The following is a 53,986-nucleotide window of genomic DNA, read 5'->3' on the forward strand; positions in this document are numbered from 1 at the left end:
GGTCCGCCCGGAATCGGTCGAGCGGTAGAGCCCGTTTCCGGTCGCAGCGACGTACTCGTCCCGTCCCAGTGTGAGCAGGTGGTGGACGTCGTCGTGTAGGCCGACGCTTCGTTCGCTCCACGTGGATCCACCGTCGACGCTGATACAGACACCACCGGGTTCGATGCCGACGATGAGCCGGTCTGGAGCCGCTCGGTGGACTGCCATGGTTCGAACGCCGGCGTCGTCACCCGGAGCGCGGTCGCGCCACCGGTCCCGGTCCGGTACCGTCTGGAACGATTCGATTTCGGTCCAGCTCTCGCCCTCGTCGGTCGAGACGTAGACGGCCGCAGGCCGAGTTCCGACGTACCACTCGTTCCCCGACGGACTGACGACGACGGAGCAAACCTCGCCCTCGAACCGGCCGATTCGCGTCCATTCGGTACCGTTCGTCGAGCGGTAGAGCCCCTCGGAAGCGGCGGCGAAGAGGGTGTCGTCGAACCGCCGGACACGGTGGACGGTCGCGTCGAGGGTCCGTTCGAGCGAGTCGAACCCGTCCTGTGCGAGGTAGATGCCGTCGGCGGTTCCGATGCAGAGACCCATCTAGCAGACAGAAGAGCGGGCGTCTGTTAACGATTCCGCCGGGCGAGCGCCGCCGCTCAGCGGGTGAAAAACGTGGAAAGAAGCGACTCTAGCTGTGGATGCCCATCGCTTCGATCTGTTCCTGGTAGCGGTTCCGGATGGTGACCTCGGTCACCTGCGCGACGTCTGCGACCTCGCGCTGGGTCTTCTTCTCGTTGCAGAGCAGCGACGCCGCGTAGATGGCTGCTGCGGCGTAGCCGGTCGGCGACTTGCCCGAGAGCAGTCCTTTCTCTGCCGTGGTCTCGATGATCTCGTTGGCCTTCGTCTGGACCTCCTCCGAGAGTTCGAGTTCCGAGCAGAAACGTGGGACGTACTTCTTCGGGTCGACCGGCTTCATCTCCAGACCGAGTTCCTGCGAGATGTAGCGGTACGTCCGACCGATCTCCTTTCGTTCGACACGCGATACCTCCGAGATCTCTTCGAGACTGCGCGGGATGCCTTCCTTCCGACAGGCGGCATACAGCGCGCTTGTAGCGACGCCCTCGATGGAACGACCTCGGATGAGGTCCTCCTTGAGTGCGCGCCGGTAGATGACCGAGGCGACCTCACGTACCGAGCGTGGGACACCGAGCGCGGACGCCATCCGGTCGATCTCGCTGAGGGCGAACTGCAGGTTGCGTTCGCCCGCGTCCTTCGTCCGGATTCGTTCTTGCCACTTGCGCAGCCGGTGCATCTGGCTGCGCTTCTTCGACGAGATAGAACGCCCGTAGGCGTCCTTGTCCTTCCAGTCGATGGTGGTCGTGAGACCCTTGTCGTGCATCGTCTGCGTCGTCGGCGCACCGACGCGCGACTTCTCCTGACGTTCCTGGTGGTTGAACGCTCGCCACTCCGGACCAGGGTCGATCTTCTCCTCCTCGACGACCAGCCCGCAGTCGTCACAGACGAGTTCGCCCCTGTCGGAACTTTTCACCAGGTTATCGGACTCACATTCTGGGCACTCCCGAACCCCCTCCTGCTCGTCCGAGGTCTCGGTCTCGAGTTCTCGCTCCCGCTGGCGGGTGGACCGTGTCATCGCATTTTTATAGTAGTAGTCTCGACGGCCTTAAACCCTCGGTATGACTCTGACGGGTCCCGCGAGGTCAGGATTCACCCCCCTTTCTCGAAATCGAGAGCCAGTGTCGATTCAGGAATTTTGACACTGAGACCGAATCAGAACGGTTATACAGCAGGTTCGGTGACGTTCGGTCAATGCCGGTCATCGAGTGCGACGTCGAGGAGGCCCGGAAGAAACTGGAAGCAGCCGGGGTATCCGTGACCGCCGGGAACACTGACCACGAGCGCTGGCGCGCGGAGCGCGGCGGCGCGAGCGCGGTCGCCTACGACGAGAAGGTGGTCGTCCAGGGCTCGAACCCGAGCGACATCGAGGCCATCCTCCGCGACGGCGGCGGCCGCGCGCACCTGTACTTCGACGGCGGCGCGCGCGGAAACCCCGGTCCCGCGGGCATCGGCTGGGTCATCGTCACGAGCGACGGCATCGTCACCGAGGGGAGCGAGTTCATCGGGCGTGCGACGAACAACCAGGCCGAGTACGACGCGCTCATCAAGGTGCTCGAGGTCGCGCGCGACTACGGCTTCGACGAACTGGAGATCCGCGGCGACTCCGAACTCATCGTCAAGCAGGTTCGCGGCGAGTACAACACCAACAACCCGACGCTTCAGGAGAAACGGGTCACCGTCCGGGAGCTGCTCTCACAGTTCCCGAACTGGTCGATCACACACGTTCCGCGAGAGATAAACGAGCGCGCCGACGAGCTTGCGAACGAGGCGATGGACGATGCCCGCTGAAGACGACGTGACCGAGACCGGCGAGATGGAGACCGGCGAATCGACGACGACCGATGCGGACGACAGCGAGTCCGAGTACGAACTCCCGGCCGACGTGGTCGAGGAAGCCGAGCGGCTCACACGGCTGGCACGGGAGGCGGTCGACCCGTCCGAGGCAGCCGCCTACCGAGAGCGCCGCGAGGCACTGGTCGGGGAACACGACTTCACTCCCCGGGTACGCGAGGACGACACGTCTGAGACACTCGTCCTCTATCCATCTGAGTGGGTCGAAGACGGTACCGTACAGATCGACCGTATCGAGGACACCGACCGGGCGGTCGAAATCTCCCTGTCCGGGCCGGGTGCGCCCGACGAGTGGCAGGAGGTCGACGACTACAACCGCGACCTCGTCGCACAGATTCGGGACGTACACGGTGAGGTCCACGCCGGCAACGCCGAGAAGCTCGCGGACTTCATGGGGAACCACTACGCTCGGCCGATGGACACGGCGACGGCGGCCGAGCTCCGTGAGTTCAAGAACTGGTACTATCCACGTAACGCGTGGCCGTCAGAGGAGGAACAAGCCGTCGTCGACGAATCGCTACGGCTGGTGTTCGAGACCGCAGAAAAACGTGTGCCCGATTTGTAGTCTGTGCGGCCGGTTCCCGGCTTACTCGAGGAGTGCGCGAACCTCGTCCGCGCGCTTCTCGTCGGTGCCGATCTTCGAGAGCGTCCACTGGACCTGGTCCATGACGGCGTCGTAGCCGTCGTCGGTCAGTTCGTACTGGTTGGTCCGCTTGTCGAGTTCGCTCTTGTCGATGAGTCCGAGTCCGACGAGTTCGTCGAGGTTCGGGTACAGTCGTCCGTGGTTGACTTCGGTGCCGTAGTACTCCTCGAGCTCACGCTTGATAGCGAGCCCATACATCGGCTCTTTCGCCAGGATGACGAGGATGTTGTGCTGGAACGCGGTGAGTTCGCGCGCAATGCCCTCTTTGCCTGTGACTGCTTGTGCCTCTGACATACTTTACTAAATGTCACCAGCCTATTTAACACTTCTCAACTATTAGTGCATTTACTTGGAAGTCGGTCGATTCATCACCTCCTAGACCCCCTGAGGGGTCACGATTTTCGACGGGGGCTACTCTTTTTTCGATTACTGGCACGTGGTATCGTGCCAGTTACATACCAACCTTCTTACAAACTCCCGAGGAAGGGTAAATACGAAAGGACTTTCCGGCGTCACGGCTGAGCCCAGAACGTATGGCGAACCTCTGGGAAGACCTAGAAACCGGTCCGAATCCGCCGGAGACCATCTACGCAGTCGTCGAGTGTCTCAAAGGCGAGCGCAACAAGTACGAGTACGACAAGGACATCCCCGGCGTCGTGCTGGACCGCGTCCTTCACAGCAACGTCCACTACCCGTCGGACTACGGCTTCATCCCGCAGTCCTACTATGACGACGAGGACCCGTTCGACGTCCTCGTTCTCGTCGAAGACCAGACGTTCCCCGGCTGCGTCATCGAGGCCCGTCCGGTCGCACTGATGAAGATGGACGACGACGGCGAACAGGACGACAAGGTCATCGCCGTCCCCACCGAGGACCCGCGCTTCGACCACATTCAGGACCTCGACGACATCCCGCAGCAGCGCCTCGACGAGATAGACGAGTTCTTCAAGACCTACAAGAACCTCGAGGCCGACAAGGAAGTCGAGACGCAGGGCTGGGAGGACAAGCAGGCGGCCAAGGACGCCATCGAGCACGCGATGGACCTCTACGAAGAGAACTTCCAGTAACGCGGTTCAGAGAGTTCGATCACGAGCTCTTCACTTTTCGAGAGCTGCCCGAATTGGGCAGACGCCGACGACGCCCGTCAGCAACAGTACACCACCGACGAGTCCTGCCAGAGCCCCGACCGTGAGATTCTGGAACCCGGCTCCGAGGACGACTCCGACGAACAGCAGGACCGACCCGAGTCCGACCCGTACGTACTGGCCGGTCTCGTCTACGTTCTGCTCCATGTCACCCCGTTTGCCGACCGGTCACAAAACGTACGTGGATTCGCGCCGGTTATGCTCGCCCGCCGCCGCGATAATTTATGAGCATGGGTAATCTTTTGGGGCCGTCTCCCCTAGGTTCACTCGACCATGGCTACCAACTCCGCTCACCCCACGACCCGTGTCGACGTCCGCGACGAAGGCGACTCGACTCGACGGCGGGCCGACGGCGGCGGCCAGCGCGGCGGCGTCGGGCTCCACCACCTGACGGTCGTCCCGACCAACTTCGAGCGGGACGCCCGGACCGAGTGAGGTCTCGAGACGTCGCGTGAGCGAGGCGTTCTCCCCCTGAAAAGCCCTCGCGTTAGCGGAATTTGCCCAAACGTTGCCGGGACTCGTGACACGCGGCGGGCGTGCCTGTGAAAAGAACCTTCTTGTATCCCTCCCCAGTAGGGGCCGATATGGGTCTCTTCGACCGTCTACGTGGCGACGACGCACCACGAGTCGCGTTCTTCGGAATCGACGGTGTGCCGTACAGCCTCATCGCCGACAACGAGGAGGTGTTTCCGAACCTCACGAAGCTCGCCGCCGAGGGGAGCGCCGGGCCGATCGACAGTATCGTCCCGCCGGAATCGAGCGCCTGCTGGCCGTCCCTGACGACAGGGGTAAATCCGGGCGAAACCGGCGTCTACGGCTTCCAGGACCGAGAAGTCGGCACGTACGACGCCTACGTCCCGATGGGCGACGACGTCCAGGCGAAACGCATCTGGGACCGCGTCCAGGAGGATGGCCGCGACGCGACCGTCCTCAACGTCCCGGTGACGTTCCCGCCACAGCGCAACGTACAGCGCATGGTCTCCGGGTTCCTCTCCGTGAGCGACCTCCAGAAGGCCGCCTACCCGTCCGAGCTCTCCGACTACCTCTCCTCCATCGACTACACGCTCGACGTCAACGCGAAGCTCGGCCACGAGGAGGACAAGTCCGCGTTCATCGAGAACGCACACGAAACGACCGACAAGCGGTTCGAGGCGTTCAAACACTACGTCGAAGAGGACGACTGGGACCTGTTCTTCGGCGTCTTCATGACGACCGACCGCATCAATCACTTCCTGTTTGAGGACTACGAGCGCGACGGCGAGTACAAGGAGGAGTTCCTCGAGTACTACAAGAAGGTCGACGACTACCTCGGCAAGCTGCGCGAGGCGCTCGCCGACGACGTGACGATGGTCGTCGCCAGCGACCACGGCTTCACCACTCTCGACTACGAGGTTCACCTCAACCAGTGGCTCCGTGAGCAGGGCTGGCTCGACTTCGGCACCGACGACCCGCAGGAGCTCGGCGACATCTCCGACGACACGCGCGCGTACTCGTTCATCCCCGGCCGCGTCTACCTCAACCTCGAGGGCCGCGAACCGCGCGGTTCCGTCCCGCAGGAGGACTACGACGAGGTCCGCGACGAGCTGAAGGCCGAACTCGAAGCGATGGAAGGGCCGAACGGCGAGAAGGTCGCCGCCCGCGTCGTCGAGAAGGAGGAGGCCTTCCGTGGCGACCACGACGAGATCGCCCCCGACCTCGTCGTCATTCCGAACCACGGCTTCGACCTGAAGGCCGGCTTCAAGGGCCACGAGAACGTCTTCGGCAAGGGACCGCGTAACGGGATGCACAGCTTCGACAACGCGTCGCTGTTCATCGACGACCCCGAGGCGAAGATCTCCGACGCCGACCTGTTCGACATCGCACCGACCATCCTCGACCTGCTCGAACTCGACTACCAGCGCACCGAGTTCGACGGCGGCAGTCTGGTCTGAGACGGCCACCGCACTGACGGCGGCCGGAACCAGTTTTTCCCGTCGTCACCTCTGTTCTACATGGACCGCCGACTTCAGCGAGCGGACACCGCCCACGTCATCGCGCACCTGCTCGTGCTCGCCGCTGGACTCACTGCATTCTTGTTGGGAATCGAGTACTGGTGGCTCGCACTCGTCGTCGGGTACGTCGTCGTCGTCCCGCTCGTGTTCGTCCTCGTGGAAGAACGGAAGCGGGCGAGACGGAACTGACCGGCGTCGTGCTCCAGAACGGTGCGCCGAAGACGTCCCATCCCCCGACACGGGACGGCGTCTCGTCGCCGCCGCCTCAGAACAGGTCGTCGAGTTCGTCGTTCGCGAAGTTGGCCGCGTGGTCCTGTGGCGTCTTCTCCTGTTGCTCCTGCGCCTCTCGCGCGCGCTGCATGAACTCCTCGATGCGGGGCGACCGCTCCGCACCCCCCAGGAGGACCAGCGCTGCGATGCGGTCCGACTGGAGCGGGAAGTCGCCGCCGCGGACCTGAAGGCTGCCGGTCTGGTCTTCGACCCAGCGCCGCGCCCGTTCGACGCCCTTCCGCGGGATGGCGTCGGGCCGGCCGGCGACGACGAGCAGTGCCGCGTCGGCGGTGACCGCGTCGGGGAGGCTCGTCCCCGTGAACAGTGCCGAGCGGGTGACGCTCGTGACGGCGTTGATGTTGTCCTCGGCGGTCTCGCCCGCGACCGCGCTGGCGTAGCCCATGCAGGCGACGCCGCCCTCGCGGAGCGTGTTGATTATCTCCGAGGAGTCGACGACGCTCTCGGCCACGCCCTCGACGGACTCGCCGGAGGCGAAGAGGAGACCGATCCGCTGGGCGATGTTCTGGTTGATGGCGTCGAACGCGCCCTCCATCGATTCGCCGGCGTCGTGCCAGGCGTCGTTGTCGACGAGGATGGTCGAGTCGGCTTCCCGCACGAGGGTCTTGAGCGACCGACCCGCGTTCGCCTGGTACATCGTCCCCTCGCCGCGCCCGGGGAGAACGCCGAGCGCGTAGATGGGCACGTCGTAGACCCGCTGGAGTTCGTGGACGAGCGCGGGTGCGCCGCCCGACCCAGTGCCGCCGCCCAGGCCGGCGACGACGAACACCGCCTCGGCGCGTGCGGTAATCTTGCCGTCGAGGCTGTCCATCACCTCGGTCGAGTCGGACTGCATCACCTCGGCCCCGAGCTCGTTGTCACCGCCGACGCCGTGACCTTTGACCCGGTCCTGTCCGATGAGTTGCGTGTCGATGTCCAGGTTCTGGAGGTCCGCTCTCGCGGTGTTGACAGCGAGTGCACCCTGTACCGCGTCGAAGCCCATGTCGTGGTCGAACTCGGCCAGGCGCTGGGTTATCTTCCCACCGGCCTGCCCGACACCAATCAGGACGACTTTCATACCTGCGAGTCCGCGGACGGGTGGGTAAAACGTTGCGACGCGGAGTTTATATACGGGAACGCGGCAACCGTCGACATGTCCGACGAACTGAACGACCGGCTCCGTGCGGTCGAGCGTGCGATCGGCGACGAGTTCGCTGCCGCCGACCAGCCGTCAGGGTGCGATGTCCAGCGAGCCGAGCCGACGGGGCGTCCCGAACTCGCCGCCCGAATCGAGACCGTAGAGACGTCGCTGGCCGAGCTGGAGGGGGCCGTACAGGCGCTCCGGGGCTACGGTGGCTCCGTCAGGAGCGTCAACGAGCGAGTCGAACGACGGGCAGACGCCGCGCTCGCAGCGGTCGACTCGCTAACCGACCGGGTTGACTCGCTCGAGGCCCGAGACGTGCACACACTATCATCGACGGTCCGCGAGACCGCCGAGGTCGACGATTCCCTCGGCGTCGGAGTCGACGATTCCCTCGGCGTCGGAGTCGACGATTCCCTCGGCATCGGAGTCGACGATACGTCCGGTGCCGGTGTCGCCGACCGCGTCCCCGGACGTCCCACACGCTCGAATCCTGAACTGGAGTGGCCCACGCCGTCTCCGCCACCCCATCGCGCACCGGCCCCCGACGACGACAGGGAACGACCTGGCCTCGTCGCCCGTCTCCGCGAGGTTCTGTGAGCCTCCGGGTGCTCCTCGCCGTCGTCCTTGCCGCGGCGCTGCTCGCCGCCAGCCAGCCGGCGCTGGAGACTGCCCGCGAGACGCAGAGCGAACGCGCCGTCGAGGTGCAAGTAGTGGCCCTCGACAGGGCCGCGGCCGACCTCGTCGCCACCGAGGAGGCGACGCCGGGGCCGGGTGCCAGACGCATCGCCACGGTTCGGCTGCCTCCCCGGTCGTGGACCACCGCCGAGGTGAGCTGGGTCGTGATCGGCGGAACTCCTGGGTCCACGGACCCTGGACTGGTCTCCTACCGCCTCGCTGGTCGTCGGACGGCGTATCTCCGGCTCTCGACGCCCGTCGACACGCCTGGCGGTGAGCCACTGGTCGTCGCCGGGGACGGCCCGGTTCGGCTCGTCCTGACACTCGAACGGAACGGGGTTCACGTCCAGCGGGCGGCGGAAGTTCGGACCCGCCGGTCACGGGAGAATCGCACCCGGCGGGTCCGAGTTTAAATCCGAACACGCGGCCACGGCCGGTATGCTCCACTCACTACTCGGCCCGGCCGAGGAACCGGACTGCCGGTGCGTCCCGACGTTCGAGGGCGACTGCTTGCTCGTCGATGCGACCGGGTGCGACGGCGGTGACCTCTCGACACGCCCGGCCTGCCGTGCGACCGTCGTCGAAGCGCTCGAAGCACGAGACGTCGAGCGTGTCGTCGTCCGCGGCAGCGGGCTCGAACGCGCCTACGAAGACGACGACGCGGCACTGCTCGTCGCCGCCGGCCGTTTCGCCGAGGCGGTACGCCTGCACGACACGTCACTCGCCGACAGAGCCCGGTCCGACCCGCTCCGCGCGGCAGCCGACGCGTCGGCGCGTGCGCCACCGGTCGGCGATATCGTCGCCGAGACCGGTCTCGCACTGCTCGCCGAGCGGGCGGCCGGGTACGATGACGGCCTTCGCCCGTTCGTCGGCCCGACCTTGTCCCGGGCCCGTGTTGCGGTCAGACTCCCCGACGGGGCGACGTTGCTCGCCACGCGTGAGCTCGAGACCGGAGCCACCGCTCGGGAGTACGCCGATGCGGCCGGGGCGCGCTGGTACCACCTCGAACCCGTCGAGGCTCGGCTCGACGACGATGCGCTGTCGACGCTCGAGGCGGCGTACGCACGGCTCGCTGCCGGCCGCATCGACGGTGGCCAGCGTGCTCCCGGCCGCGCTGTCCGGGCGGTCGCGGGCGAAGAGAGTCCCGTGGAGACGCTCACGGCTGTCCTCCGCAAGCACACCACCGGCTACGGCGTGCTGACCGACCTGTTCGCCGACCCGGCTGTCTCGGACGTCTTCGCGTCCGCGCCCGTCTCGGAGACGCCGCTTCGTGCGACCGCCGACGGCGAGACGATGCCGACCAACGTCAGGCTGACTGCGGACGGGGCGGCGGCGCTCGCATCTCGCTTCCGTCGCGAGAGCGGGCGGGCGTTCTCGCGGGCGAGCCCCACCCTCGACGCGACGGCGACGGTCGCCGGGGACCGGATTCGCGTCGCGGGAGTGACCGAACCGGTCAGCGACGGATACGGCTTCGCCTTCCGTCGGAACGGTGCCGACGCCTGGACACTCCCCCGGCTCGTCGACTGCGGGACGCTCACGCCCCGGGCGGCAGCATTACTCTCACTCGCGGTCGAGCGAGCTGCGGCCATCCTCGTCGCCGGAACCAGGGGAGCGGGCAAGACGACGACACTCGGGGCACTCCTCTGGGAACTCCCGAACCAGACCAGGACCGTCGTCATCGAGGACACGCCGGAGCTCCCGGTCGCGGCGCTCCAGTCAGGCGGGAGAGACGTCCAGTCGCTGCTGACGTCGGCGGGCGACGGCCCGAGCGTCACGCCGGCGGACGCGCTCCGGACCGCACTCCGGCTCGGCGAAGGGGCACTCGTCGTCGGCGAGGTCCGTGGCGAGGAGGCCCGCGTCCTCTACGAGGCGATGCGCGTCGGTGCAAGCGGCAGTGCTGTACTCGGAACCATCCACGGTGACGGCGGCGAGGACGTGCGAGAGCGAGTCGTCGCAGACCTGGGCGTCCCCGCCTCGTCGTTCGGGGTGACGGACCTCGTCGTCACCTGCCGCGCCATCGAGACCGGGAGGGGAGCGTGTCGCCGCGTCTCCCGCATCGAGGAGGTGGTCACTCGCGGCGACGACGTGGGATTCGCACCACTGTTCGAACTGGACGGCGTCGACCTCGTTCCGACCGGACGAATCGACCACGGCGAGAGCCAGCTCGTCGGCGCACTCGCTCGGCCGGGAGAGTCCTATGCGGACGTCCGAGACGCTCTGGGTTCGCGAGCGCGCAGGTTCGAATCGCTGGTGGCCGACGGCCGGCTCGACCCCGTCGCCCCGTCGAGGGAACTGTGCTGAACCGTGAGAACGGTTCCACCAGGCGGAGCGTCTCCACCGGCCGGGACCGAACCGTCTCAACCGGCCGGAAGCGTAGTGCTGAGAGCGCCTGGGTGCGAGCGCTCCGACTGCTCGCGCGGTGCTACCCGTGGCCGGTTTCGGTCAGCGACGACCTCGACGACGCGCTGGAACGGGCCGATCTGGCGGGTCTCTCCGGCGAGATGGTCGTCCGGGCCGGTTGGGCTGCGGGAGGACTCGTGGCGCTCCTGGTCGCGAGCGTGGCCGTCGCCGTCGGACTTTCGGCCCCGGCTGCGTTCTCCCCGTCGCCGGTGCCGGTCGCACTCGCAGGCCTCGCCGCCGGGCTGGGGACCACCCACCTGGTCCACAGCGCTCCAGCGGCCGTTACCCGGATTCGGCGCACAGCTGCTCTGGGAGACGCGCCCGACCTCGTCGGCCGGGCCGTCCTCCGGCTCCACGTCGAACCGACCATCGAGGGTGCCGTAGCGTTCGCCGCGGCTACAGACGACGGCCCCCTCGCGGCGAGTCTCGCCCGGCACGTGCGACGCGCGACCGGGAGACCGGACGCCGGAATCGGGTCGTTCGTCGCGGAGTGGGGCGAGGAGTTTCCAGCCCTTCGGCGGGCGTTGCTCCTCGTCGACGCGGCAGCCGCGGCCCCTCCGTCCGAACGCGTCCGGACGCTCGACCGGGCGATGACGGCCGTCCTGCACGGGACTCGCGAGCGGCTCGCCACGTTCGCCGCCGAGGTTCAGGGACCCGTGACCGGTCTCTACGCCTTCGGCGTGTTGCTCCCGCTCGCACTCGTCGCCGTTCTCCCGGCAGCCCGTGTCGCCGGCGTCCCCGTGACCGTGGGCGGCGTCGTCCTCGTCTACGACGTGCTCCTGCCGGCTGGTCTCCTCGTCGTGAGTCTCTGGTTGCTCACCCGCCGTCCCGTCGCCTTCCCGCCGCCGGTCGTCCCGCGGTCGCACCCCGACGTTCCGACCGGGCTGGGACGAGCAGCGGCCGCTGGCCTCGGCGGCGCACTGCTCGCGGGGGTGACTGCCGTGGCGGTCGCTCCGGACTGGACGGTGCTGGTCCTGACGCCGGCGGTCGGGGTCGGCCTCGCGCTCTTCGTCCACTCCCGCCCCGTCGCGGCGGTTCGAGACCACGCGCGGGCGGTCGAGGCGAACCTCGTCGACGCGCTGTACCTGACCGGACGCCGGGTCGCGGAGGGCGAGGCCGTCGAGAGCGCCATCGACCACGCCGCGGGTGAGGTGGCCGGCGCGACCGCCGAGACGTTCGCCCGGGCCGCGCACCGTCAGCGACAGCTCCGCGTCGGCGTCCACGAAGCCTTCCTCGGTGAACACGGCGCCCTCGCCACCGTCCCGAGTCCGCGCACCCGGAGCACCGCGGCGTTGCTCGCGCTGGCCGCCAGCGAGGGAGCACCCGCCGGCAGGGCCATCGTCTCGATGGCGGACCACCTCGAGGACCTGCAGGCGCTCGAACGGGAGTGTCGCCACGACCTCGCTCGCGTGACGGGCTCGCTCCGGTCGACCGCGACCACGTTCGCGCCACTCGTCGGCGGGGCGACCGTCGCCCTCGCGGATGGCATGCGGGCATCCGGAACGGGCGCGGCCGCACTGGGAGGTGGCGGTTCGACGGGTGGGACGGGAACGGCAATCGCTGGTCCGGGAGCCCCCGGTGGTGCCGAACTCGCGCTGGCGACCGGCTCACTCGGGCTCGCGGTCGGTGGCTACGTACTCATCCTCTCCGTCCTGTTGACCGTCCTCGCAACGGGCCTCGAGCACGGGTTCGACCGGGCGCTCCTCGGCGTCCGCGTCGGACGGGCACTCCCCACCGCGGCGGTCGTCTTCGTCGCCGCCGTCGTTCTCGCGGGTGGCGTCGTCTGACCGGCGCGAGACGACCGCGAGACACGACTGAGGGTTTACATACGAGCGAGCGGCCACAGCCGGCATGCTCGACCTCACAATCGACGCGTGGTACTGCTGGTTCGGCGTCGCGGTCGTCAGCGTCGCCGTCGCCGGCGTCGCGGTCGAACTCCCGTCGACGGCCCCGCCCGACGCGGCTGCTGCCGTGGCGACCATCGACGCCGTCGCCGGCGCGACCTATCCGACCACGGCCGTCCACCCGCTCGACGCGACCGCCATCCGACTCGACTCGGACCGGCTCTCGCTCCGTAATCCGGGCGGGAAGAGCCACGCGACCGTCGCCTTCGGGCCGGTCGTGTTCGCACCTGCAGGGAGCCGGCTCGAACGAGTCGCGGCGGGGGCCGCACCGGACACCGAGTTCGGCGACCCGGCCGACTTCGAGGAAGCCGTCGCCCGTGCAGAGACGCGCTCCAGAACGACGGGCTGGCGACCGGTCGAAGACCGGCTCGTCGTCCGCCGCGTCCACTGGGGCGACGTGGCCGTCACGCTGGTCGCCGTCGGTGGAACGGATTGGCAGGATAGCGGAACGGGTGGCCGAGATGCGTGAACCGGCCAGGGTCGGCGCACAACCCACCTGGCGCGCCCAGACCGAGCCGACGGCCGCCCTCGTCGCCGTCTTCGCCGTCTGTGTCGGACTCGCCCTCTACGCCGGCACGCTCGACACCACGCTTCGGGACGTCGGACGTGGCGACGACGAGACCAGGATGGCAGAACCCACGCTCGGCCGAGTCTACGAGTCCCTCACCGATGAGGGAGGTATCGCCTCGCCGACTCGACTGTCGGAGACGGACGGTGCTGGTCCCGCAGGCTACAGCGTCGCGGTGACTCTCTCGGCGGGAGACGAGCGATGGCGGGTCGGGCCGGCGTCGCCCGGGACAGCCAGCACCGCGGTTCGACCGGTCAGCGTCCGGCTCGAACCGGGCGTCGTCGTGAGCGGGACGCTTCGCGTGGAGGTGTGGTCGTGAGCCGCCGTTCTACCTGCGAGAACGCCTGCCCGACTCCACCGCCGGACGCTCGCGCCGTCAGCACCGTGCTCGACGTCACGGTCTGTCTGTTGCTCGTCTCCGCGAGCGTGCTCACGTTCGTCGCCGTCTCGCCACCGGAACCCATCGAACGGTCGAGCGCCGCGGATGCGGCGACCCTCCTCGCCGGGACGACCGCGACGGTGAACTACTCGCTCTCTCCCGATGTCGGCGACGCGGAGCCATTGCTCGGCAGATCATCATCCACGGCCGGGACCGCCACCCGTAGAACCGCCCACGGGTCCGTCGCGTCGCTGCTCGCGAGGGCTGCGCTGGCGAACGCGACGGTCGATGGGAGGCGACTCTCGGCTTCTGGCGGCGAGTTCGCAACCGCGGTCGGGAACGCCTCGCGAGCCCGGTTGCGTGTCGTCGAGGGCGAGTGGCAGGTAGCTGCAACCTGGCGACCGACACCCGGCGGACCCGTCGAGGGGCGGGCCACCGTCGGCGCACCCCCGCCGCCCGGGGTCGACGTGCACGCCGCGACGCTTCGTGTCCCCGTCGCCCCGCACCCACGGCTCGTCTCCGGGTCGTGGCGGACCGTCTCGGCCGATGCGGCTGCCGCGACGGTCCGGACGCTGTTCCCCCCGGACGAGTCCCACCTCGCACTGCTCGCCGACCCGCCGACCGACCGGGTGACGGCGCTCCGGTACCATCGGTCGGCTGCTGCGCTGGGCGCGGACCTCGACGGGACCGTAGCCGAGGCCGCCACCCATCGTGCGAACCAGCGTCTCGCGGCGGCCCTCGCCCCACGACTCGAGCGGTCGCTCCGGCAAACGTACGAGACACCGGCGGCCGCGGCCCTCGCGCTCTCGAGCAGCCTCACGACCGTCGTCGTCACCGTCAGGACGTGGTCCGCGTGAGACTGGCGGACGACGAACGGGCGCGGGTTCCGTTCGCGCTCGTGGGTGTCCTGCTACTGGTCAGTAGCGCGACCCTGGTCGGGACGCTGTCGACGCGGCATCCGGGTGGGGCGATTCCCGATTCCGACGTGGCGGTCGAGCGAGCCGAGGGAACCGTCCTCACCACACTTCGGGGCGCTGTCGACCGTGCCGCGCGAAACGCCGGGTCGAACCCGGTCGTGACCCCTGCGTCGACTGGTTCCGGACAGGTGCTGAACGAGTCGAGCCCGTTCCGCGATTCGCTCCGGCTCCGAATCTACCGGCAGGCGAGCGACGCTCTCACCGGCGTCGACGTTTCCGTCGGCGACGCCCGCGTCACGGCGAGCCTTCCGCCGGTCTCTGAATCGGATTCGTTGCGTGCGGCGCTGGCCCGCGTTCACGTCGCCCGAACCGGAAACGGGACTATGGCGGTCCGTGTCGAGGACGTCTCGTTCGCGCTCCGCTACCGGGGACGGGTCGTCGAGAGGGAGGAACGGACCATCTCGTTCACGGCCGCCACACCCGTCCTCCTCGTCCACGACAAGGTCACGGTCTTCGAGGAGCGGCTGAACCGCGGCCCGACCGAGGGTCCTGGCTTCGGCCGTCAGTTCGCCGCCCGGCTCTACGCCTGGGCGTGGGCCCGGGGCTACGTTCAGTACGCCCAGCCTCGCGGCGACACGACGGTCTCGAACGTCGTCTCCCCGGCGTACGTTTCGCTCTCGGCAAACGAGGCCGCGCTCGCGACCCAGCAGGCGACCTTCGGCCGGGCCGACGCCGCTGGAACTCGCGCACTCGGACTGGCCCGCCTCGACCTGCTCGCGACCGAGGGGCTCGGTCTCATGCCACTTCCCGAGACGGGTGTCCCGCCGGGAAAGTGGGTCGACCTCGTCCTGGGCGACCCGTCGGGGACGATGGCGTACGCCACGCCGTCGGTTCCGGAACCGGTGAACACCGGGTACGGGCCGTCGTCTCAGGTCACTGTCGGCGTGAACGAGTCCGCCGACGAGGCGTTCCGGGTATTGCTCGGAACCGACGACGGCGACGGGGAAGACGGGCGGTCGCTCGCGGAGGTAGTCCGACGGGCCTACGGCGCGGACGTCAGGTTCGAGGCGGCCGTCCGTCGTGTCTCACACGACCCTGCGAGACCGCCGACGCCACCGGCTGGTGAGGGCTGGCGCGAGGTCGACTCGAGGACCGACCGTACCGTCACCGTCTCGTCCAAATCCGCGCCGGTCCCCGCGGCGAGCGCCGGCTGGCACCGGCTCGGCTGGTACGAACGCGAGGTACGAGTCCTTCGGACGACGCGAACGACGTGGCACCGCTGGAACTGGACGAACAGGACGGTCGGGGTTCCGGAGATTCGACAGACGACGGACCGACGAGAGAGCCGCTACCGCGTCGGTATCGCTGCGCTCGCGGAACCGTCGCCGGACGTCCCCGGACCAGACAACTCGATAGCCGGTGTCTTCTCGACCGACGGTCCACTCGGCGGCGGGAACCTCTACGAAATCCGTCCCCGAGTTTCGGCGCTCGTCGCCGAGCGGGGCGGAGCGGACGCGCTGGCGAGGCGGGCCGTCGCCGGGACGCTCGACGAGAGCGAGACGAGGGTCCACGTCGCGCCGCCGGACGGCATCGAGGAGTTCGTCTTCGACGGACTTCCGGCGCTCCGAGAGTCTGCTCGGACCGTCACCGTCGAGGCGACTCGCGGGAGCCTCGCGACGACCGAGACCCCCGCGAGGGAACTGGCGGCGAAGCTTCGAACCCGCCGGGCGAGCCTCGTCGCGGCACCGACCACGTACGGGAGCGTCGCGAGCCGGGCCCGGACGGCCGTCAGGTCGGCGTACCTCGACCAGCTCGATAGGGAGCTCTCGGACCGCGCCCGGGCGACCGAGCGCGGCAGGGGTGGACTCGACGACGCACTGGAGGCGGTCGACCTCTCGCTCGCGGGACTCGCGGACACGATGGCCGCCCAGCGGCGGGCGGCCAGTCCCGAGCCGCCGACCCTCGGCGGTGGCCCGGCCGGCCCGCTCCGGCTCCGCGTCGACGCCGTCCCGTCGTACCTGGTCCTGAACGAGGTCGCGTCCGAGCGAGCGGCGTCCATCCGCACGAGCGGCTACCACCCGCTCGTCACCCGGAACCGGAACCTCTTCACGGTGCCGTACGGGGAGGCGGTCGACGCCGTCACGTCCGCCGCGAAAGCTGACGCCGAAGCCGGTCGCGTGGGGCTCTCGGCGGCGACGCCGGGGCTGTTCGCGATGGATGCCGCCGTCCGCGAGATGGACGACCGAGCCGCACGGCGACACCGGGACGAACTCAGGGACGCGGTGGAGGGGACGCTCGACGCGGTCGAATCCCGCGTGGCCGCAGACGTCGCCGCGACCACCGATCTCCGGCGAAGCCAGGCCGACGCGGCGGTCGCCGCCGGGCTGTCGACCTATCCCACGACGGCACACCGGGCTGCTGCCACCGTCAACGGCTCCGCTGCCGGCAGAATGGCCACCGAGGTCGTCGCGCGCTCGGAGCGGTTCGATGGCGGACGCGACCGGGCCGAGCTACGCGTGCGAATCCGTGCCTCACTGCAGGCCGCGGTCGACGCAGAGACCGGGCGGCTCGACGCCGAAGTGCTCTCTGACGCGACGGATTTCCTCCGGTCGCAGCACGACGGCCTCGTCTCGGCGGCGGGAACCGCGATGCTCTCGGAGACGGACCGGGCGGCCCGACAGACACGCTTCGGCAACGAGTCGGTGTACGCGACGTTCGCCGGCCTGCCCCTGCTCCCGTTCTACTCCTGGGTCGCGACGGTCAACGTCTGGGACGTAGAGGCGCGTGGCAGCTACGCCCGATTCACGGTCCGGACCGACTACGGGTCGCCCGCGACGCCCGGCGGGTCGTTCGTCTACTCCCGGGACGGCGCTGCGGTCGCGGTCGACGTCGACGGTGACGGGGTCAGAGAACGCCTCGGCTACGCCGACCGGGTGGCCTTCGAGAGTCGCGTCGGCGTCCTCGTCGCGGTCCCGCCCGGCAAGACCGGCGTCGGTGACCTCGACGGGAACTGGGACGAGCGGTCGGCCGGCTGGCCCTGTCCGGGTCCGCGCGTGTGGCCGCCGCGGGAACCGCCGAGCGGTGACGGCGACGAGGAGGCGTCCCGATGCGGAGCGCCCTTGTATCGCCCTGTCGAAAACCCCGGTATGTTCTACGAGCAGCGGATGGACGTCGACGGACTGTCGCCGGACGACCTCGAAGACGAGTACGCCGCCGACCTCGCGTCGGTCGTCGACTCACAGGGAGTGGACGCGGTCGTCGGCGCCACGGGACTCGACCGGACGACGGTCGAGACCCTCGCGGACGGCGAGGTTCCCGGCGACCTCACACTGCAGGAAGCCGCCGCGGTGCAGTCGCTGGCAGACGGCGTCGCCGACGCCGATACCGTGTTCGAGATGGCGTGCGAGCACCTCTTGCTCGGCATGACGACGGGCGTGATGGACATCGAAGCGGTCGCGATGGACCTAGACGACGAGTTCGACCTCGGGCCGACTGAGATACAACAGAAGATAGAGCGGCGTGCCCCGATGACGTTCCACGAATTCGTCCACGTCCAGCACGTCATCGCCAGCCGCCAGCGGTAGGTATCGAGGCCCAGCCGACCTTACTCGACAGCGGTAGGAACCGCCGTCTCGGTCGAGTCCGTTCGACAACGGTGGGAACCGCGCCCCGGCCACTCCACAGCGGTACCGATTTCTACGCGACTCCCCAAGCGGGGACCATGCGCGTCGCGATCCTCGGCTGTGGCTACGTCGGCATCGAACTCGGTCGCCAGTTGACCAGCGCTGGCCACGACGTGGTCGGTGTCAGGCGCTCGGAGAACGGACTCGCGGCTATCGAGGCCGCCGGGTTCGAGGCAGTCCGCGCCGACCTGCTGGACGCCGACGACCTCGAATCGGTTCCGGACGCGGACGCCCTCGTCTTCGCGGCAAGTACCGGCGGCCGAGGGGCCGACGCTGCCAGACGCGTCTACGTCGACGGGCTGGAGACCGCCCTCTCGCAGTTCGCAGACCGCGAGGAGCCGCCGGAGCGACTCGTCTACACCTCGAGCACCGGCGTCCACGGCGACCACGGTGGCGACTGGGTCGACGAGGACACGCCCGTGTCGCCGACGACCGAGAAGACGCGGGTACTCGCGGCTGCGGAGGAGCTGGCGCTGTCGGCGGGGGAGGAGTTCGGTATCGACGGCACGGTCGCCCGGTACGCCGGCCTCTACGGCCCCGACCGTTACCGACTGGAGCGATACCTCTCCGGCCCCGTCACGGAGGGCTACCTGAACATGGTCCACCGGGACGACGCGGCCGGCGCCGTTCGGTTCCTCCTCGAATCGGACCTGGCTCGCGGGGAGGTGGTCCAGGTGGTCGACGACGAGCCCGTCTCGAAGTGGACGTTCGCGGACTGGCTCGCGGACGAGTGTGGGGTCGAGCGACCTGCGAAGCAGACGGTGGAAGAACGGCTCGCGGACGGGGAGCTCTCGGAACCGGCAGAGCGCCGGCTGCGCACGTCGAAACGGTGTTCGAACGAGAAACTCCGCGGGCTCGACTACGAGTTCGCCTACCCGACCTACCGCGAAGGCTACCGGGATGCGGTGGACATGTACCGCCAGAGACACGCGTGACCATCTTGGGGAACATTCTTAGCGGTCCACCGTGACGAGGGTGTTATGTGGCTGGCTGGCACCCCCCTCACCGCCGCTTTCACCGCGGACGGTGTGGTGGAGACGGCCACGAGCGACCCACTGACACTCGTGGCACTGGTGGTCGGTGCACTCGCGGTTGGGACAGGCGTCCGGCTGGGCGTGCGACACTTCCGCCGCTCCCCCGGTGAGCGGTTCCTCCGCGCGTTGCGAAAGACCGACGAGGTTACCGTACTGTTGCACCCGAACCCGGACCCGGACGCGATGGCCTGTGGCATGGCCGCCGCCCGGCTCTGTGAACACGCCGGCGTCGACGTCCATCTGCAGTACCCCGGCGAGATTCGTCACCAGGAGAACCGGGCGTTCAGAACCGTCCTCGAACTCGACGCCGAGCGTATCGAGACGGCAGCCGACCTCGCGAGCGACGACATCATCCTCGTCGACCACAACACGCCGCGTGGCTTCCAGGGTGCGCGTGCGGTCGAACCGTACGCCATCGTCGACCACCATCCCGGGAACGGAACGGGCATCGCGTTCACCGACGTACGGACGGACTACGGCGCCTGCTCGACCGTCTTCGCGGAGTACTTCATTGACCTCGGTGCGACCGTGGGCAACGGGACCGGCGATTCCGACGAACTCACACTTCCGTCGGCGACGGCGACGGGGCTGGTGTACGGCATCCAGTCCGACACGAACCATCTGACGAAGGGCTGTTCTGCGGCGGAGTTCGACGCGAGCCACTTCCTCTACGCGGGCATCAACGACGACCTGCTGGACCGTATCGCCAACCCGGAGGTGCCGGCAGAGATTCTCGAGACGAAGGCGAAGGCCATCTACGAGTGCGACGTCGACAGCCCGTTCGCCGTCTGCGACCTGGGCGTCGTTCCGAACGTCGACGCCATCCCGCAGGCCGCGGACGAGCTGCTCCACCTCGAGGGGGTCTCGGCCGTGGTCGTCTTCGGCGAGGACGAGGGCACGATACACCTCTCCGGCCGGTCGCGCGACGACCGCATCCACATGGGAGAGGCGCTCCAGTCCGTCGTCGCCGACATCCCGATGGCGGAGGCCGGCGGCCACGCCCGGATGGGTGGCGGTCAGCTCTCGAAGGACCACATGGAGGGAATCGGCCCCTCGAACGGGGTCTCGCGAGAGCAGTTCAAGCAGGCGCTGTTCGACGCCCTGGCGAGCGGGCGGAAGTGAGTCGAGACAGAGGTCACCGCCGAGCACGCTCGTGGCCGTAACGGGCCCCTTTTTGCCACGCTGATCCAACGCGCGTACATGGTGACGAGTACCGCGACGTGGGCGTATCGCGACGAGTTCCACGAGTCGTTCGGTCGGACCTACTTCCGACGGTTCGGCGACGGGCTGGTATCGAGCATCGGGCTGGGGACCTACCTCGGCGACCCGACCGACGCGGTCGACCAGCGCTACCACGACGCTATCGTCCGGGCGCTGGAATCCGGCGTCAACGTCCTCGACACGGCCATCAACTACCGCTGCCAGCGCTCCGAGCGTGTAGTCGGAGACGCACTCCGCGAGGCGGACGTCGACCGGGACGCGGTACTGGTCGCGACGAAGGGCGGCTTCGTCCCGTTCGACGGCTCGCGCCCCGAAGACCCCGGCTCGTTCGTCCGGTCGGAGTACGTCGAGTCGGGCATCGTCGACCCCGACGACCTCGTCCGGGGGAGCCACTGCCTCGCGCCGGGATTCGTCGACGACCAGCTCGACCGGTCGCTCGACAATCTCGGGCTGGACTCGGTCGACCTGTACTACCTGCACAACCCGGAGACACAGTTGGCGGAGTTCTCCCGTGAAGAGGTCTACGACCGGCTCGAGGCCGCCTTCGAGGTGCTCGAGCGACGTGCCGCGGACGGCGACCTCGGGATGTACGGGCTGGCGACGTGGGAGTGCTTCCGCGTGCCGGCGGACCACGACTCGTACCTCTCGCTGGCGGAGGTGGTCGGGCGAGCGCGCTCGGCGGCGAAGACCGTCGGAAACACGGCCACGCACTTCGGTGCCGTCCAGCTCCCGTTCAACGTCCACATGGCCGACGCCTTCACCGTGAAGGCGCAGCAGTCCGCCGACGGGACGGTCAGCACGCTCGAACTCGCACACAACGCCGGCCTGAACGTGTTCACGAGCGCCTCCATCCTGCAGGGTGACCTCACCACCGGGGTGCCCGAGGCGATAGCGGCACGGCTCGCGGGCGAGACGGCCGTCCAGAAAGCCATCAACTTCGCGCGGTCGGCACCCGGTGTGACGTCGTCGCTCGTCGGCATGAGCCGCGTCGAACACGTCGACGAGAACGTCGCCGCCGGAACGTTCGACCCGATGGGTGCGGACGCGTTCGACGCGACGTTCGAGTGACCGCGCCCGCTAGCGGATCTCCTTCCACTCGCCGCCGCAGTCGGGACAGGCCCGGACCGTGCCGATCTCGTCCGGGTCGTTCTTGGTGTTGAGCGTCTGTTCGCATTCGGCACAGTTGAGTCGCTCGTAGGTGTCTTTCACGAGTGACTTGTCACGGAGTGCCTTTCTGACCGATTTCATTGACGGGCCTACGAGGGCATCCGAGAAAAGTATCGGGGTCCCACATATCGACCCTTCATATGCGTTCTGGCGTTCCGGGTCCGTCGACGACGGTCGTCGGAACGGCGAACGTCACCGTCTGTCGCGTGCGAGGCGCTCTCGAATGAGTTTCGGTTCGAAAGCTTTGAACGCGCGCCCTGAGTAGTGTCGCTCGTGACGGCACAGAATACGAGCGACGGACCCGACCGCAGGCTGCGCGTGTTCGGGTCGCTCTGTGCCATGGTCTTCCTCGTCAACTTCGCGCGGGTCGTCTTCGCCCCGCTGCTCGACCTGTTCGCGGTGACGTTCGGCATCTCCTCCGAGGGAGCGGTCGGGCTCATCGCGACGCTCGCCTGGGTCGGGAGTGCCCTCCCACGGATTCCGACGGGCTACCTGCTGACGCGGTTCTCCCGGCACCGCGTCGTGCTCGGCACGGGCGTCGTCCTGACGCTCTCGGCGGCGTTCACCGCCTCCGCGAACTCGCTCCAGCAGGTCTACGTCGGCTCGTTCTGCATGGGGCTCGCGAGCGGGGCGTACTTCATCGCCGCCAACCCGCTCGTGAGCGAGCTGTTCCCCGAACGCGTCGGCCGCGCGATCGGAGTCCACGGGATGTCGAGCCAACTCGCGGCCGTGAGCGCGCCGCTGTTCGTCGGCGCGGTCCTGACCCGCGAGACGTGGGCCGTGCCCGGGCTCGGGACGGTGGCCTCCTGGCGCACCGTCATGCTCGCACTCACGGCCGTGGCAGCCGCGACGACGGTCGTCTTCTACTACGTCGCCCGCCGAACCGAGATGCCGACGGCGGGCGCGAACGACCGCGACCTGCTCGCCGCTCTCCGCCGCCAGTGGCCCATCGTCCTGACCGGATTCGTCCTGCTCGGCGGGACGGGCTTCGTCTGGAACGGTCTGTTCAACCTCTACGTTCGCTACCTCTCGGCGGCGAAGGGACTCCCGCCGAGCCAGGGTCGGACGCTCCTGACGCTGGTGTTCCTCGCGGGTGTCCCGGCGTTCTTCTTCGCGGGTGACCTCGCCGACAGACTCCCCCGCCTCCCGCTCCTGCTGACGCTGCTCGGCGGATTCGCGGCCGCGCTCGTCGCGCTCACGTTCGTCTCGGGGTTCGTCCCGATACTCGTCGTGACGCTGGCGCTCGGCTACATCATCCACAGCACCTTCCCGACGATGGACACGTTCCTGCTGGACTCGCTGCCGGACGAGAACAGGTCGTCGGCGTACGCGCTCTACTCGGGCTCGATGATGCTGTTCCAGGCGGCAGGGAGCGTCACGGTCGGGGCGTTCGTCGACGCCGGGTTCGGCTACGACGGGGTCTACCGCGGGATGGCGCTCGTGCTCGTGGGCATCTTGCTCGCGCTCACCGTCCTCTACCGGCTCGACCGGTTGCCGACCGGCGCGACGACGGCGTGAGCTGACTGCGGGTTCCCGAGTCTCGGTCCCCCGGCAAGGCGCGCCCGAGTCGGGGCCGTTTTCTCACTCCAGTCCACAGCACGGGATAGATGGAGTACGTACAGGAGCGAATCGCGACGCTCCACGACCTGACGAACCCCACACCCGCCGCGCCCACGGACCGGGCCGCGGTCGTGGTTCCGATGACGGAGCGGGAGTACGCGGGACTTGCCGCCGAGCAGGTGCTGTCGACGCTCGCGACGGTCGACCCTGCCGCTGTCATCGTCCCGCTTCGGGCGCCCGCCGAGTGCGTGCCCGACTTCCGGACGTGGCTCGACTCGTTCGACCTCGACGTCGAACTGCTCTGGTGTTCGGCCGACCCGGTCTCCGAGTTGCTCCACGAACACGGGCTGGAGAACGGCTTCGGCAAGGGGCGCGACGTCTGGCTGGCGCTGGGGCTCGCCGCCGAGCGGGGTGACTACGTCGTCGTCCACGACGCCGACGCGAAGACCTACTCCGAGGCGCACGTCCCCCGCCTCCTGTCGCCGCTCACGGACGGGTTCGAGTTCACGAAGGGCTACTACGCCCGCGTCGAGAACGACCGGCTATACGGGCGACTGTTCAGACTGTTCTACGCACCGGTGGTCCGGGCGCTCGACGACGCCCACGACGCGCCGTTCCTCGACTACCTCGACGCGTTCCGGTACGCGCTCTCGGGCGAGTTCGCCATGACGGCCGACCTCGCTCGGCAGGTCCGCGCCCAGCGCGCTTTCGGCCTCGAAGTCGGTCTGCTCGCGGACACCTTCGCCCAGGCCGGCTTCGACGGTACCGCGCAGGTCGACCTCGGCCGCCACGAGCACGACCACCGCTCAGTCTCGGGTCCCACCGGCCTCTCCGACATGGCCGGACAGGTCGGCCGCGCGCTGTTCAACGCGCTCGACGACCACGGCGTCCGGCCCGACTTCGAGACGCTCCCGGAACGCTACCGCGAGGCCGCGAACACGCTCGTCCGCCAGTACGCCGCCGACGCACGGTTCAACGGACTCGAGTTCGATGCGGTCGCCGAACGCGAGCAGGTCGCCGCCTACGCCGACTCGGTCCGCCCTCCCGAGACCGACACCCGATTACCCGCCTGGGAAGATGCACCGCTATCTCCCGACGCGGTCGCTGCGGCCGCAGCGGACGCGATGGCCGGCCTCGACGCAGACCCCCGGTCGGCCGACTGACTCCTCCTCTCGCACCTTCGGTGACGGTCGAGCGTTCCCTCGGTCGAATGAGTCTTTAGGGGCGACGGCGTGGGCCCCACCATGCGAGTCACCGCAGACGAGCTCGCGGGTGTGGTGGAGCTGTTCGGCGGGCTGACCCGGGACGAACTCGAGACGGCGCTCTCGGAGGTCGCCTACCGCGCGGAGGAAGACCTCGACGTCGAGACCGTCGAAGAGGCCGTCGCCGACGCCCTCCGGAGCTATCACCTCGTCGAGTACGACGACGGCGACCGGACCCTCCTGGTGGACGGGCCGCGCGCCTTCCCAGAGCAACCGCCCCACGGCGAGGACCTCCCGCACATCATGGACGTCGAGCCGCGCCACGTGGACCGCGACCAGCTCGGGAACGCCGTCAGGGACCGTATCGAGACCGAGACCACGCTGGCGCTCGCCGGCGGCGACCACGACCGGATGCGCGACCTGCTCGACGTGAGCTACGACGTCGAAGCCTGGGCACCCGTCGAGTGTCGCGGCGTGCGGGCGCGACTGGACGCGAAGCTCGACGCGAGCGCCTGAATCGGGACGACCACTCTGGCGCGCGCTGCGAGCGTGTCAGGCGGGAGCCTGACCGCGAGTCGGAGACGCGCGAGGGATGAGAAGCGCAGTGGAGCGAAGCGGAACGAGCGTCGCAGTCGGTTGGGGAGAGAGTGGTGCGGTTTTCATTTCCGCCGTGATTCGTGTACTGCGCGTCGGCACCAACAGCCGGACGTCCAACTACAACGACCTCTCTCTGCACACATCGCGCCAATGCGGAACGATTTACCACCCCACACCCTACACACGACCGATGGACCTGCGCCGCGTCGCCGAGTTCACCCCGCGCCCGATAGACGACGAGCAGCACGACGCCGGCGTGCTCATCCCCGTCATCGAGCGCGACGACGGCTACTACCTGCTGTTCACCAAGCGCGCGGACCACCTCGGCAAGCATCCCGGGCAGATGAGCTTCCCCGGCGGCGGCAACGAGCCCGTCGACCAGGACATCCGCGAGACGGCGCTCCGCGAGGCCTACGAGGAGATCGGGATGCACCCCGACGAGGTCGACCTGGTCGGCCGGCTGGACGACATCCGCACGATTACGGAGTACGCCGTAACGCCGTTCGTCGGCATCGTCCCCGACCGCGAGTACGAGCCGAACGAGCGCGAGGTGGCTGAGGTCGCCATCCTCCCGGTCGACGCGCTGGTCGACCCGCTCAACTACGAGTACGACCGGCGGGACCACCCCCACTACGGCGACGTGGTCATCCACTACTTCCACGTCGACGGCTACACCGTCTGGGGCGCGACGGGCCGCATCCTCGTCCAGTTCCTCGAACTGACAACGGACTGGCGCGCGCCGGAGCGAATCGACCGGCGAATCTGAAACGGTCGTTCGACGACGGCCGGGAGGGTCGTGCGGCGCAGCCCAAACGGTCGTGCGGCGACGACGACCGACCGGCGAACCTGCTTTCTGACTGGCAGTCCTACCACCGCACATGACCGACTGCGTCTACTGCGAAAGCGAGGTCGAACGACACGACCCGGTCTACGTCCGGGAAGGCGACGAGAGCGAGGAACAGCCGTTCTGCAACTACGCCTGTCTGGCGGCGTGGGTCGATGAAGAAGAACTGACGTACGGGACGTCCTGTGCGTGGTCACCAGAGCTCTGACACCGTACCGTAACCGCAGCGAAAGCGAGTTCCCCGGCGATACTTCGTCTCGTCCGACACCCTTATGACGAATGCTGGCTTTCCTTGCAGTACATGGTCGCGCAGACGATGGATCGAGTTCCACTCGCACGATAATCGACTTCTCTGTTCTCGTCTAGCTGGAGGTGCTCGCTGATGCTACGCAGCGACGTCTCTCTCGCTCGAACAGGAATCGACGGTATCGCACTGAAGCCCAAGGAGGTCGACCTCTCGCAGGCGGCACGGCTGAACGCCGACCTGCTGGTGATCGACTACGAAGGGCGCGAACACCTGCCCGACGCGACGACCCTGCGCGAACTCTCGCGCGGGGCCGCCGTCATGGTCACGACGCCCGTCCGCGCGGACGGGTTCGACCCGCTCGGGGACTGCTCGCTCGCCGCGACGCTCCCCGAGGAGGTCGGCCGAATCCTCGTGGCAGGCCACGGTGCGTACCTCTCCGAGGAGGAACGCGGGCGGGCGATTGCGCCCCGACTGGGCGAGGCCCGCAAGGCCGACGCCGACGCCTGGGTCGGTACCGAAGGCGTCGAACGCATCGCGATGGCCGCCGGCGGGACGCAGTTCGAACTGCTCTCGCGCTCGACGGCACGGGACATCCGTGCCCTCCGCGCTGCCGGCTTCGACGGCGGGATAGCCATCTACGCGCCCACCGTCCTCACGGACGACGAGGACGAGGTGCTCGACGCGGTCGGGGGCTACGTCTCCCGCCGCGGGGCGGTCGCCCGGGCGCTGCCCGACGACTGTGCCACCGACTCGAGCGCCACGGGCCGCGCCCGCGAAGTCCTGCTCAAGGCGAGCTCGGACTTCGCGCTGGTCGGCGACGTTGAGACCGTCCGCGAGCGGGTCGCGGAGCTGAAGGAGCTCGGCGCCGACTACGTCGTCTCGTACCCCGCCCGCGGGCTGGGCGAGTTCCTGGCCTGAAGCGGGTCGTCCACCGGCTCCCTCGTTTTCAGCGGTTTCTTAGAGAGAGCGCACCGTCGACGATGTCCTCGGCGACCAGCGTCATGTAGTCGACGAGCGGCGGGAACCCCGACTCCTCGCCCGCCGCGACCCGGCAGCGGTGCAGGTCCTCCCAGACCGTCGCGAGCATGAAGGCGGCGTGCGCCCGGTAGAACCGGTCGTGCTCGTACGCGAAGCCGGTCAGCTCCTCGTACCGGGCGACCAGCTCACGCCGGGTCGGACTGCCCGGGTCGGCAGAGAACGGACAGAGGCCGTGCTCGTTCAGCTCCCGCAGGTAGTCGAGTTCGTCCTCTGCGTACTCACTCTCGAGGTCGGCCAGCGACGGCGTCGGGTCGTCCGGGTCCCGCCAGCGGAGCAGCAGGTAGCCGACCTCGGTCAACGGGTCGCCGAGCATGGCGGTCTCCCAGTCCAGGACGGCGGTTATCTCCGGTTCGACGGCACTCCCGAACAGCACGTTGCCCGGCCGGAAGTCGCCGTGGACGAGGGTCGTCCGGGAGTCGTCGGGTGCGTTCTCTCGCAGCCACTCCCCCACGGCCCGGAGCCGCGGGAGCTCGCGGCCGGTCACGCGCTCGCACTCGTCGAGCCGCTCGACTCCGCACTCGACCTGTGCCAGCGGGGGCTGCCGGATGCAGACGTCCTCGAACCGGGAGACGTCTAGCGTGTGAATTTCGGAAAGGGTCTGGAGGAGCTGGTCGGCGACCGCGGCGCGAGAGGTCGCGTTTCGAAACCGCTCTGGCAGATCCGAGCCCAGCGGGACCGTCTCGCCGTCGACGAACCGGGTGACGAAGAACGAGTCGCCGAGGAGGAAGTCGTCGTCGCAGAAAAGGACCGGTTCCTGCGTCGGAACCGGGGTTTCCTGCAGGCGCTGGAGTATGTCGAACTCCGTCCGAACCGGGTTGAACAGACAGGTATCGCGTAGCTTCTGTGGCTTGCGCAGGACGAACGCCCGTTCGTCGTCGGGAGTCGCCACGGTGACGACGAGGTTGAGACCGTCGGCGAGGACCGCGGTCCCGGTGACGGCGACGCCGAGCGCGTCGGTGAGGGCGGACTCGAGACTGGTGGTGTCGACAGAGGCGTCGGCGCCGTCGTCGGAGGTAGAGGTGTCGTTGTCGGAGGTAGAGGTGTCGTTGTCGGAGGTAGAGGTGTGGGTGTCGTCGGCGGAAGATGTGTGGTCGGACATACTCCTGTGGACGGTCGCCGCAGAGGTATAAGCTGCCGGTGGTGTGTGAGTGTCTGTCGTTGTGCGGCCGGCCGGACCCGTCACCAGCTCCCGGTGCCAACATTTAATCGACGACGGCGAGCACCCCCGGTATGCAACTCGCGGCGCACACGACGAGTACGTTCGCAGACCGACTCGACGAGGCCGAGGTCGCACTCCTCCCGGTCGGGAGCGTCGAACAGCACGGGCCGGCGCTGCCCCTCGGAACCGACTTCTTCGCCGCCGAGGGCGTCGCCGAGGCGGTCGGTGAGCGAGACGATACGGTCCTCCTGCCGACGCTGCCGGTCGGCGTGAGCGAGCACCACCGGCAGTTCCACGGGACGCTCTGGACGGAGCCGGAGACCTTCGAAGACTACGTGTTCGACGTCGTCCAGAGCGTCGCGAGCCACGGCGTCCGGAAGGCGGTCGTCGTCAACGGTCACGGCGGGAACACCGAGGCGCTCCAGCGAGCGGCGCGTCGCCTCCGCCGGGCCGAGATCGCCTTCGCCGCGCCGTGGTCCTGGTGGTCGAACCTCGGCGGGCTGGAGGAGGCGCTGTTCGGGACGAGCGGCATCGGTCACGCCGACGAACTGGAGACGAGCATGATGCAACACCTCCGGGGCGAGCACGTCCGCGAGGACCGACTCGACGAGGCCGAATCGGGTGCGGCTCCCGCGTGGGGCAAGTCGGTCCACGGGGCGGAAGTCGGCTTCGACACCGTCGACTTCTCCGAGTCGGGGGCGGTCGGGAAGCCGACGAAGGGGTCCGCAGCGGCCGGCGAACAGCTGTTCGAGCGGGCGACGGAGGAGCTCGACGCGCTGGTCGACTGGCTGGGCGAGCAGGCGTTCGACGAGCTGCTGCCGGAGGAACACCGATGAGCGGAGGCAAGTCCCGTCCCGAATCCGTCGCCGTGGTCGGCGGTGGCGCCATCGGGACGACGGCGGCCTACGACCTCGCCCGCGAGGGCGTCGACGTGACGCTGTTCGAGGCCGGAGAGATCGCCTCGGGGAGCACCGGTCGCGCCTCCGGGTTCGTCTACGACGCCTTCGCCGGAAGCGTGGACGCCAGAATCGCGGACCGGTCGCTCGACCGCTTCCGCGAACTCGACGGACAGGGCAACTTCGAGTTCACCCCGTGCCCGTACGTCTGGCTGGCCCGCGAGGGCGACGAGAAACGGGCGGAGGCCATCCGCGAGCAGGTCGACGGGATGCAGGCGAACGGGCGGAACGTCGAACTCGCGGACCTGGACGACCTCGACGCCGCGTTCGACGACCTCGTCCTCGACGACGTGGGGGTCGCCGCGGTGGCCCACGACGCGGCCTACACCGAGCCGCCGACGTACCCACCGGTGCTCGCGGCGAAGGCCGAGACGGCGGGAGCGACCATCGAGACGGAGACGCCGGTGAGTCTGAGTACCGAGCCGACGGGCGTCATTCCCGCGGGCGAAGACGGAGCGGCCGGCGACGTCGAGCGCTTCGACGCCGTGCTCGTCGCCGCCGGCGCACACACGAAACGGCTGTTCGCGGGCGTCGGAATCCCCATCGCGATGAAGCCCTACCGGGTGCAGGCCCTGACCGCGAGCGACGACCTCGACGTTCCCCTCGTCTACGACGCGACCGGCGGCTTCTACTGCCGGCCGCATACCGACGGCATGCTCGCCGGTGACGGGACGGTCCCGGAGGAAGCAGACCCGGACGACTGGGACGAGAGCGCGGACGACTGGTTCCGGGCCGATATCGACTCAGGGCTCGCGACGCGGGTCGGTCGCGAGCCGGACGTGACCCGGTCGTGGGCCGGTCTGTGCACGGCGACGCCGGATTACGACCCGCTACTGGGCGAAGTGCGCGACGGACTGTACGTCGCGACAGGCTGGCAGGGCCACGGTTTCATGCGCTCGCCGGGGCTCGCGGAGGCCGTCGTCGACGAGATACTCGGTGGGGAGGGAATCGAACAGTTCGACCCGACGCGGTTCGACGGAGACGAAGAGTTCGAGATAATAGAGGGTATGGCGGTCGAGTGAGGGCTGGAGAGGCGCCAGTCGGGCAACTGGCGACCGTTCGCGGTGGACTGCTTACTCGATACCGTCGTCGTCCTCGTCGTCGGCGCCGACAGCGACCGCTTCGGCGTCAGAGGGTCCGTCGACGTCGACGGCTTCCGACTCCTCGTCCGACTCTTCGCCCGCGGCCGACTCGTCCTTCGGGATGCGTATCTCCAGCGTCCCGTTCTTCCGGAGCGTCGCGGTCGCATCCGCGGCGTTGACGAGGGCGTCGTCAGGCAGTTTCGCCTTCCCGTCGAGGGACATCCCGCGGCCCGGGACGCGCATCTCGAACTCCTCGTAGAACTCGCGGAACCGGTCGATGCGGACCATCACCGTCCCGTCGAGGTAGCGGACCTGGACGTCAGACTGGGTCGCTCCCGGCGCGTCGAAGACGACGAGGTAGGCGTCGTCGGACTCGAGTACGTCGACCGGAATCGGCCGGTTCTCCTGCATCTGGCTCGACGCACGGCCTATCTGGCGCAAGACGGTGTTGCTCACCGACTTGCCGAACTCTCGGACGTTCATAGTTCGATCTCTTCGAGACAGTCCACACCGCGACAGTACGGACACGCGAAATCCTCGACGGTCACGTCGTCGGGCATGTCGTAGGTGTAGTGGAGCTCGAACATGTCCAGTTCGCAGTCGCCGCTGGTGCACCGGACCTCCATCGTGGCTGGCATAGCAGAACCTTCGGCCGTGAGGGGGAAGGGGTTTTCGGAGGCCGGAACGTTTACCTTCACCTTGCTACTCTCCGTGAGGCATGGGACGGATCCGCGTCGCCCTGCTCGTCACCCTCGCTTGCCTCCTCTGTTCGGCTACACTCCCGCCGTCGGTCGCGGGGGGAACGACGGCCCAGCCGGGTGGCACCGCGGTCCAGCCGGGTGACGCCGCAGTCCAGCCGGGTGACGCCGCGGTCCACCGGACGGTCACGGTCGCCTTGACGCCAGCCGACCGTGGAACCGTCCGGCTAACAGCCAGCTTCGAACTCGACGACTCGGTCACTAGCCTCGACGTGCAGGTACCCGAGGGTGCCCGGGTCGTCGAGACCGACGGCTTCGACTACCGGTCGGGGTCGCAGTGGTCCCACGGCTGGGACGGCGAGACGACGAACCCGTCGGTCACCATCTCCGTCGACGTGAACGGCCAGAACGAGCGATTCGGGGGGAACGACTTCTACGACGCGGGCGAGTGGGCGCTCGTCCCGACGCGGTTCCCCGCCCGATACTTCACCGACGGGGCGAAGTCGTTCGACTCGTGGACTCCCGGTGAACTGCCGACGACCTACCGCGCCGCGGATGAGGGAGTCGTCGGCGACCGCATCGCCTTCCTCGGCGAACACGAGGTCCGGGAGTACCAGACCCACGGCCGGACCCTGACGCTCGTCGTCCCGGAGGGAGTCTCAGTGGACGACGATGCCGTCTACGAATCGCTGACGTTCGGGATGGAGGAGCTCCACGTGACGGCCGCGACGGACGACATACGGGTGTTCGTCGCGCCCGACCCCATCCGCCGGGGCGGCCTCCAGTGGGGGACTCAGGACATGTGGGTCCACCACGAGGAGCCGGTCGACGACGTGCGGAACCCGTGGCTCCACGAGTACGTCCACACCCGACAGCGCTACAGTCGGAACCACAAGATGCTGTGGTTCGACGAGGCGAGCGCCGAGTACTTCGCAGCCCTGCTCACCTATCAGGAGGGGCGGGTGAGCTTCGACGAGTTCTACGACCTCGTCTCGACGGGCCGGGACGCCGACTCCCAGCTCAGCTCCCAGGACCGGTGGACCTCACAGTACGCCGAGTACACCAAGGGCCGTCGCGTGCTGGCCGCCCTGGACGCGAAGATTCGCGATTCGACCGGCGGGAACCGGACCCTCGCCGACGTGTTCTTCCTGATGAACGTCAGGAACGAGCGCGTCACGCTGCCGAAGTTCCGGGCCGCTGTCGTCGAGGTCAGCGGCGACGAAGAGCTCGAGGGCTGGGTCGAACGATACGTCGATACCCGGGCGGTCCCAGACGTGCCTCGTGACCGCTCACGCTTCGCCCAGCCGACCGGCCCACTCGACGCCGACGGCGACGGGTTGACCGACGCGAAGGAGAACCGGCTCGCCCTGAACCGGCTGAACCCCGATACCGACGGCGACGGCATCGACGACGCCACCGAATTGGAGATAGGGACGGACCCCAGCAGGAGCGACACGGACGGTGACGGGCTCGACGACGGAACCGAGCGTGAGAAGGCGGGGACTGACCCGACCGACGGGGACACCGACGGCGACGGCCTCTCGGACCGGACCGAACGGTACGAGACGAACTCCGACCCGACGGTCGAAGACACGGACGGTGACGGCCTCTCCGACGGCGAGGAGGTCGAACTCGGGACGGCACCGGACGAGACGGATACCGACGGCGACGGCGTTCCCGACGGGGAAGACGACACGCCTGCAGGGACCGATACCGACGATACGGCAGAATCAGACCAGTCAGAATCGGACGGTGAGACGGGACCCTCCGCGTCGAATCCGGGGTCGTCTCCCGCCTCCGGGGGAGACGCGATGTCGGGCACCCCGGGATTCGGTACGGTCGCCTGGGGGGTCGCAGTCGCCTCCCTCGTGGTGGTCGCACGGCTGTGGCGCTGAGGGGACACCACTCCCGGCCGGTCGAACCGGCGGTCCCGGGCGGATATAATCGTTTTCCGACCTGTTCTAAAAACCGACGATGGCCTGAATATCGCGGGGAGCCAACTGTCTCGTGCAGACGGAGGGAGTAACATGCCAGCAACAACGAACGTACGAATCGGCCACTGCTCGCCAGACGCACCGGCGGTCGACGTCCTCGTCGACGGTGCAGCCGTCGTCCAGGACGTGAAGTTCGGTGACGTCGGTGACTACCTCGAACTGGCCGCCGGGAGCCACGAGATCGCCATCTGTCCGAGCGGGAAACACGACCAGCCGGTCCTCGAGAAGTCGCTCGCCCTCGAACCGGACCACGAGTACTCTGTCCTCGCCATCGGCGAGCTTGCGGACCTCTCGACGCTGGTCCTCAACGACGACAACACGGAGAAGTCGAACGCCGGCCGGCTCCGGTTCGTCCACGCGTGTCCGGACGCGCCGGCGGTCGACGTCGCCTTCGACGGCGCGCGACTGTTCGCCAACCAGCCGTTCGGAAAGTCGAGCGCCTACGCCAGCATCGACGCCGGGAGCTACGAGGTACAGGTGATGCCCGCCGGGCAGACGGAGCCCGTCCTCACCATCCCGGGCGTGAGCATCGAGAACGGGCGGACCTACACCGCCTTCGCCATCGGGAAACTCGCGGACGATTCGCTCGACGCGGTCGTCACGCTGGACCACGCCCCGATGGCGAAGATGGCCTGACGGGCCATCCGTCCCGGTACGGCTTTTCTCTGCGCCGCCTCACGTCCCCAGCTGGCGCACGCTTTCGCACCCGTTTTACCCGTCGAGCGTGAACTTCGTCCAATGACAGACCCCGCGAATCTCGACGTGACCATCGTCGACGGCTACGTCGACGAGCCGGCGCACTTCGGGGTGCCTCCCTACATCTCGACGTATCCCCGGTACACCGCCGGGGCGCTGGTCGACGCGGGGGTGCCGCCGGAGAACATCACCTACCACACCATCGACGAGCTGCGCGAGGAGCAGTCCCGCTGGCTCGACGTGGAGCAGGCCGACCTCATGTGCTACCTCGGCGGCATGACCGTCCCCGGCAAGTACGTCGGTGGGACGCCCGCCGAACCCGACGAGGTCCGAAAGCTCGCCTGGACCGCGAACGGAACGACGCTGATGGGCGGCCCCGTCAAGTTCGGCGTCGGCGACGAGAACGCCGGCGCGACCGAGACGGTCCGGGACGACCTCGACTACGACTTCGTCGCGAAGGGCGACGTGGAGGCGGCCGCGTTCGACCTGGTCGACTCGGGGCTGGAAGGCTTCAACAACCGGATGCGCGACAACCGGGAGATAGACCGCTGGGCAGCGAAGGGCGCCTTCGTCATCGAGCAGCACCCGAACCACCCGGAGTACCTCATCTGCGAGATGGAGACCAGTCGCGGCTGTCCGTACCGCTGCTCGTTCTGCACGGAACCGCTGTACGGGAACCCCTCGTTCCGGTCGCCCGAGTCCGTCGTCGGCGAGGTCGAACGGCTCTACGAGCGGGGCGCGCGGCACTTCCGACTCGGCCGGCAGGCCGACATCCTCGCCTACGGTGGCGACGGCGAGAAGCCGAACCCGGACGCCCTGCGCGAGCTGTACGGTGGCATCCGCGAGGTAGCGCCCGACCTCGGGACGCTCCACCTCGACAACATGAACCCCATCACGGTCGTCGAGTGGCCCGAACTGTCCAGGGAGGGCATCCGCGTCATCGCGAAGCACAACACGCCGGGCGACACGGCCGCCTTCGGGCTCGAATCCGCCGACCCGAAGGTGCAGGAGGCGAACAACCTCAACGTCACCGCTGAAGAGGCGTTCCGGGCCGTGAAGATGGTGAACGAGGAGGGCGGCTGGCGCCCCGGCGACGAGCCCGGAACGGGTCCCTCGACCGGGCCGGACGCCCCGCGACGGCTCCCGAAACTCCTGCCGGGAATCAACCTGCTCCACGGACTGAAGGCCGAGCGCGAGGAGACGTTCCAGCACAACCTCGATTTCCTCGAGCGGGTCTACGATGCCGGGCTGATGCTCCGCCGGGTCAACATCCGGCAGGTGATGACGTTCGCCGGGACCGAGATGAACAGCGAGGGCGCACACATCGCCCACGACCACAAGCGGCTGTTCAAGCGGTACAAGTCGCAGGTCAGAGAGGAGATAGACAACCCGATGCTCCAGCGCCTCGCCCCGCCGGGGACGGTCCTCCCGAACGTCCACCTCGAGTACCACGAGGATGGTACGACCTTCGGCCGGCAGCTCGGGACCTATCCGCTACTCGTCGGCATCCCGGGCGAACGCGAACTCGGCCAGGTGCTCGACGTGGCCGTCGTCGACCACGGCTACCGCTCCGTGACCGGCGTGCCGTATCCCCTCGACCTGAACGCCGCGTCGATGAACGAGCTGACGGCCATCCCCGGCGTCGGCAAGTCGACCGCGGGCGATATCGTCGTGAATCGGCCGTACGACTCGCTCGACTCGGTTCCGGCGGACGTCGACCTCGGGCCGTTCGTCGCCGGCGGGAGACGCACCGACGCGGATTGACGGTTCCTTCGGTTTCATAGCCTCCAACAGCGGAAATTTGAAGTTGACACCCTCTGTTACATCGACTGGAGGCTCACTGTGGAAATCTCTGATAAACTACTGTGTCTGTTCAGCGCGAAGGTCGATTCGGACGGCGATTCCTACACCATCGAAGTGCCGCGTCAGGAGATCGAGACGGGCTCGGTCGACTCGGGCGAGACCTACCGCGTCGCGCTCATCAGCCGCGAAGAGGAGAGCGAGACGACGACCGAGACCGAGGAGACCAGCACCTCGCCGTCGGAACCGCAACCGCCGGTCGAGATCGGCGAGACTCGCTACGTCGAGATCGAGGACATCGGCAAACAGGGCGACGGCATCGCCCGCGTCGAGCGCGGCTACGTCATCATCGTCCCCGGTGCCGACGTCGGCGAGCGGGTGAAGGTCGAGGTGACCGAGGTGAAGTCCAACTTCGCCGTCGGCGAGATAATCGAAGACACGTTCTGAACGGCTCTCTCACTCGATCTCGCTGCCGTCGACGCGCTTCGGCCCGTCCGAATCGTACACGACCACCTTCTCTTCGGATTCGACGCGCCGGTAGTTGTCCCTGACGCCGATCGCTTCCTCGAGTTCGCGGACCGCCCGTTCCTTGAGCGCAGCCGCCAACTCCTCGGCGTCCTCGCGCGAGATGTCTCGGCCGAGGCCCTCGCACTCGTGGGCGCGGACCATCCCGGACTCGTCTACCGCCTCGCCCATCGGCTGGCTGGTGCCGCCGAGCGCGACGCTGAAGGGATACGTTTGGCAGACGAGCGGGCGCGAGTCGTGGACGGTGCAGGAACCCATGCCCTCGTCGTCCTCGGCGTAGAACCGGCAGTCACCACAGGAGTTCGTCTGGAGCGCCCACTCGAACGTCTCGCCGGTGAGCTCGCCGTCCTCGTCCTCCGAGAGGCCGTACGGCATCGGTCTGGCGACGTCGCGGAAGTCGTACTCCTGCTCGCCAGCCTCCTGCAGGGTCGAAACCTCGTCGGGAAAGACGGTCGCCGTGTGCGGGTCGTCGGCCTCGGCGGTGCAGCAGGCGCCGCAGCGAGTACACTCGAAACCGATGGTCTCGATGGCATCGGCCAGGTCGGACGCGTCGAGAGCTTTCGCCTTCTCGAGTTCGGATTCGAGTGACTCCATCGTCGTCTGGTCGTGCGGCGTCGGTGCTGAAAACGCTCTCGGTCGGTGCGTTGTGGGAAGGTCTCGGTCGTGGTGCTACGATAGCCAACCGTCTCGGTTCGGGCTACGTCGGCCGACCGGCTCGCTCGCCGTCCCACGTCACCCGCCCTTCGGCACGGAGCTTCTCCAGGTGACAGGCGACGGTCGCGCCGGCGAGGTCGCGGACGCCGGTAAGGTCCTTCTCGTAGGCAGCGTCGAGGACCTCGTCGAGGGTCGCCGCGCCGGCCTCGACGGCGTCGAGGACACGCCGCTCGCGCTGTCGACGGTGCTCGATGAGCCGTTCGATGGTCGCACGTGGGTCGTCGATCACCGGGCCGTGACCGGGGAACAGCTCGGTGGGGTTTCGCACCCAGAGACGTCGGAGGCTGGTGAGATACGCCCGCATGTCGCCGTCGGGCTCACCGACGACGACGCTCCCCTCGGAGACGGCGAGGTCACCACAGAGAACCGAATCGCCCGTGACGAACGAGACGTGGTCGCGGGCGTGGCCGGGGGTCTCCAGTACCGACACGTCGACGTCCGGGAATCGGGTCCCCTCGCGGAACGTCCTGTCGGGCTCGATACCCGTCGCGGCCACGAAGCGGTCGACGTGTCCGTGGTGCGCCCAGACGGTCGCACCGGTGTGGTCGGCGTAGTCGGCGACTGCGCCGATGTGGTCCGAATGCGTGTGGGTCACGGCGACGTGGCGGACGTCGTGCGTCGAGCACACTTCGTCCAGTCGCTCGTTGTCGTCCGCCGGGTCGACGAGAAGTGCAGTGTCGTCGCCGACGACGTACGCGTTGGTCCGGCCGGTCGGCGCGCGGGTGTGCGTGGAGACGCCGATGCGGGTGACGGTGGACATGGCTGCACTGTCGCCCCACCGTCACATAACGTGAGGGGACAGCGATCCACCGCTGCCGCAGGTTGGCTCGAACGGACAGGAGAGTGACGTTCTCAGACGTTCAGGAAGTAGACCTGTTTCCGTGCGTCCTGGAAGCTGTAGCGAGAGTTGACGAGGCCCTCGTCGTCGAGGCGGTTGAGAGCGTAGCGAACCGTCCGGTCGGGGAGCAGGGACTCCTCGGCGAGCTGTCCCTGGGACATCGGCGATTCGGTCTCCAGTACCTTCGAGACGAGCTTCGCGCTCGGCGGGAGCTCGCGGAGGCGCTCGCGGTACTCGGCCTCTGAGAGGACGTCGTCGGAATTCTTCGCACGGTCGTCTGCGGTACTCATGCTCATACCCGTTGCTGGAACGAGCCTCCTGTTAAGGGTTGGCTATATGGTGGTTGGTATGGTTCAGATAATATTAGGTGTTAATATCACATGGTCTTTCCTCGACATTCGGGGCGCGGTTTTTCCGTCGAGCCGACGAATACACCGGCATGGAAGCCATCCCGGAGACGTATCACGACCTGTTCGAGAAGCAGACGTTCGCACACTTCGCGACGGTGATGCCGGATGGCACGCCGCAGGTGACCCCCGTCTGGGTCGACTACGACGAGGATAGCGGCCACGTGCTGGTGAACACCGCGCGTGGTCGTCGGAAGGAGAAGAACGTCAGGGAGAACCCGAAGGTCGGCATCGAGATGACGGATCCGGACGACCCGTACCGGTTCCTCTCGATTCGCGGCGAGGTCGTCGAGGTGACCGAGGACGGCGCCGTCGAACACATAGACGAGCTGACTAAACGGTACATGGGCAAGGATACGTATCCGAACCACGGCGAGGAGTCGGGGCCGCGCGTCGTCGTCCGCATCGAGCCACGCCACGTCACGGGGAACTGAGCGGGAGCAGCTCCCTCAGCTCAGACAAGGGTCGCGGTACTGTCCCATCACGCAGTGGCAGTGGGGGCAGTAGACGAACAGCAGGTCCTCGTGCTCGTGACGGTCGAGTTCGTCCGCCGAGAGCGTCGCCTTGCAGTGCGGACAGGTCGGCATGCAATGTACTATGTTACCATCCTACAAGGGGCTTCCCACACCGGGACGACTCCAATATTGTTTTAACCCACCGAGGGAGTACAAACGACCAGTGTGAAGGGCCAGGAATGGTACCAGACGGACGAGGTGGCCGAGTCGTACGAAGAGAAGCGGTTCTCTCGTGGCGGACGGCTGATCGACCGTCGTGAGAAGCAGGCGGTGCTCAACGCTCTCGGGCCGATCGAGGGGAAGAACGTCCTCGAGATCGCCTGCGGAACCGGCCGGTTCACGGTGATGCTCGCCGAGCGCGGGGCCGATATCGTCGGTCTCGACATCTCCGCGGCGATGCTCCAGCAGGGTCGGAAGAAGGCGCGCGCGGCCGGCGTCGACGACCACCTGGAGTTCATCCGGGGCGACGCAGCTCGACTGCCGTTCCCGGACGACCACTTCGACGCGGTCGTCGCGATGCGGTTCTTCCATCTCGCGGACACGCCCGCGTCGTTCCTCTCCGAGATGGCGCGCGTCTCGAAGGACCAGGTGTTCTTCGACACGTTCAACCGGTTCTCGACGCGCTCGATCTACAACTGGGCGCTCCCGATGGGTTCCCGGCTCTACTCCCGGTACGAGGTCGATTCGCTGGTGGAGAAGGCGGGACTCCACCTCGTGAACGAGTCGCACGACTTCGTGCTCCCGTACGGATTCTACCGGCAGATCCCCGACAAGCTCGCGGCGACCCTGCGCGGCATCGACAAGGAGGTCATCGACGCGCCCGGGCTGGAACGTCTCGCATCGGTCTCCTACTGGGACGTTCGCGTCTGACCGAATACCAGTCGGGATTCTGTTACACTGGCTTTTAAGTATCGTAACTGCAAGAAACCTCTATGGACCTCTCGGTAGTCGTCCCGACGCTCAACGGCCGGGAGCAGCTCCACGCCTCGCTGGACGCACTGGCCGAACTGGTGCCGTCGGCCGAGGTGGTGGTGGTCAACGGCCCCTCCGCAGACGGGACGACCGGGATGGTGCGCGAGCGCACCGATGTCGACGTTCTCGTCGAGATCAGCGAGCGGAACGTCAACGTCGCACGGAACGCCGGGTTCGAGGTGGCGTCGGGAGACGTCGTCTCGTTCGTCAGTTACGACCTCGCCGTCGAGGAGTCGTGGCTGGACGGCGTCGAGGCGGGAATCGAAGACGGTGCCGACGTCGTCACGGGGCCGACTCACCGGACGGTCAAGGCGGGCATGACGACGGAGGTGATGGAGACGACCACCATCGCCGGCAACGAGGTGACCTACTTCAGCGGCCACAACGTGGCGTTCCGCCGCGCGGTTCTGGAGGACCTCGATGGGTTCGACGAGTACCTGCAGACCGGTGGCGCCCGTGACGCGGCCCATCGCCTCGCGACGATGGGGTACGGCGTCGACTGGCGAACGGAGATGAGCGTCTGTGGCGAGTACGAGACCGACGGCGGGCGCACCCTCGAGGACTGGCAGTGGAAGTACCGGTCGCTCGCCTACCGGCTGGCGAAGAACTACGGTGCCCGCCCGACGGTTCTCCGGCGAACCGCCCGACACGCGCTCCAGGACTCGGTCGCGGCGATGAAGGACGTGGCGACTGGCACGCGAACGCCGACCTCCTGGCTGGGGAGCGGACGGTCGGTCGTCGCGGGCGTCGCCGTCGGCGCGAAAGACGGACTGGCCGCCCGCAAGCGAGACAAGTCGAATCGGCGGAATCCGAACGGCGTCTCGACGCGGCAGGACCGCGCCGTCTGCCGCTACGAACTCTGAACTCTCCGGTCAGGCCTCGGGAGCGAGGTCGTCGATGACGCGGCAGGCGTTCTTCGAGAAGGCCTTCCACAGTTTGTCCTCCGAGACGTCGAGCGTGAGTATCTCCATGACGCCGACGTTCGGGTGCGCCGAGGGAGCTCCCGACCCGAACAGGACACGGTCAGGGTGTTCGAGGAGTGCCCGCTCCAGCGGTTCACGGAAGCGGACGAACGAGGTATCCAGGTACGTCTCGTCGTGGTCCTCCAGCAGGTCGATGGCCCGGTCCATCAGGTCCCGGTCGAGGGGATAGCCCCCGAAGTGTGCGAGGATGACCGGGAAGTCACGGTCGAGGAGGGTCTCCGCGACCGACTCGGGAGGGAAACCGTCGCCCGCGCGGACCAGGACCGGGAGGCCGACCGCTGCGAGTTCGTCGACGACCTGCTCGTCCGGCAGCCCGTCGAGCGGCGGGTCGAGGACGAACCCGTGGAAGCGGTCGTCGTAGGCGTACTGTTCGACGTCTTCAGGGGTCGTGTGGTGGTCGTCGCGTGAGATGAGGCGGTTCCGTAGCCGTGACGTCGTGCCCGCGCCGGGGTCCCGTGGCCCGTTGATCCGCGCGAAGGCGACGAAGGGACGTTCGACGCTCAGCCGTGCTACTTCGTTGTTCGAGCTCAGGTAATCCGTGTCGTCGGGCTGGGGGTCGGGGAACACGACGGCACGGACGACGCCCGCCTGTTGCATCTCGCGTTCGAGTTTCTCCGGTGAGATCGCTCGCCCACGTGTCGTCGCTTGCTCGTCCGTTCCGAGTCGGGCGTGGACGTCGACGACGCGGAATCGGTGTTCCAGCTCCAGCATCGGGCCACTGTTCTACGTACTGCTATTTCCCGGTACCGGCCTCCTCTTTCAGCCACCAGATTAACATACGTAAGTTGTCTATTCGATATCTAATAGCGTGATAAAGGCAGACAGAGGCCGTTTGAACTGAGAAATCTATATATACTCAGACAAACAATTGGTGGGTGAGGTTTCCCCAGTATGTCTCAAACTTTCGCACAGCGCAGCATGGGTGGTCAGCCGTTGTACATCCTCGCCGAGAGCTCCCGGCGAACACACGGCCGTGACGCACAGTCGTCGAACATCATGGCCGGCAAGGCGGTCGCCGAGGCCGTACGAACCACCCTCGGCCCGCGAGGCATGGACAAGATGCTCGTCGACTCGTCCGGGACGGTCGTCATCACGAACGACGGCGCGACCATCCTCCAGGAGATGGACATCGAACACCCGGCGGCCCAGATGATCGTCGAGGTCGCCCAGACCCAGGAGGACGAGGTCGGCGACGGAACGACGACCGCAGCCGTCCTCGCGGGGCACCTCCTCGCACAGGCCGAGGACCTCCTCGAGAGCGACGTCCACCCCACGACCATCGTCGAGGGCTACCACGAGGCCGCACAGATCGCACTCGCCGCCATCGACGAGATGGTCCTCGACCTCGAAATGAACGACGAGACGCTCCACAACGTCGCCGAGTCGAGCATGACCGGCAAGGGAACCGGCGGCCTGACCGCCGACCAGCTCGCGAAGACGGTCGTCGAGGCGATCCGCCACGTCGAGGACGACGGCGAGGTCGAGCGTGACGACGTCCGCATCCACACGAAGGTCGGTGCCTCCTCGAACGCGACCGAGCTGGTCGAGGGCATCATCATCGACGAGGAGCCCGTCCACGATTCGATGCCCCGCCACGTCGAGGACGCGACCATCCTCTGCATCGACATGGACCTCGAGGTCCGCAAGACGGACGTCGACACCCAGTACCGCATCGACACCATCGAACAGCTGAACGCCGCGATGGAAGCCGAGGAGTCCGAACTCCGGGGCTACGCGAAGACCATCGCCGACTCGAAGGTCGACGTCGTCTTCTCGACGGACAAGATCGACAAGCGCGTCGCATCCTTCCTCGCGGACGAGGGTGTCCTCGCCGTCGAGAAGCTCTCGAACAAGGACGCCCGCTCCATCGCCCGGGCCGTCGGCGCGAAGCGTCTCGGCTCGCTCGAGGACCTCGACTCGGCGGACTTCGGCCACGCCGACAGCATCCGCGTCGACCGGTTCGGTGACGAGGAGCTGACGTTCATCGAGGGCGGTGCAGCCGCGAAGGCGGTCACCATCTTCGTCCGCGGCGGGACCGAACACGTCGTCGACGAACTCGAGCGCGCCCTGAACGACGCCCTCGACGTGGTGTCGGTCGCCATCGAATCCGAGGAACTCGTCTACGGCGCAGGTGCCGCAGAGATCGGTATCGCGGACGCCGTTCGTCGCGCCGCAGCCGGTATCGAAGGCCGCAAGCAGCTGGCGGTCGAGGCGTTCGCCGACGCGGTCGACGTCATCCCGCGCACGCTCGCCGAGAACACCGGCATGGACCCCATCGACGCACTCGTCGCCCTGCGCGCCGCCCACGAGAGCGGTGACGTGATGGGCATCATCAGCGAGGGTGAGACCGGGACCATCACCGACCCGTCGAAGTACGGTATCCTCGACCCCGCCGACGTCAAGCGCGAGGCAGTCGAGTCCGCGACCGAGGCCGCGACCATGATCGTCCGCATCGACGACATCATCGCGGCGAAGTAAGCGAGAGACTGTACGCTACCTGGCCCTGTCCCGTTTTTCTGTGTTCGGTTCCGTTCTTCCGTCTCTGTTCCCCTCGCCGCGAGCGACAGCCAGCCCGAATGGATGGACCTACCGGAAGGTCCAAGCTCAGCCGTCGATGGCCGACTCGACCGACTCCTCGACCTCTTCGACCTCCTCGGCCAGTGCCTCCCGCTTGAAGTAGAGTACCTCGACGGCGACAACCGCGACCGCGAGTGCGACCACGGTGTAGAAGGTCCCGCGCTGTGCGGACCAGAGGTGGTAGAGGATGAGCGGGAACGCGGCGACACAGCCCAGCAGGCCGGTGGCAGGGGGGAGCGGATTGATCTCGTCGTGGTCGCGTTCTTTCAGCGCCAGCGCGCACATCGTCCCGAAGACGACGACGAACGCCAGCGACCCGAACGAGGTGATGGCGTTCAGGCTGCCGTACGCGGCGAAGGCAGCGGCGATAGCTCCCAGAACGAGGACCGTCCGGGACGGTGCGCCCTCTGCGTCGGAGTCGCCGAGGCTGTCGGGGGCGAGCCCGTCGTCGAGCATTCCCTTCGCGAAGTGCGCCGCGGAGAACAGCGTCCCGTTGATGGCGCTGCCTGTCGAGAACAGCGCCGCGACGGCGACGAAGGTGAAGCCGAGCTGGCCGAGGAACGGCTCGACCGCGCGTGCGACCGCTATCTCGGGGTGGGCTTTGATGACGTCCGTCTTCACGAGGCTCGTGACGAGGATGGCCACGAGACAGTCGACGACGATGGCGCCGACGATGGAGACGTACACGGCCCGCGGGAGGTTCGTCTCGACGTTCTCGATGCTCTCCTGGTCGTACATCAGGAGCTGCCAGCCCTGGAAGGAGACGAACGAGACGGCCACCGCCGTGACGAAGCCGGTCGTCGCGACCTGCGAGAAGCCGAACTGGAGTGCATTCTTGCCGGCGCCGTAGTACAGCCCCCAGATGCTGATACCGAGCAGGATGACGACCTTGAGCGTGACGAGCAGCTTCTCGGAGCTCCCCGTCGCGCGTGCGCCGAGGACGTTGAGGCCGACGAAGAACGCGACGGCGAGGACGGACAGGAGCGGATGGACGACGCCCTCGGACAGGCCGAGCTGCGGCAGGAGTTTCACGCCGAACCCGCCGAACGCGTAGGCGTACATGGCGATGGACCCGATGTAGCCAAGCAGGAGGGTCCAGCCGACCATCCCGGCGTACTCGGCATCGTCGAGGTAGCTCTCGAGATGGGTGACGGACCCACCCTTCCGATCGTTGATGCTGTTCACCTTGAGGTACGAGTAGGCGGCACACATCGACACCAGGCTCGCGACGAGGAACGCGAGCCAGGCGGCCGCCCCCGCGATGCTCGCGACGACGCCCAGCACCGCGAAGACGCCGCCGCCGATCATCCCGCCGAGACCGATAGCTGCGGCTCCGGTGAAGCCCAGGCTTTCGTCGGACATTCACGAGAACGTTCGGTCGCGAGACAGGTAGGGGGTCGGCCAAGAATGAGAGGCCGACGGTCGATTCACGGCGTCGGCAACGCCCAGTCGTATCGAATCGCCGCGAGTCGCAACCCGAGCGCCAGTCCCACGCAGACGCCGGTCGCCCAGAGCTGGGCGAATCCTGCCTCGCGAACCGCCCAGAACGCCGCTCCCCCCGCCAGCGCACAGGTCGCGTAGAAGTCCTCGTGCAGTATCGACGGCACCTCCTGGGCGAGCAGGTCGCGGATGGCCCCGCCGCCCGTCCCCGTCAGGGTCGCCGTGATGACGACCCCGAACGGCGAGAGGCCGACCTCGTGGCCGACGATGGCGCCGGTCGCGGCGAACGCGGCGAGCCCGACGGCGTCGGGAAGCGTCAGCATGGGTGAGTCGGCGATGTCGCCGGCGTCGGCGCGGGTCATGGCGAGGGTGAGGACGACGCCGGCCAGCGCAAGCGTCATGTCCGATTCCGCGAGCAGTGCCCCCGGGACCCTGCCGACGAGGAGGTCGCGCGTGATACCGCCGCCGAGAGCCGTGACGACTCCCAGGACCGCGACGCCGAGGTAGTCGAGGTCCTTCTCGATGCCCTTCGAGGCGCCTGCGACGGCGAACGCGACTGTTCCGACAGCGTTCATCAGCGTGAACGGACTCAGCGCCGTAGCGGGCGCGGACTGCAGGAGGAGCGTCAGCATTGGCGTATCTCGACGGCGTCGCCCGGTTCCAGGCCGAACGCCTCGTCGCCGCGCCCGCGGTTCACGTCGCACTCGACGAAGCCGTGACTCCCGACGGTGGCGAGGCGTACGCCCTCGGGAACGGCAGCGAACGTGTCTCCAACGGGTGTCTCTTCGCCGTTCACCGTCACCGTCTCCGCGCCCGCGAGGAAGTCGCCGAGGACGTTCGTTATCACGTTCCCGAAGCTGTCGACGACGAGGACCTCGCCGGTGGCGGTTCCCTCGCGGACGGTGGCCCGCGGGAGCGTCTGGTCGACGAGCGAGTCGGGGTCCGCGGGGGTGAGCCGGTCGAGTTCGCCGGCCCGGTCGACGCCGGCGTCGTGGACCGCCGCGGCTGCCGGGGCGAACACGTCTCGGCCGTGGAACGTGGTGCTGTCCGCGTCGGAGTCGTCGATGAGGTACGCCTCGACCGGTTCGTCAGCGACCGAAAGCGATTCTCCGGGAGCGAGCTCGAGCAGGCTGCGAGCGACCGGAAGCACGACGCCGTTGTCGGGCGCGACCAGGGCGTGCTCGCCCGCGCGAACCACTATCGCGGAGCGCTCCGTGCCGACGCCGGGGTCGACGACGACGCAGTGGACGGCCGGCGGAAAGTAGGGGAGAATCTCGCGCAGCCAGAAGGCGGCGGCGCGCACGTCGTGGCGGGGGAGGTCGTGAGCCACGTCCTCGATGCGGGCGTCGGTCCGAGCACAGAGGACGCCGGTCATCGCGGCCGGGTAGTACGACCCGAAGTCGGATGAGAGGGTGATCATCCCCGCTTTCTAGTCCCCGTTGCTGTCGCTCTCGGCGACCTGCTGGATGCGCTCGATGCCACCGATCTCGTGGATCACGTCGACGCAGGCGTCCGGTACGAGCGACTGCCAGTCCCCGTCGGAGATCATCCGCTCGCGGACCTCGCTTCCCTCTAGCACGTCGCGGTTGAACATCGGCGACTGACGGACCTCGATGCCGGCCTCGTTGAACAGGCGGATGACCAGCGGGTTGTTCGAGTAGGCGACGTCGAACGACGGCGACATCGACTGGACGTGGCTCACCCAGACCGAGTTCCGGTCGAGGTCCTCGATGGGAACCGAGTAGGTCGTCAGGTCGAACTCCTGAAGCGACTTGGTGAGCATCATGATGCGCTCGCCGGCGGTGAACGGGTCGTGGGTCGTGTGCGAGTCGCCCGCGCTCCCGATGCCGAGGACGAGTTCGTCCACTTCATCCGCGATGGTCTTCACCATGTTGTGGTGGCCGTTGTGGTACGGCTGGAACCGGCCGATGTAGAATCCGCGGGTCATGCGTGCAATTGCGTCGGTGTCATTTATAAGGGTGGCGAGATGACTTGCAGAGTTATATCCGGGATAGGGAGCTTCTATCGTTCGAATACGGTAGTGCACTCCCGAACCGAGAGGGGAGAAAGTATATTAATCGCAAAGCCTTGGATTCAGGTAGCAACCCGATTCTATGAGCAACGACAGTGATACCAACGACGGGATCCCGGAGGAGGCCGACGGGACCGTCCCCGACGAGGATTCTGGGTCCGGCGACTCGGGAGCGACGAACGTCCCCCGAGAGGACGACGTCATCCCGACACCGCCCGACGACTCCCCCGCTGACGACGGCGGCCTCGACAGGCTCGGGAGTGACGTCGAAGTAGACATCGGCGCAGAGATCGACGAAGACGCCGAAAAAGACGACCTCCTCGGCGGTCTGATGATCGAATCCAGCGACGAGATCGAAGTCCCCGAACGGCTCGTCGACCAGGTCATCGGCCAGGACGAGGCGCGTGACATCGTCAAGAAGGCGGCCAAGCAGCGCCGTCACGTGATGATGATCGGCTCCCCGGGTACCGGGAAGTCGATGCTCGCGAAGGCGATGAGCCAGCTCCTCCCGAAGGAGGACCTGCAGGACATCCTCGTCTACCACAACCCCGACGACGGGAACGAGCCGAAGGTCCGCACGGTCCCCGCCGGGAAGGGCGACCAGATCATCGAGGCGTACAAGGACGAAGCACGGAAGCGCAACCAGATGCGCTCGTTCCTGATGCTCATCATCATGGCGGTCGTCCTCGTCTACGCCGTCGTCACGCAGGCCCTCCTGCTGGGAATCCTCGCGGCCGGTGTCGTCTACCTCGCGTTCCGCTACTCGGGACGCTCCACCGACGCGATGATTCCGAACCTCGTGGTGAACAACTCCGACCAGCAGACGGCGCCGTTCGAGGACGCAACGGGCGCCCACGCCGGTGCACTGCTGGGCGACGTCCGCCACGACCCGTTCCAGTCCGGTGGCATGGAGACGCCGAGCCACGACCGCGTCGAGCCCGGCGCCATCCACAAGGCGAACAAGGGCGTGCTGTTCATCGACGAGATCAACACCCTCGACATCCGGTCCCAGCAGAAGCTGATGACCGCGATTCAGGAGGGCGCGTTCTCCATCACGGGCCAGTCCGAGCGCTCCTCGGGTGCGATGGTCCAGACCGAGCCCGTCCCGTGTGACTTCATCATGGTCGCCGCAGGGAACCTCGACGCGATGGAGAACATGCACCCCGCGCTCCGCTCGCGTATCAAGGGCTACGGGTACGAGGTGTACATGGACGACACCATCGAGGACACTCCCGAGATGCGTCGGAAGTACGCACGCTTCGTCGCACAGGAGGTCGAGAAGGACGGCCGTCTTCCGCAGTTCACGCGAGACGCCATCGAGGAGATCATCCTCGAGGCCCGTCGCCGTGCCGGCCGGAAGGGCCACCTGACGCTCGAACTGCGTAACCTCGGTGGCCTCGTCCGCGTCTCGGGCGACATCGCCCGGGCCGAGGACAAGGAGTTCACCACGCGCGAGGACGTGCTACGCGCCAAGCGCCGCTCGCGCTCCATCGAACAGCAGCTTGCCGACGACTACATCGAACGCCGCAAGGACTACGAGCTGACCGTCTCGTCCGGCGACGTGGTCGGTCGCGTCAACGGGCTCGCCGTCATGGGCGAGGACTCCGGTATCGTTCTCCCCGTCATGGCCGAGGTCGTACCCGCACAGGGCCCGGGCGAGGTCATCGCCACGGGTAAGCTGCAGGACATCGCCCAGGAAGCGGTCCAGAACGTCTCCGCCATCATCAAGAAGTTCTCCGACGAGGACATCTCGAAGAAGGACATCCACATCCAGTTCGTCCAGGCGGGTCAGCAGGGCGTCGACGGCGACTCCGCGTCCATCACGGTCGCGACGGCCGTCATCTCCGCCCTGGAGAACGTCCCGGTCGAGCAGCGTCTCGCCATGACCGGCTCGCTCTCGGTCCGCGGTGACGTGCTCCCCGTCGGTGGTGTGACCCACAAGATAGAGGCGGCCGCGAAGGCTGGCCTCGACAAGGTCATCATCCCGAAGGCGAACGAGCAGGACGTCATGATCGAAGACGAGTACAAAGACCAGATAGAGATCATCCCGGTCAGCCACATCAGCGAGGTCCTCGAGGTCGCCCTCGCCGGCGAACCGGAGAAGGACTCGCTCGTCGACCGGCTGAAGTCCATCACGGGCTCGGCCCTCGAACACAACGTCGGCCGCGGTAGCGGCTCGCCGAGTCCGCAGTAGATGGCCAACTGGGACGCGTTCGCGTCCGTGACGGTCATAGTCTGTGGGCTTCTTCTGTTTCTCGCGTACCAGACGACGGTAGCGTCGCGCGTCGAACCCCCGCTCCCCGGAGAGCGCGTGTTCGCGCCCGACAGCCATCGACGAGCCGAGCCACAGGGCTACTCGCCCGCGATGCTGCTCGTCAACGTCGCACTGACACAGGGACTGTTCCTGGGGATACTCGTCGGTGCCGCCGTTCTCAGCGGCGTTCCGCGGGCTGCGCTCGGGGTCGGTCCGGCCGGTCTCGGAACGATTCCGCTGGCAGTCGGTGGCGTCCTCGGTGTCGTGCTCTACGTCGCGAACCGGCTCGGGTCGTCGCTGTCGGAGCGGCTGGGTCTCTCCGGGGACGACGACGACCTCCGGTCACAGCTCGCGCCGAGTTCGGCGCGCGGGTGGGCCGTGCTGATGCTCGGCGTGTTACCGACCGTCGCCGTCTTCGAGGAGTTCCTGTTCAGGGCGGCGCTGGTCGGGGCGCTCTCCGCCGGCTACGGTATCTCTCCGTGGCTCCTCGCGGTCGCGTCGTCGCTCGCGTTCGCTGTCGGCCACGGGATGCAGGGGCCGGCGGGTATCGTGGTCACCGGAGCCGTCGGGTTCGTCCTCGCAGCGGTGTTCATCCACACCGGGAGCCTGCTCGCCGTCGTCGTCGCACACTACCTCGTCAACGCGCTGGAGTTCGTCATCCACGAGGGGCTCGGCGTCGAGTGGCTCGCGTGAGAACTGCCCGTTTCAGAGCTCTTCGACGGAGCGGAGGCGCTGTTCGACCTCCGGCGGTGCCGCACTCGGCCCGTCGCGGACCCGGTGGTCCGGGATGAACAGGGGCGTCGGATTCGCGTCGAGGGCGGTTCGAACGAGGATAAGGTCGTCTTCGTCCTGGGGGTCGAGTCCGGGAGTCATCCGGGCGAGCTGTTTGACGTCGACCTGCTCCCCGTAGGGGACCCGCTCACGGAGCGTCTCGAGGACCGCTCGTTGGTCCGTCGGGACGGTGAGTCCGACCTGGACGTCGGAGAAGTCGACCTCCTGGACGCCGTCGAGGTACGTCTGGATCCGGTCGAGGAGCTCGTGGTCCTCGCTCGCGTCGTCGTCCGGGTGCTGGGGAAACGAGACCGAGATGACCCGGCCGCTGGCGATGCCGAGCTGGACGTACCGCTCGAGGAAGGGATAGTGCCTCGCGTAGATTCCCGCGTCTTCCATACGTGTGGGTCACGCAGGACCGACTTGAAGGTTCCTCGCTGATGCTGGGGGCGGAGACGTCCGGGTGCGCAAGGCTTATGAACACTTTAGCACATCAATGTACATTGATGAACGCTACTGACGATATCGCGCCTGCGGTTCGGTCCATCCTCGACGCTGCGAAGCGACGAGGGACACCGACCGGGCGCATCTCGGTCGAGCCGCGCTCGCTCGTCGACGGGCTCGCGGCGGCCGATGCGGACGGACGCACACCCGTCATCGCCGAGGTGAAGCCGACGAGCCCGACCACGGATGGGATGAGAGAGGACGACCCCGTCGACCTCGCCCGCGAGATGGTCGCGGGCGGGGCGGCGGCGATCTCCGTCCTGACCGAGCCGGAGCACTTCGGCGGGTCCGTGGAGACACTCGAACGGGTCAGGGAGGCGGTCGACGTCCCGGTTCTGCGCAAGGATTTCCTGCTCGAAGAGGCGCATCTGGACGCCGTCGAAGCCGACGCCGTCTTGCTCATCGTTCGGTTCCTCGACGACCTCGAGGGGATGGTCGCGGCGGCCCGCGAACGCGGGTTCGAACCGCTCGTCGAGGTGCACACCGTCGACGAACTGGAACGGGCGGTCGAGGCGGGCGCGACGCTCATCGGCGTCAACAACCGCGACCTCACCTCGCTCACGGTCGACCTGGGAACGTTCGAAGCGGTCGCGCCGCACGCCCCCGACGACGTGACGCTCGTCGCCGAGTCGGGCATCTCGACGCCGGCCGACGCCCGTCGGATGCGTGACGCCGGGGCGGATGGACTGCTCGTCGGCAGTGCGATTATGGACGGGGCGGTTCGAGAGAACACAGAGAGGCTGGTCAACGCATGAGCACGGACGACCGACGCGGTACGACCGACGAGTCGACGGATAGACCGGGCACCTTCGGGCGCTACGGTGGCCAGTACGTCCCCGAGGCGCTGATGCCCGCCGTACTGGAGCTACAGGACGCCTACGAGCGGTACGTCCTGAACAACGAGGACGGGTTCATGGACGAGTTCCACCGCCGACTCCGCGACTTCGGCGGCCGGCCGACGCCGCTCCAGCGAGCCGACCGACTGAGCGAGGAGTGGGATACGGAGGTCTACCTCAAGCGCGAGGACCTGCTCCACGGCGGCGCACACAAGCTCAACAACGCGCTCGGTCAGGTACTGCTCGCGAAGTACATGGGGAAAGAGCGAATCGTCGCCGAGACCGGTGCGGGCCAGCACGGCACCGCGACGGCGATGGCTGCGGCCCACCTCGACATGCCATGTGAAGTCTACATGGGTACGCGCGACATCACCCGACAGCGCCCCAACGTCTTCCGGATGCGACTCAACGGCGCCGAGGTGAATCCCGTCTCTGCCGGCCGCGGGACGCTCAAGGAGGCCATCAACGAGACGATGCGCGACTGGGCGACCAACGTCGAGGACACCCACTACGTCATCGGGAGCGTCGTCGGGCCGCATCCGTTCCCGTCGATGGTCCGTGACTTCCAGTCGGTCATCAGCGCCGAGGCACGCGAACAGGCCCAGTCGCAGATCGGTTCGCTTCCGGATTCGGTCGTCGCCTGCGCGGGCGGCGGGTCGAACACGATGGGCGCGTTCGCCGGCTTCGTCGACGACGGGGAGGTCGACCTGTTCGCCGTCGAGGCGGGTGGCTCCTCGCTCGAAGTCGACGAGGAGACCGGTGTCGCCCCGAATTCCGCGTCGCTGTCGACCGGGACCGAAGGCGTCCTTCACGGCGCCCGCACGCGCCTGCTCCAGGACCGGAACGGGAACGTCGTCGAAAGCCACAGCATCTCCTCCGGCCTCGACTACGCCGGCGTCGGACCGGAGCTGGCACACCTGGTCGATATCGGGCGCGTCACGCCGGTCACGGTCGACGACGACGCGGCCCTCTCTGCGTTCCACTACCTCAGCCAGCACGAGGGCATCATCCCCGCGCTCGAGTCGGCTCACGCGGTCGCCTTCGCCCGCGAGAACCACGACCAGCTGGGCGACGTGACCATCATAAACGTCTCCGGCCGCGGCGACAAGGACCTCGAGTCGGTCATCGAAGAGACGGAGAAGCGGAACCTGCCGGATGCACCGGATATGGACGTCTTTCGTCGCGTGGGCCAGGGGCCCACGGAGAAGTCGAGCGGGCAGGCCCCGCGAGACGAGGAGGTGAACCGATGAGCGACCTCGCCGACGCCTTCTCGGAACCGGCGTTCGTCCCCTACCTCTGCGTGGGTGACCCGAGCGTCGAACGGACCAAGGAGTACGTCGAAGCCCTCGTCCGCGGCGGTGCCGACGTGGTCGAACTCGGGCTGCCGTTCTCCGAACCCATCGCGGAGGGTCCGACCATCCAGGCGTCGGTCGTCCGGGCGCTCGAAGCAGGCGTCACGCCGGACGTCTACTTCAACTTCGTCGACTCGCTCGACGTGGACGTCCCGCTCGTCTGCATGACGTACTACAACCTCATCTACCAGTACGGACAGGCAGAGGGCCCCCGTCCCTTCGTCGAGCGCGCCGCCGAGGTCGGAATCTCCGGCTTCGTCGTGCCGGACCTACCAGCCGAGGAGTCCGGTCCGCTCCGCGAAGCCTGCGACGAGTTCGGGCTCGACCTCGTCTTCATCGTCGCCCCGACCACGAAGGGCGAGCGACTCGAACGCATGATGGAACAGACCTCGGGTTACGTCTACGTGCAGGCCAGACTCGGCACGACGGGTGCGAGAGACGACGTGAGCTACGAAACGTCCGAATCACTCAGTCGCATCAGTCAGTACGAAATCCCCAAAGCGGTGGGGTTCGGAATCTCGTCCGGAGACCATGCACGTGAGATCGTCGCGGGCGGCGCAGACGGCATCATCGTCGGCAGCGCGCTCGTCGACATCGTCGCCGAATTCGGCGACGCTGCCGGCGACGACGTGCCCGAACGCCTCGAAGCGAAGGCACGCGAACTCAAACGAGGCGCACTCGACGGCATCTCGCAACGTGTACCCGAACCAGAAGGGAGATAAACCATTGTTTGCTAATCATTCACATACATGAACACAGACACAGGAATCCAGGCTCGACTCGACCGCATCGGCCGTGACGGCAAGTACGTCATCGTGCCGATGGACCACGGTATCACACTCGGCGCAGTACAGGGACTGAAGGACATCGAATCGACCATCGACGCGGTGACACGCGGCGGCGCCGATGCGGTGCTCACACAGAAGGGAATCGCTCCACGCGTCCACGAGCACAAGAACGGGAAAGGCTACATCGTCCACCTGAACGCCTCGACGACCATCGGCCCCGACACGAACGACAAACGGCTCACCGGAACGGTCAAGGACGCACTCCGCGTCGGCGCCGACGCCGTCTCGTTCCACATCAACGTCGGCTCGAATCACGAACCCGACCAGATGGTGGAGCTCGCCGAACTCACGAGCGAGGCTGCGGATTACGGCCTGCCCGTGCTCGCGATGGCCTACGCCCGCGGGCCAGACGTCGACAGCGAGGACCCCGAAGCCCTGGGCCACGCGGTCCGGCTGGCCGAGGAGGTCGGTGCAGACATCGTCAAGACCGGCTACTCCGGTGACGGCCGTTCGTTCCGCCACGTCACCGAGTCGACCCGGCTCCCGGTCGTCATCGCCGGTGGCTCTCGTGGGACCGACCGCCAGACGCTGGAGATGGTCCGCGGCGCGATGGACGGCGGTGCCGCCGGCGTCTCGATGGGTCGGTCCATCTTCCAGCACGAAGAGCCCGAGTCGATCGCCCGCGCCGTCGCCGCTATCGTCCACGACGACGCGAGCGTGGACGCGGCACTCGAGGCTGGTGGGTTCGTGATGGAAGCCTGAATCCGGTTCTGTTACTGCTGTTCGGTTCTCGCCTGCCCCGAGCCGACCAGCCGCAGGCCTGCCTGCACGAGAACCATCCCGACCAGCGAGACGGTCCCGACGAACACGGTGAGCAGGGCGAGGAGTGCCAGCGGGTCGAACTCGGCGTCGCCGTCGACCTGCGTCACGAGCCAGATACCGAGAAAGAAGACGCCGGCGGGTACGACGCGCGCGAGGTGTCCGAGGACCGTTCTCGC

General features: G+C 67.7%; 59 protein-coding genes (2 of these 59 only partly in view). 39 read left to right on the forward strand and 20 right to left on the reverse strand.

Going from position 1 to position 53,986, the window contains the following annotated elements:
* A protein-coding gene (locus ACSC1Y_RS12850; RefSeq protein WP_435335285.1) for a WD40/YVTN/BNR-like repeat-containing protein crosses the window boundary here: on the reverse strand, positions 1–582 show its 5' portion. The gene continues 375 nt to the left of window position 1, outside the view; the window shows 582 of its 957 coding nt (coding positions 1–582); it begins with the start codon at positions 580–582; its stop codon lies off the left edge, out of view.
* 88 nt (positions 583–670) lie between these two features.
* Positions 671–1,633 carry a transcription initiation factor IIB gene (locus ACSC1Y_RS12855; protein ID WP_435335286.1) on the reverse strand — a complete coding sequence of 321 codons (963 nt, stop codon included), beginning with the start codon at positions 1,631–1,633 and terminating at the stop codon, positions 671–673.
* A 176-nt stretch (positions 1,634–1,809) separates the two neighbouring features.
* Here ACSC1Y_RS12855 and rnhA point away from each other — a divergent pair, with 176 nt between their 5' ends.
* Both rnhA and ACSC1Y_RS12865 read left to right on the forward strand, forming a co-directional pair.
* Positions 1,810–2,406 carry a ribonuclease HI gene (gene rnhA / locus ACSC1Y_RS12860; RefSeq protein WP_435335287.1) on the forward strand — a complete coding sequence of 199 codons (597 nt, stop codon included), beginning with the start codon at positions 1,810–1,812 and terminating at the stop codon, positions 2,404–2,406.
* Between the two features lie 25 nt (positions 2,407–2,431).
* Entirely contained in the window at positions 2,432–3,034 is a 603-nt protein-coding gene (locus ACSC1Y_RS12865; protein WP_435335785.1) for a DUF7108 domain-containing protein, read from the forward strand.
* Between the two features lie 21 nt (positions 3,035–3,055).
* On the opposite strand, the gene ACSC1Y_RS12870 is transcribed toward ACSC1Y_RS12865, so the two are convergent.
* Positions 3,056–3,406, reverse strand: a complete 351-nt coding sequence (locus ACSC1Y_RS12870) for a PadR family transcriptional regulator (protein ID WP_435335288.1) — start codon at positions 3,404–3,406, stop codon at positions 3,056–3,058.
* Between the two features lie 239 nt (positions 3,407–3,645).
* Here ACSC1Y_RS12870 and ACSC1Y_RS12875 point away from each other — a divergent pair, with 239 nt between their 5' ends.
* Positions 3,646–4,179: an inorganic diphosphatase gene (locus ACSC1Y_RS12875; RefSeq protein WP_435335289.1), complete on the forward strand. Its 534-nt coding sequence runs from the start codon at positions 3,646–3,648 to the stop codon at positions 4,177–4,179.
* A 30-nt stretch (positions 4,180–4,209) separates the two neighbouring features.
* On the opposite strand, the gene ACSC1Y_RS12880 is transcribed toward ACSC1Y_RS12875, so the two are convergent.
* Entirely contained in the window at positions 4,210–4,404 is a 195-nt protein-coding gene (locus ACSC1Y_RS12880) for a YgaP family membrane protein (RefSeq protein ID WP_435335290.1), read from the reverse strand.
* Between the two features lie 126 nt (positions 4,405–4,530).
* On the opposite strand from ACSC1Y_RS12880, the gene ACSC1Y_RS12885 reads away from it, so the two are divergent.
* The 3 genes from ACSC1Y_RS12885 (at position 4,531) to ACSC1Y_RS12895 (ending at position 6,437) form a co-directional block, all read left to right on the forward strand.
* Complete coding sequence (locus tag ACSC1Y_RS12885; protein ID WP_435335291.1) at positions 4,531–4,692, forward strand: hypothetical protein; 162 nt, start codon at positions 4,531–4,533, stop codon at positions 4,690–4,692.
* A gap of 149 nt (positions 4,693–4,841) precedes the next feature.
* Complete coding sequence (locus tag ACSC1Y_RS12890) at positions 4,842–6,188, forward strand: alkaline phosphatase family protein (RefSeq protein WP_435335293.1); 1,347 nt, start codon at positions 4,842–4,844, stop codon at positions 6,186–6,188.
* Positions 6,189–6,248: 60 nt separating this feature from the next.
* Positions 6,249–6,437, forward strand: coding sequence for a hypothetical protein (locus ACSC1Y_RS12895; protein WP_435335294.1), 189 nt, complete (start codon positions 6,249–6,251; stop codon positions 6,435–6,437).
* Positions 6,438–6,513: 76 nt separating this feature from the next.
* Here the strand turns inward: ACSC1Y_RS12895 and ACSC1Y_RS12900 are convergent, their stop codons facing one another.
* Positions 6,514–7,593 (reverse strand): tubulin/FtsZ family protein, encoded by a 1,080-nt coding sequence (locus ACSC1Y_RS12900; protein WP_435335295.1) that lies wholly within the window; start codon positions 7,591–7,593, stop codon positions 6,514–6,516.
* Positions 7,594–7,668: 75 nt separating this feature from the next.
* Between ACSC1Y_RS12900 and ACSC1Y_RS12905 the strand changes: the two genes are divergently transcribed.
* The 11 genes from ACSC1Y_RS12905 (at position 7,669) to ACSC1Y_RS12955 (ending at position 21,508) form a co-directional block, all read left to right on the forward strand.
* The gene (locus tag ACSC1Y_RS12905) at positions 7,669–8,256 is read left to right on the forward strand and encodes a DUF7310 family coiled-coil domain-containing protein (protein ID WP_435335296.1); all 588 of its coding nucleotides are present in this window, start codon (positions 7,669–7,671) and stop codon (positions 8,254–8,256) included.
* Positions 8,253–8,747, forward strand: a complete 495-nt coding sequence (locus ACSC1Y_RS12910) for a DUF7311 family protein (protein ID WP_435335297.1) — start codon at positions 8,253–8,255, stop codon at positions 8,745–8,747. The genes ACSC1Y_RS12905 and ACSC1Y_RS12910 overlap by 4 nt, the downstream gene beginning before the upstream one ends.
* 25 nt (positions 8,748–8,772) lie before the next feature.
* The gene (locus tag ACSC1Y_RS12915) at positions 8,773–10,635 is read left to right on the forward strand and encodes an ATPase, T2SS/T4P/T4SS family (RefSeq protein ID WP_435335298.1); all 1,863 of its coding nucleotides are present in this window, start codon (positions 8,773–8,775) and stop codon (positions 10,633–10,635) included.
* A 92-nt stretch (positions 10,636–10,727) separates the two neighbouring features.
* On the forward strand, positions 10,728–12,521 hold the full coding sequence (locus tag ACSC1Y_RS12920; RefSeq protein ID WP_435335299.1) for a type II secretion system protein: 1,794 nt from the start codon (positions 10,728–10,730) through the stop codon (positions 12,519–12,521).
* A 64-nt stretch (positions 12,522–12,585) separates the two neighbouring features.
* Positions 12,586–13,107, forward strand: coding sequence for a DUF7283 family protein (locus ACSC1Y_RS12925; protein WP_435335300.1), 522 nt, complete (start codon positions 12,586–12,588; stop codon positions 13,105–13,107).
* Entirely contained in the window at positions 13,100–13,525 is a 426-nt protein-coding gene (locus tag ACSC1Y_RS12930) for a DUF7285 family protein (RefSeq protein ID WP_435335301.1), read from the forward strand. Before ACSC1Y_RS12925 ends, ACSC1Y_RS12930 begins: the two co-directional genes overlap by 8 nt.
* Positions 13,522–14,442, forward strand: a complete 921-nt coding sequence (locus ACSC1Y_RS12935; RefSeq protein ID WP_435335302.1) for a DUF7284 family protein — start codon at positions 13,522–13,524, stop codon at positions 14,440–14,442. The genes ACSC1Y_RS12930 and ACSC1Y_RS12935 overlap by 4 nt, the downstream gene beginning before the upstream one ends.
* The gene (locus ACSC1Y_RS12940; protein ID WP_435335303.1) at positions 14,439–18,086 is read left to right on the forward strand and encodes a DUF7286 family protein; all 3,648 of its coding nucleotides are present in this window, start codon (positions 14,439–14,441) and stop codon (positions 18,084–18,086) included. Before ACSC1Y_RS12935 ends, ACSC1Y_RS12940 begins: the two co-directional genes overlap by 4 nt.
* A 137-nt stretch (positions 18,087–18,223) precedes the next feature.
* Positions 18,224–19,120, forward strand: coding sequence for an SDR family oxidoreductase (locus ACSC1Y_RS12945; RefSeq protein ID WP_435335304.1), 897 nt, complete (start codon positions 18,224–18,226; stop codon positions 19,118–19,120).
* A 45-nt stretch (positions 19,121–19,165) separates the two neighbouring features.
* Positions 19,166–20,341: a DHH family phosphoesterase gene (locus tag ACSC1Y_RS12950; protein ID WP_435335305.1), complete on the forward strand. Its 1,176-nt coding sequence runs from the start codon at positions 19,166–19,168 to the stop codon at positions 20,339–20,341.
* Between the two features lie 78 nt (positions 20,342–20,419).
* Positions 20,420–21,508, forward strand: a complete 1,089-nt coding sequence (locus tag ACSC1Y_RS12955) for an aldo/keto reductase (protein WP_435335306.1) — start codon at positions 20,420–20,422, stop codon at positions 21,506–21,508.
* A 9-nt stretch (positions 21,509–21,517) separates the two neighbouring features.
* On the opposite strand, the gene ACSC1Y_RS12960 is transcribed toward ACSC1Y_RS12955, so the two are convergent.
* A complete protein-coding gene (locus tag ACSC1Y_RS12960) occupies positions 21,518–21,688 on the reverse strand; it encodes an HVO_0758 family zinc finger protein (RefSeq protein ID WP_435335307.1) in 171 nt (56 codons plus the stop codon).
* A gap of 258 nt (positions 21,689–21,946) precedes the next feature.
* Here ACSC1Y_RS12960 and ACSC1Y_RS12965 point away from each other — a divergent pair, with 258 nt between their 5' ends.
* The 6 genes from ACSC1Y_RS12965 (at position 21,947) to ACSC1Y_RS12990 (ending at position 26,975) form a co-directional block, all read left to right on the forward strand.
* The gene (locus tag ACSC1Y_RS12965) at positions 21,947–23,125 is read left to right on the forward strand and encodes an MFS transporter (protein WP_435335786.1); all 1,179 of its coding nucleotides are present in this window, start codon (positions 21,947–21,949) and stop codon (positions 23,123–23,125) included.
* A gap of 89 nt (positions 23,126–23,214) precedes the next feature.
* A complete protein-coding gene (locus ACSC1Y_RS12970; RefSeq protein WP_435335308.1) occupies positions 23,215–24,330 on the forward strand; it encodes a glycosyltransferase family protein in 1,116 nt (371 codons plus the stop codon).
* Between the two features lie 81 nt (positions 24,331–24,411).
* Positions 24,412–24,885, forward strand: a complete 474-nt coding sequence (locus ACSC1Y_RS12975; protein WP_435335309.1) for a DUF7109 family protein — start codon at positions 24,412–24,414, stop codon at positions 24,883–24,885.
* Positions 24,886–25,156: 271 nt separating this feature from the next.
* Complete coding sequence (locus ACSC1Y_RS12980; protein ID WP_435335310.1) at positions 25,157–25,732, forward strand: NUDIX hydrolase; 576 nt, start codon at positions 25,157–25,159, stop codon at positions 25,730–25,732.
* A gap of 112 nt (positions 25,733–25,844) precedes the next feature.
* Positions 25,845–26,018 (forward strand): hypothetical protein, encoded by a 174-nt coding sequence (locus ACSC1Y_RS12985; RefSeq protein WP_435335311.1) that lies wholly within the window; start codon positions 25,845–25,847, stop codon positions 26,016–26,018.
* 174 nt (positions 26,019–26,192) lie between these two features.
* The gene (locus ACSC1Y_RS12990; protein ID WP_435335312.1) at positions 26,193–26,975 is read left to right on the forward strand and encodes a DUF7388 family protein; all 783 of its coding nucleotides are present in this window, start codon (positions 26,193–26,195) and stop codon (positions 26,973–26,975) included.
* Between the two features lie 28 nt (positions 26,976–27,003).
* Here ACSC1Y_RS12990 and ACSC1Y_RS12995 read toward each other — a convergent pair whose 3' ends face one another.
* Positions 27,004–28,194, reverse strand: coding sequence for a phosphotransferase family protein (locus tag ACSC1Y_RS12995; RefSeq protein ID WP_435335313.1), 1,191 nt, complete (start codon positions 28,192–28,194; stop codon positions 27,004–27,006).
* A 131-nt stretch (positions 28,195–28,325) separates the two neighbouring features.
* Between ACSC1Y_RS12995 and ACSC1Y_RS13000 the strand changes: the two genes are divergently transcribed.
* Both ACSC1Y_RS13000 and ACSC1Y_RS13005 read left to right on the forward strand, forming a co-directional pair.
* Positions 28,326–29,090: a creatininase family protein gene (locus ACSC1Y_RS13000; RefSeq protein ID WP_435335314.1), complete on the forward strand. Its 765-nt coding sequence runs from the start codon at positions 28,326–28,328 to the stop codon at positions 29,088–29,090.
* The gene (locus ACSC1Y_RS13005) at positions 29,087–30,232 is read left to right on the forward strand and encodes an NAD(P)/FAD-dependent oxidoreductase (RefSeq protein ID WP_435335315.1); all 1,146 of its coding nucleotides are present in this window, start codon (positions 29,087–29,089) and stop codon (positions 30,230–30,232) included. The genes ACSC1Y_RS13000 and ACSC1Y_RS13005 overlap by 4 nt, the downstream gene beginning before the upstream one ends.
* A gap of 51 nt (positions 30,233–30,283) precedes the next feature.
* Here the strand turns inward: ACSC1Y_RS13005 and ACSC1Y_RS13010 are convergent, their stop codons facing one another.
* On the reverse strand, positions 30,284–30,775 hold the full coding sequence (locus ACSC1Y_RS13010) for an Hsp20/alpha crystallin family protein (protein WP_435335316.1): 492 nt from the start codon (positions 30,773–30,775) through the stop codon (positions 30,284–30,286).
* Positions 30,772–30,930, reverse strand: a complete 159-nt coding sequence (locus ACSC1Y_RS13015; RefSeq protein ID WP_435335317.1) for a DUF7559 family protein — start codon at positions 30,928–30,930, stop codon at positions 30,772–30,774. Before ACSC1Y_RS13015 ends, ACSC1Y_RS13010 begins: the two co-directional genes overlap by 4 nt.
* Positions 30,931–31,010: 80 nt before the next feature.
* Between ACSC1Y_RS13015 and ACSC1Y_RS13020 the strand changes: the two genes are divergently transcribed.
* The 4 genes from ACSC1Y_RS13020 to ACSC1Y_RS13035 all read left to right on the forward strand — a co-directional run bounded on the left by ACSC1Y_RS13020 (position 31,011) and on the right by ACSC1Y_RS13035 (position 35,927).
* Positions 31,011–32,885, forward strand: a complete 1,875-nt coding sequence (locus tag ACSC1Y_RS13020) for a M61 metallopeptidase family protein (protein WP_435335318.1) — start codon at positions 31,011–31,013, stop codon at positions 32,883–32,885.
* Positions 32,886–33,017: 132 nt separating this feature from the next.
* On the forward strand, positions 33,018–33,620 hold the full coding sequence (locus tag ACSC1Y_RS13025; RefSeq protein WP_435335319.1) for a DUF4397 domain-containing protein: 603 nt from the start codon (positions 33,018–33,020) through the stop codon (positions 33,618–33,620).
* A gap of 102 nt (positions 33,621–33,722) precedes the next feature.
* The gene (locus ACSC1Y_RS13030; protein WP_435335320.1) at positions 33,723–35,444 is read left to right on the forward strand and encodes a radical SAM protein; all 1,722 of its coding nucleotides are present in this window, start codon (positions 33,723–33,725) and stop codon (positions 35,442–35,444) included.
* Between the two features lie 78 nt (positions 35,445–35,522).
* Entirely contained in the window at positions 35,523–35,927 is a 405-nt protein-coding gene (locus ACSC1Y_RS13035) for a TRAM domain-containing protein (protein ID WP_435335321.1), read from the forward strand.
* A gap of 9 nt (positions 35,928–35,936) precedes the next feature.
* Here ACSC1Y_RS13035 and ACSC1Y_RS13040 read toward each other — a convergent pair whose 3' ends face one another.
* The 3 genes from ACSC1Y_RS13040 to ACSC1Y_RS13050 all read right to left on the reverse strand — a co-directional run bounded on the left by ACSC1Y_RS13040 (position 35,937) and on the right by ACSC1Y_RS13050 (position 37,853).
* A complete protein-coding gene (locus tag ACSC1Y_RS13040) occupies positions 35,937–36,599 on the reverse strand; it encodes a YkgJ family cysteine cluster protein (protein WP_435335322.1) in 663 nt (220 codons plus the stop codon).
* 103 nt (positions 36,600–36,702) lie between these two features.
* On the reverse strand, positions 36,703–37,479 hold the full coding sequence (locus ACSC1Y_RS13045) for an MBL fold metallo-hydrolase (protein WP_435335323.1): 777 nt from the start codon (positions 37,477–37,479) through the stop codon (positions 36,703–36,705).
* A gap of 92 nt (positions 37,480–37,571) precedes the next feature.
* Positions 37,572–37,853 carry a helix-turn-helix domain-containing protein gene (locus ACSC1Y_RS13050; RefSeq protein WP_435335324.1) on the reverse strand — a complete coding sequence of 94 codons (282 nt, stop codon included), beginning with the start codon at positions 37,851–37,853 and terminating at the stop codon, positions 37,572–37,574.
* Positions 37,854–37,996: 143 nt separating this feature from the next.
* Between ACSC1Y_RS13050 and ACSC1Y_RS13055 the strand changes: the two genes are divergently transcribed.
* Entirely contained in the window at positions 37,997–38,398 is a 402-nt protein-coding gene (locus ACSC1Y_RS13055) for a PPOX class F420-dependent oxidoreductase (RefSeq protein WP_435335325.1), read from the forward strand.
* A 15-nt stretch (positions 38,399–38,413) separates the two neighbouring features.
* Here ACSC1Y_RS13055 and ACSC1Y_RS13060 read toward each other — a convergent pair whose 3' ends face one another.
* Positions 38,414–38,551, reverse strand: coding sequence for a hypothetical protein (locus ACSC1Y_RS13060; protein WP_435335326.1), 138 nt, complete (start codon positions 38,549–38,551; stop codon positions 38,414–38,416).
* Positions 38,552–38,644: 93 nt separating this feature from the next.
* Between ACSC1Y_RS13060 and ACSC1Y_RS13065 the strand changes: the two genes are divergently transcribed.
* Together ACSC1Y_RS13065 and ACSC1Y_RS13070 are read left to right on the forward strand one after the other, a co-directional pair.
* Positions 38,645–39,349 (forward strand): class I SAM-dependent methyltransferase, encoded by a 705-nt coding sequence (locus tag ACSC1Y_RS13065; protein ID WP_435335327.1) that lies wholly within the window; start codon positions 38,645–38,647, stop codon positions 39,347–39,349.
* Between the two features lie 62 nt (positions 39,350–39,411).
* Positions 39,412–40,314, forward strand: coding sequence for a glycosyltransferase family 2 protein (locus tag ACSC1Y_RS13070; RefSeq protein ID WP_435335328.1), 903 nt, complete (start codon positions 39,412–39,414; stop codon positions 40,312–40,314).
* Between the two features lie 9 nt (positions 40,315–40,323).
* Here ACSC1Y_RS13070 and ACSC1Y_RS13075 read toward each other — a convergent pair whose 3' ends face one another.
* Positions 40,324–41,145 (reverse strand): amidohydrolase family protein, encoded by an 822-nt coding sequence (locus ACSC1Y_RS13075; protein WP_435335329.1) that lies wholly within the window; start codon positions 41,143–41,145, stop codon positions 40,324–40,326.
* Between the two features lie 207 nt (positions 41,146–41,352).
* On the opposite strand from ACSC1Y_RS13075, the gene thsA reads away from it, so the two are divergent.
* Entirely contained in the window at positions 41,353–42,912 is a 1,560-nt protein-coding gene (gene thsA, locus ACSC1Y_RS13080; protein ID WP_435335787.1) for a thermosome subunit alpha, read from the forward strand.
* Positions 42,913–43,038: 126 nt separating this feature from the next.
* On the opposite strand, the gene ACSC1Y_RS13085 is transcribed toward thsA, so the two are convergent.
* The 4 genes from ACSC1Y_RS13085 to ACSC1Y_RS13100 form a co-directional block, all read right to left on the reverse strand.
* Positions 43,039–44,373 carry an APC family permease gene (locus tag ACSC1Y_RS13085; protein ID WP_435335331.1) on the reverse strand — a complete coding sequence of 445 codons (1,335 nt, stop codon included), beginning with the start codon at positions 44,371–44,373 and terminating at the stop codon, positions 43,039–43,041.
* Positions 44,374–44,438: 65 nt separating this feature from the next.
* Complete coding sequence (locus tag ACSC1Y_RS13090; protein WP_435335332.1) at positions 44,439–45,083, reverse strand: trimeric intracellular cation channel family protein; 645 nt, start codon at positions 45,081–45,083, stop codon at positions 44,439–44,441.
* Complete coding sequence (locus tag ACSC1Y_RS13095) at positions 45,077–45,871, reverse strand: SAM hydrolase/SAM-dependent halogenase family protein (protein ID WP_435335333.1); 795 nt, start codon at positions 45,869–45,871, stop codon at positions 45,077–45,079. Before ACSC1Y_RS13095 ends, ACSC1Y_RS13090 begins: the two co-directional genes overlap by 7 nt.
* Before the next feature lie 9 nt (positions 45,872–45,880).
* Entirely contained in the window at positions 45,881–46,399 is a 519-nt protein-coding gene (locus ACSC1Y_RS13100; RefSeq protein WP_435335334.1) for a nicotinamide-nucleotide adenylyltransferase, read from the reverse strand.
* Positions 46,400–46,565: 166 nt separating this feature from the next.
* Between ACSC1Y_RS13100 and lonB the strand changes: the two genes are divergently transcribed.
* Positions 46,566–48,677 (forward strand): ATP-dependent protease LonB, encoded by a 2,112-nt coding sequence (lonB, locus tag ACSC1Y_RS13105; RefSeq protein ID WP_435335336.1) that lies wholly within the window; start codon positions 46,566–46,568, stop codon positions 48,675–48,677.
* Positions 48,678–49,430 carry a CPBP family intramembrane glutamic endopeptidase gene (locus tag ACSC1Y_RS13110; protein WP_435335338.1) on the forward strand — a complete coding sequence of 251 codons (753 nt, stop codon included), beginning with the start codon at positions 48,678–48,680 and terminating at the stop codon, positions 49,428–49,430.
* Positions 49,431–49,442: 12 nt separating this feature from the next.
* On the opposite strand, the gene ACSC1Y_RS13115 is transcribed toward ACSC1Y_RS13110, so the two are convergent.
* The gene (locus tag ACSC1Y_RS13115; RefSeq protein WP_435335340.1) at positions 49,443–49,907 is read right to left on the reverse strand and encodes a methylated-DNA--[protein]-cysteine S-methyltransferase; all 465 of its coding nucleotides are present in this window, start codon (positions 49,905–49,907) and stop codon (positions 49,443–49,445) included.
* Between the two features lie 107 nt (positions 49,908–50,014).
* Here ACSC1Y_RS13115 and trpC point away from each other — a divergent pair, with 107 nt between their 5' ends.
* The 4 genes from trpC to ACSC1Y_RS13135 are packed head-to-tail and all read left to right on the forward strand — an operon-like array spanning position 50,015 to position 53,750.
* Positions 50,015–50,767 carry an indole-3-glycerol phosphate synthase gene (gene trpC / locus ACSC1Y_RS13120; protein WP_435335341.1) on the forward strand — a complete coding sequence of 251 codons (753 nt, stop codon included), beginning with the start codon at positions 50,015–50,017 and terminating at the stop codon, positions 50,765–50,767.
* Positions 50,764–52,098, forward strand: coding sequence for a tryptophan synthase subunit beta (trpB, locus tag ACSC1Y_RS13125; RefSeq protein ID WP_435335342.1), 1,335 nt, complete (start codon positions 50,764–50,766; stop codon positions 52,096–52,098). Before trpC ends, trpB begins: the two co-directional genes overlap by 4 nt.
* Positions 52,095–52,922: a tryptophan synthase subunit alpha gene (trpA, locus tag ACSC1Y_RS13130; protein ID WP_435335344.1), complete on the forward strand. Its 828-nt coding sequence runs from the start codon at positions 52,095–52,097 to the stop codon at positions 52,920–52,922. Before trpB ends, trpA begins: the two co-directional genes overlap by 4 nt.
* Positions 52,923–52,949: 27 nt before the next feature.
* Positions 52,950–53,750 (forward strand): 2-amino-3,7-dideoxy-D-threo-hept-6-ulosonate synthase, encoded by an 801-nt coding sequence (locus ACSC1Y_RS13135; RefSeq protein WP_435335345.1) that lies wholly within the window; start codon positions 52,950–52,952, stop codon positions 53,748–53,750.
* 11 nt (positions 53,751–53,761) lie between these two features.
* On the opposite strand, the gene ACSC1Y_RS13140 is transcribed toward ACSC1Y_RS13135, so the two are convergent.
* On the reverse strand, positions 53,762–53,986 hold the end of the coding sequence (locus ACSC1Y_RS13140) for a hypothetical protein (RefSeq protein ID WP_435335347.1). The gene runs 252 nt beyond the window's last position; 225 of the gene's 477 nt are visible here — the last part of the coding sequence; its start codon lies beyond the right edge, outside the window — the gene reads right to left on this strand; it ends in the stop codon at positions 53,762–53,764.

Source organism: Haloarchaeobius lipolyticus, assembly GCF_051208015.1.
Lineage (GTDB): Archaea > Halobacteriota > Halobacteria > Halobacteriales > Natrialbaceae > Haloarchaeobius.

What these genes read in the sequence shown, in the direction of transcription:
- ACSC1Y_RS13055 (WP_435335325.1), top strand. Translation starts at nt 37,997, where the DNA reads ATGGAAGCCATCCCGGAGACGTATCACGACCTGTTCGAGAAGCAGACG.
- ACSC1Y_RS12865 (WP_435335785.1), top strand. Translation starts at nt 2,432, where the DNA reads ATGGAGACCGGCGAATCGACGACGACCGATGCGGACGACAGCGAGTCC.
- ACSC1Y_RS12975 (WP_435335309.1), top strand. Translation starts at nt 24,412, where the DNA reads ATGCGAGTCACCGCAGACGAGCTCGCGGGTGTGGTGGAGCTGTTCGGC.
- ACSC1Y_RS12985 (WP_435335311.1), top strand. Translation starts at nt 25,845, where the DNA reads ATGACCGACTGCGTCTACTGCGAAAGCGAGGTCGAACGACACGACCCG.
- ACSC1Y_RS13040 (WP_435335322.1), bottom strand. Translation starts at nt 36,599, where the DNA reads ATGGAGTCACTCGAATCCGAACTCGAGAAGGCGAAAGCTCTCGACGCG.
- ACSC1Y_RS12970 (WP_435335308.1), top strand. Translation starts at nt 23,215, where the DNA reads ATGGAGTACGTACAGGAGCGAATCGCGACGCTCCACGACCTGACGAAC.
- trpB (WP_435335342.1), top strand. Translation starts at nt 50,764, where the DNA reads ATGAGCACGGACGACCGACGCGGTACGACCGACGAGTCGACGGATAGA.
- lonB (WP_435335336.1), top strand. Translation starts at nt 46,566, where the DNA reads ATGAGCAACGACAGTGATACCAACGACGGGATCCCGGAGGAGGCCGAC.
- ACSC1Y_RS13030 (WP_435335320.1), top strand. Translation starts at nt 33,723, where the DNA reads ATGACAGACCCCGCGAATCTCGACGTGACCATCGTCGACGGCTACGTC.
- ACSC1Y_RS13135 (WP_435335345.1), top strand. Translation starts at nt 52,950, where the DNA reads ATGAACACAGACACAGGAATCCAGGCTCGACTCGACCGCATCGGCCGT.
- ACSC1Y_RS13075 (WP_435335329.1), bottom strand. Translation starts at nt 41,145, where the DNA reads ATGCTGGAGCTGGAACACCGATTCCGCGTCGTCGACGTCCACGCCCGA.
- ACSC1Y_RS12960 (WP_435335307.1), bottom strand. Translation starts at nt 21,688, where the DNA reads ATGAAATCGGTCAGAAAGGCACTCCGTGACAAGTCACTCGTGAAAGAC.
- ACSC1Y_RS12870 (WP_435335288.1), bottom strand. Translation starts at nt 3,406, where the DNA reads ATGTCAGAGGCACAAGCAGTCACAGGCAAAGAGGGCATTGCGCGCGAA.
- ACSC1Y_RS13010 (WP_435335316.1), bottom strand. Translation starts at nt 30,775, where the DNA reads ATGAACGTCCGAGAGTTCGGCAAGTCGGTGAGCAACACCGTCTTGCGC.
- ACSC1Y_RS13090 (WP_435335332.1), bottom strand. Translation starts at nt 45,083, where the DNA reads ATGCTGACGCTCCTCCTGCAGTCCGCGCCCGCTACGGCGCTGAGTCCG.
- ACSC1Y_RS13095 (WP_435335333.1), bottom strand. Translation starts at nt 45,871, where the DNA reads ATGATCACCCTCTCATCCGACTTCGGGTCGTACTACCCGGCCGCGATG.
- ACSC1Y_RS12930 (WP_435335301.1), top strand. Translation starts at nt 13,100, where the DNA reads ATGCGTGAACCGGCCAGGGTCGGCGCACAACCCACCTGGCGCGCCCAG.
- ACSC1Y_RS13060 (WP_435335326.1), bottom strand. Translation starts at nt 38,551, where the DNA reads ATGCCGACCTGTCCGCACTGCAAGGCGACGCTCTCGGCGGACGAACTC.
- ACSC1Y_RS12965 (WP_435335786.1), top strand. Translation starts at nt 21,947, where the DNA reads ATGGTCTTCCTCGTCAACTTCGCGCGGGTCGTCTTCGCCCCGCTGCTC.
- ACSC1Y_RS12990 (WP_435335312.1), top strand. Translation starts at nt 26,193, where the DNA reads ATGCTACGCAGCGACGTCTCTCTCGCTCGAACAGGAATCGACGGTATC.
- ACSC1Y_RS13100 (WP_435335334.1), bottom strand. Translation starts at nt 46,399, where the DNA reads ATGACCCGCGGATTCTACATCGGCCGGTTCCAGCCGTACCACAACGGC.
- ACSC1Y_RS13005 (WP_435335315.1), top strand. Translation starts at nt 29,087, where the DNA reads ATGAGCGGAGGCAAGTCCCGTCCCGAATCCGTCGCCGTGGTCGGCGGT.
- thsA (WP_435335787.1), top strand. Translation starts at nt 41,353, where the DNA reads ATGGGTGGTCAGCCGTTGTACATCCTCGCCGAGAGCTCCCGGCGAACA.
- ACSC1Y_RS13115 (WP_435335340.1), bottom strand. Translation starts at nt 49,907, where the DNA reads ATGGAAGACGCGGGAATCTACGCGAGGCACTATCCCTTCCTCGAGCGG.
- ACSC1Y_RS12875 (WP_435335289.1), top strand. Translation starts at nt 3,646, where the DNA reads ATGGCGAACCTCTGGGAAGACCTAGAAACCGGTCCGAATCCGCCGGAG.
- ACSC1Y_RS13070 (WP_435335328.1), top strand. Translation starts at nt 39,412, where the DNA reads ATGGACCTCTCGGTAGTCGTCCCGACGCTCAACGGCCGGGAGCAGCTC.
- ACSC1Y_RS13045 (WP_435335323.1), bottom strand. Translation starts at nt 37,479, where the DNA reads ATGTCCACCGTCACCCGCATCGGCGTCTCCACGCACACCCGCGCGCCG.
- ACSC1Y_RS13050 (WP_435335324.1), bottom strand. Translation starts at nt 37,853, where the DNA reads ATGAGCATGAGTACCGCAGACGACCGTGCGAAGAATTCCGACGACGTC.
- ACSC1Y_RS12945 (WP_435335304.1), top strand. Translation starts at nt 18,224, where the DNA reads ATGCGCGTCGCGATCCTCGGCTGTGGCTACGTCGGCATCGAACTCGGT.
- ACSC1Y_RS13020 (WP_435335318.1), top strand. Translation starts at nt 31,011, where the DNA reads ATGGGACGGATCCGCGTCGCCCTGCTCGTCACCCTCGCTTGCCTCCTC.
- ACSC1Y_RS13015 (WP_435335317.1), bottom strand. Translation starts at nt 30,930, where the DNA reads ATGCCAGCCACGATGGAGGTCCGGTGCACCAGCGGCGACTGCGAACTG.
- ACSC1Y_RS12855 (WP_435335286.1), bottom strand. Translation starts at nt 1,633, where the DNA reads ATGACACGGTCCACCCGCCAGCGGGAGCGAGAACTCGAGACCGAGACC.
- trpC (WP_435335341.1), top strand. Translation starts at nt 50,015, where the DNA reads ATGAACGCTACTGACGATATCGCGCCTGCGGTTCGGTCCATCCTCGAC.
- ACSC1Y_RS13085 (WP_435335331.1), bottom strand. Translation starts at nt 44,373, where the DNA reads ATGTCCGACGAAAGCCTGGGCTTCACCGGAGCCGCAGCTATCGGTCTC.
- ACSC1Y_RS12895 (WP_435335294.1), top strand. Translation starts at nt 6,249, where the DNA reads ATGGACCGCCGACTTCAGCGAGCGGACACCGCCCACGTCATCGCGCAC.
- ACSC1Y_RS12915 (WP_435335298.1), top strand. Translation starts at nt 8,773, where the DNA reads ATGCTCCACTCACTACTCGGCCCGGCCGAGGAACCGGACTGCCGGTGC.
- ACSC1Y_RS12885 (WP_435335291.1), top strand. Translation starts at nt 4,531, where the DNA reads ATGGCTACCAACTCCGCTCACCCCACGACCCGTGTCGACGTCCGCGAC.
- ACSC1Y_RS13110 (WP_435335338.1), top strand. Translation starts at nt 48,678, where the DNA reads ATGGCCAACTGGGACGCGTTCGCGTCCGTGACGGTCATAGTCTGTGGG.
- rnhA (WP_435335287.1), top strand. Translation starts at nt 1,810, where the DNA reads ATGCCGGTCATCGAGTGCGACGTCGAGGAGGCCCGGAAGAAACTGGAA.
- ACSC1Y_RS12980 (WP_435335310.1), top strand. Translation starts at nt 25,157, where the DNA reads ATGGACCTGCGCCGCGTCGCCGAGTTCACCCCGCGCCCGATAGACGAC.
- ACSC1Y_RS12890 (WP_435335293.1), top strand. Translation starts at nt 4,842, where the DNA reads ATGGGTCTCTTCGACCGTCTACGTGGCGACGACGCACCACGAGTCGCG.
- ACSC1Y_RS13025 (WP_435335319.1), top strand. Translation starts at nt 33,018, where the DNA reads ATGCCAGCAACAACGAACGTACGAATCGGCCACTGCTCGCCAGACGCA.
- ACSC1Y_RS12905 (WP_435335296.1), top strand. Translation starts at nt 7,669, where the DNA reads ATGTCCGACGAACTGAACGACCGGCTCCGTGCGGTCGAGCGTGCGATC.
- ACSC1Y_RS12955 (WP_435335306.1), top strand. Translation starts at nt 20,420, where the DNA reads ATGGTGACGAGTACCGCGACGTGGGCGTATCGCGACGAGTTCCACGAG.
- ACSC1Y_RS12950 (WP_435335305.1), top strand. Translation starts at nt 19,166, where the DNA reads ATGTGGCTGGCTGGCACCCCCCTCACCGCCGCTTTCACCGCGGACGGT.
- ACSC1Y_RS12880 (WP_435335290.1), bottom strand. Translation starts at nt 4,404, where the DNA reads ATGGAGCAGAACGTAGACGAGACCGGCCAGTACGTACGGGTCGGACTC.
- ACSC1Y_RS12900 (WP_435335295.1), bottom strand. Translation starts at nt 7,593, where the DNA reads ATGAAAGTCGTCCTGATTGGTGTCGGGCAGGCCGGTGGGAAGATAACC.
- ACSC1Y_RS12995 (WP_435335313.1), bottom strand. Translation starts at nt 28,194, where the DNA reads ATGTCCGACCACACATCTTCCGCCGACGACACCCACACCTCTACCTCC.
- trpA (WP_435335344.1), top strand. Translation starts at nt 52,095, where the DNA reads ATGAGCGACCTCGCCGACGCCTTCTCGGAACCGGCGTTCGTCCCCTAC.
- ACSC1Y_RS12925 (WP_435335300.1), top strand. Translation starts at nt 12,586, where the DNA reads ATGCTCGACCTCACAATCGACGCGTGGTACTGCTGGTTCGGCGTCGCG.
- ACSC1Y_RS13000 (WP_435335314.1), top strand. Translation starts at nt 28,326, where the DNA reads ATGCAACTCGCGGCGCACACGACGAGTACGTTCGCAGACCGACTCGAC.